Source organism: Flavobacterium columnare NBRC 100251 = ATCC 23463, from assembly GCF_002530675.1.
Taxonomy (GTDB): domain Bacteria; phylum Bacteroidota; class Bacteroidia; order Flavobacteriales; family Flavobacteriaceae; genus Flavobacterium; species Flavobacterium columnare.
This window is the reverse complement of record NZ_PCMX01000041.1, coordinates 1-51767: the sequence shown is the minus strand read 5'-3', so window position 1 is coordinate 51767 and position 51767 is coordinate 1. Positions and strand designations below refer to the sequence as shown.

47 protein-coding genes are annotated in these 51767 nt (G+C 29.7%); 38 read left to right on the top strand and 9 right to left on the bottom strand.

Annotated elements, in window-relative coordinates:
• Positions 1 to 279: 279 nt before the first annotated feature.
• Positions 280 to 1470, bottom strand: a complete 1191-nt coding sequence (locus B0A78_RS06695) for an acyltransferase family protein (RefSeq protein WP_065213336.1) — start codon at positions 1468 to 1470, stop codon at positions 280 to 282.
• A 252-nt stretch (positions 1471 to 1722) separates the two neighbouring features.
• Positions 1723 to 2460: a tyrosine-protein phosphatase gene (locus tag B0A78_RS06690; protein WP_014166570.1), complete on the bottom strand. Its 738-nt coding sequence runs from the start codon at positions 2458 to 2460 to the stop codon at positions 1723 to 1725.
• Positions 2461 to 2586: 126 nt separating this feature from the next.
• Here B0A78_RS06690 and B0A78_RS06685 point away from each other — a divergent pair, with 126 nt between their 5' ends.
• The 25 genes from B0A78_RS06685 (at position 2587) to B0A78_RS06565 (ending at position 30563) form a co-directional block, all read left to right on the top strand.
• On the top strand, positions 2587 to 3450 hold the full coding sequence (locus B0A78_RS06685; RefSeq protein ID WP_014166571.1) for an ABC transporter permease: 864 nt from the start codon (positions 2587 to 2589) through the stop codon (positions 3448 to 3450).
• A gap of 2 nt (positions 3451 to 3452) precedes the next feature.
• A complete protein-coding gene (locus B0A78_RS06680) occupies positions 3453 to 4739 on the top strand; it encodes an ABC transporter ATP-binding protein (RefSeq protein ID WP_014166572.1) in 1287 nt (428 codons plus the stop codon).
• A gap of 10 nt (positions 4740 to 4749) precedes the next feature.
• A complete protein-coding gene (locus tag B0A78_RS06675; protein WP_014166573.1) occupies positions 4750 to 5634 on the top strand; it encodes a hypothetical protein in 885 nt (294 codons plus the stop codon).
• Between the two features lie 444 nt (positions 5635 to 6078).
• Entirely contained in the window at positions 6079 to 7212 is a 1134-nt protein-coding gene (gene wecB / locus B0A78_RS06670) for a non-hydrolyzing UDP-N-acetylglucosamine 2-epimerase (protein WP_014166574.1), read from the top strand.
• 76 nt (positions 7213 to 7288) lie between these two features.
• The gene (locus B0A78_RS06665) at positions 7289 to 8218 is read left to right on the top strand and encodes an NAD-dependent epimerase/dehydratase family protein (protein WP_014166575.1); all 930 of its coding nucleotides are present in this window, start codon (positions 7289 to 7291) and stop codon (positions 8216 to 8218) included.
• 1 nt (position 8219) lies between these two features.
• The gene (locus tag B0A78_RS06660) at positions 8220 to 9254 is read left to right on the top strand and encodes a glycosyltransferase family A protein (protein ID WP_014166576.1); all 1035 of its coding nucleotides are present in this window, start codon (positions 8220 to 8222) and stop codon (positions 9252 to 9254) included.
• Positions 9255 to 9256: 2 nt separating this feature from the next.
• Positions 9257 to 9907: a hypothetical protein gene (locus tag B0A78_RS06655; protein ID WP_041253290.1), complete on the top strand. Its 651-nt coding sequence runs from the start codon at positions 9257 to 9259 to the stop codon at positions 9905 to 9907.
• Positions 9900 to 11066 carry a glycosyltransferase family 4 protein gene (locus tag B0A78_RS06650; protein ID WP_014166578.1) on the top strand — a complete coding sequence of 389 codons (1167 nt, stop codon included), beginning with the start codon at positions 9900 to 9902 and terminating at the stop codon, positions 11064 to 11066. The genes B0A78_RS06655 and B0A78_RS06650 overlap by 8 nt, the downstream gene beginning before the upstream one ends.
• Before the next feature lie 4 nt (positions 11067 to 11070).
• Positions 11071 to 12237 (top strand): glycosyltransferase family 4 protein, encoded by a 1167-nt coding sequence (locus B0A78_RS06645; protein ID WP_065213333.1) that lies wholly within the window; start codon positions 11071 to 11073, stop codon positions 12235 to 12237.
• Positions 12216 to 13094: a glycosyltransferase family 2 protein gene (locus B0A78_RS06640; protein WP_014166580.1), complete on the top strand. Its 879-nt coding sequence runs from the start codon at positions 12216 to 12218 to the stop codon at positions 13092 to 13094. Before B0A78_RS06645 ends, B0A78_RS06640 begins: the two co-directional genes overlap by 22 nt.
• 3 nt (positions 13095 to 13097) lie before the next feature.
• Entirely contained in the window at positions 13098 to 14534 is a 1437-nt protein-coding gene (locus B0A78_RS06635; RefSeq protein ID WP_014166581.1) for an MBOAT family O-acyltransferase, read from the top strand.
• A 1-nt stretch (position 14535) separates the two neighbouring features.
• Positions 14536 to 15444, top strand: coding sequence for a hypothetical protein (locus B0A78_RS06630; protein WP_041253291.1), 909 nt, complete (start codon positions 14536 to 14538; stop codon positions 15442 to 15444).
• A 9-nt stretch (positions 15445 to 15453) separates the two neighbouring features.
• Positions 15454 to 16614, top strand: coding sequence for an acylneuraminate cytidylyltransferase (locus B0A78_RS06625; protein WP_065213331.1), 1161 nt, complete (start codon positions 15454 to 15456; stop codon positions 16612 to 16614).
• A complete protein-coding gene (locus B0A78_RS06620; protein WP_014166582.1) occupies positions 16604 to 17476 on the top strand; it encodes an N-acetylneuraminate synthase family protein in 873 nt (290 codons plus the stop codon). The genes B0A78_RS06625 and B0A78_RS06620 overlap by 11 nt, the downstream gene beginning before the upstream one ends.
• Positions 17477 to 17487: 11 nt before the next feature.
• Positions 17488 to 18888 (top strand): UDP-glycosyltransferase, encoded by a 1401-nt coding sequence (locus B0A78_RS06615; protein WP_065213330.1) that lies wholly within the window; start codon positions 17488 to 17490, stop codon positions 18886 to 18888.
• Positions 18889 to 19028: 140 nt separating this feature from the next.
• The gene (locus B0A78_RS06610; protein ID WP_106425338.1) at positions 19029 to 19871 is read left to right on the top strand and encodes a hypothetical protein; all 843 of its coding nucleotides are present in this window, start codon (positions 19029 to 19031) and stop codon (positions 19869 to 19871) included.
• 43 nt (positions 19872 to 19914) lie between these two features.
• On the top strand, positions 19915 to 21018 hold the full coding sequence (locus B0A78_RS06605; protein ID WP_307725304.1) for a glycosyltransferase family 4 protein: 1104 nt from the start codon (positions 19915 to 19917) through the stop codon (positions 21016 to 21018).
• Positions 21015 to 22559 (top strand): glycosyltransferase family 2 protein, encoded by a 1545-nt coding sequence (locus B0A78_RS06600; protein ID WP_097609491.1) that lies wholly within the window; start codon positions 21015 to 21017, stop codon positions 22557 to 22559. The genes B0A78_RS06605 and B0A78_RS06600 overlap by 4 nt, the downstream gene beginning before the upstream one ends.
• Positions 22549 to 23538, top strand: coding sequence for a glycosyltransferase family 2 protein (locus tag B0A78_RS06595; RefSeq protein WP_014166587.1), 990 nt, complete (start codon positions 22549 to 22551; stop codon positions 23536 to 23538). The genes B0A78_RS06600 and B0A78_RS06595 overlap by 11 nt, the downstream gene beginning before the upstream one ends.
• Positions 23539 to 23549: 11 nt before the next feature.
• Positions 23550 to 24683 carry a glycosyltransferase gene (locus B0A78_RS06590; RefSeq protein ID WP_014166588.1) on the top strand — a complete coding sequence of 378 codons (1134 nt, stop codon included), beginning with the start codon at positions 23550 to 23552 and terminating at the stop codon, positions 24681 to 24683.
• Positions 24684 to 24692: 9 nt separating this feature from the next.
• The gene (locus B0A78_RS06585) at positions 24693 to 25694 is read left to right on the top strand and encodes a glucosamine inositolphosphorylceramide transferase family protein (RefSeq protein WP_014166589.1); all 1002 of its coding nucleotides are present in this window, start codon (positions 24693 to 24695) and stop codon (positions 25692 to 25694) included.
• Entirely contained in the window at positions 25685 to 26770 is a 1086-nt protein-coding gene (locus B0A78_RS06580) for a glycosyltransferase (RefSeq protein WP_014166590.1), read from the top strand. The genes B0A78_RS06585 and B0A78_RS06580 overlap by 10 nt, the downstream gene beginning before the upstream one ends.
• The gene (locus B0A78_RS06575) at positions 26748 to 28106 is read left to right on the top strand and encodes an O-antigen ligase family protein (protein ID WP_014166591.1); all 1359 of its coding nucleotides are present in this window, start codon (positions 26748 to 26750) and stop codon (positions 28104 to 28106) included. The genes B0A78_RS06580 and B0A78_RS06575 overlap by 23 nt, the downstream gene beginning before the upstream one ends.
• Positions 28066 to 29088 carry a glycosyltransferase family 4 protein gene (locus B0A78_RS06570; RefSeq protein WP_065213326.1) on the top strand — a complete coding sequence of 341 codons (1023 nt, stop codon included), beginning with the start codon at positions 28066 to 28068 and terminating at the stop codon, positions 29086 to 29088. The genes B0A78_RS06575 and B0A78_RS06570 overlap by 41 nt, the downstream gene beginning before the upstream one ends.
• Positions 29089 to 29171: 83 nt before the next feature.
• Positions 29172 to 30563 carry an exopolysaccharide biosynthesis polyprenyl glycosylphosphotransferase gene (locus B0A78_RS06565; RefSeq protein WP_014166593.1) on the top strand — a complete coding sequence of 464 codons (1392 nt, stop codon included), beginning with the start codon at positions 29172 to 29174 and terminating at the stop codon, positions 30561 to 30563.
• Between the two features lie 34 nt (positions 30564 to 30597).
• Here B0A78_RS06565 and B0A78_RS06560 read toward each other — a convergent pair whose 3' ends face one another.
• Both B0A78_RS06560 and B0A78_RS06555 read right to left on the bottom strand, forming a co-directional pair.
• Positions 30598 to 31722 carry a lipoprotein N-acyltransferase Lnb domain-containing protein gene (locus B0A78_RS06560; protein ID WP_065213325.1) on the bottom strand — a complete coding sequence of 375 codons (1125 nt, stop codon included), beginning with the start codon at positions 31720 to 31722 and terminating at the stop codon, positions 30598 to 30600.
• Between the two features lie 53 nt (positions 31723 to 31775).
• Positions 31776 to 32855 carry a putative type IX sorting system protein PorV2 gene (locus B0A78_RS06555; RefSeq protein WP_097609493.1) on the bottom strand — a complete coding sequence of 360 codons (1080 nt, stop codon included), beginning with the start codon at positions 32853 to 32855 and terminating at the stop codon, positions 31776 to 31778.
• Between the two features lie 113 nt (positions 32856 to 32968).
• On the opposite strand from B0A78_RS06555, the gene B0A78_RS06550 reads away from it, so the two are divergent.
• Both B0A78_RS06550 and B0A78_RS06545 read left to right on the top strand, forming a co-directional pair.
• Positions 32969 to 33709: a CDP-alcohol phosphatidyltransferase family protein gene (locus B0A78_RS06550; protein WP_077226001.1), complete on the top strand. Its 741-nt coding sequence runs from the start codon at positions 32969 to 32971 to the stop codon at positions 33707 to 33709.
• Entirely contained in the window at positions 33710 to 34567 is an 858-nt protein-coding gene (locus B0A78_RS06545; RefSeq protein ID WP_097609490.1) for a glycoside hydrolase family 25 protein, read from the top strand.
• 116 nt (positions 34568 to 34683) lie between these two features.
• On the opposite strand, the gene B0A78_RS06540 is transcribed toward B0A78_RS06545, so the two are convergent.
• On the bottom strand, positions 34684 to 35631 hold the full coding sequence (locus B0A78_RS06540) for a M43 family zinc metalloprotease (protein ID WP_097609489.1): 948 nt from the start codon (positions 35629 to 35631) through the stop codon (positions 34684 to 34686).
• Between the two features lie 909 nt (positions 35632 to 36540).
• On the opposite strand from B0A78_RS06540, the gene B0A78_RS06535 reads away from it, so the two are divergent.
• The 5 genes from B0A78_RS06535 to B0A78_RS06515 all read left to right on the top strand — a co-directional run bounded on the left by B0A78_RS06535 (position 36541) and on the right by B0A78_RS06515 (position 44066).
• Positions 36541 to 38832, top strand: coding sequence for a TonB-dependent siderophore receptor (locus tag B0A78_RS06535; protein ID WP_065213324.1), 2292 nt, complete (start codon positions 36541 to 36543; stop codon positions 38830 to 38832).
• 92 nt (positions 38833 to 38924) lie between these two features.
• Positions 38925 to 40403 (top strand): ankyrin repeat domain-containing protein, encoded by a 1479-nt coding sequence (locus B0A78_RS06530; protein WP_097609488.1) that lies wholly within the window; start codon positions 38925 to 38927, stop codon positions 40401 to 40403.
• A 3-nt stretch (positions 40404 to 40406) separates the two neighbouring features.
• Positions 40407 to 40883, top strand: coding sequence for a DUF2271 domain-containing protein (locus B0A78_RS06525; protein WP_014166601.1), 477 nt, complete (start codon positions 40407 to 40409; stop codon positions 40881 to 40883).
• A gap of 7 nt (positions 40884 to 40890) precedes the next feature.
• Positions 40891 to 43086, top strand: coding sequence for a PepSY domain-containing protein (locus B0A78_RS06520; RefSeq protein WP_097609487.1), 2196 nt, complete (start codon positions 40891 to 40893; stop codon positions 43084 to 43086).
• Positions 43086 to 44066: an FAD:protein FMN transferase gene (locus tag B0A78_RS06515; RefSeq protein WP_097609486.1), complete on the top strand. Its 981-nt coding sequence runs from the start codon at positions 43086 to 43088 to the stop codon at positions 44064 to 44066. The genes B0A78_RS06520 and B0A78_RS06515 overlap by 1 nt, the downstream gene beginning before the upstream one ends.
• Positions 44067 to 44273: 207 nt before the next feature.
• Here the strand turns inward: B0A78_RS06515 and lptB are convergent, their stop codons facing one another.
• The 4 genes from lptB to B0A78_RS06495 all read right to left on the bottom strand — a co-directional run bounded on the left by lptB (position 44274) and on the right by B0A78_RS06495 (position 47297).
• On the bottom strand, positions 44274 to 45014 hold the full coding sequence (gene lptB, locus B0A78_RS06510; RefSeq protein WP_014166604.1) for an LPS export ABC transporter ATP-binding protein: 741 nt from the start codon (positions 45012 to 45014) through the stop codon (positions 44274 to 44276).
• Positions 45015 to 45175: 161 nt separating this feature from the next.
• Positions 45176 to 45520, bottom strand: coding sequence for a carboxymuconolactone decarboxylase family protein (locus B0A78_RS06505; RefSeq protein ID WP_014166605.1), 345 nt, complete (start codon positions 45518 to 45520; stop codon positions 45176 to 45178).
• Entirely contained in the window at positions 45513 to 46331 is an 819-nt protein-coding gene (gene tatC / locus B0A78_RS06500) for a twin-arginine translocase subunit TatC (protein WP_014166606.1), read from the bottom strand. Before tatC ends, B0A78_RS06505 begins: the two co-directional genes overlap by 8 nt.
• Positions 46332 to 47297 (bottom strand): KpsF/GutQ family sugar-phosphate isomerase, encoded by a 966-nt coding sequence (locus tag B0A78_RS06495; protein WP_014166607.1) that lies wholly within the window; start codon positions 47295 to 47297, stop codon positions 46332 to 46334.
• 236 nt (positions 47298 to 47533) lie between these two features.
• Here B0A78_RS06495 and recQ point away from each other — a divergent pair, with 236 nt between their 5' ends.
• The 6 genes from recQ to B0A78_RS06465 form a co-directional block, all read left to right on the top strand.
• A complete protein-coding gene (gene recQ / locus B0A78_RS06490; RefSeq protein WP_014166608.1) occupies positions 47534 to 49729 on the top strand; it encodes a DNA helicase RecQ in 2196 nt (731 codons plus the stop codon).
• 384 nt (positions 49730 to 50113) lie between these two features.
• Positions 50114 to 50398 (top strand): hypothetical protein, encoded by a 285-nt coding sequence (locus B0A78_RS06485; RefSeq protein ID WP_014166609.1) that lies wholly within the window; start codon positions 50114 to 50116, stop codon positions 50396 to 50398.
• An 8-nt stretch (positions 50399 to 50406) separates the two neighbouring features.
• Positions 50407 to 50757, top strand: coding sequence for a hypothetical protein (locus tag B0A78_RS06480; RefSeq protein WP_014166610.1), 351 nt, complete (start codon positions 50407 to 50409; stop codon positions 50755 to 50757).
• Between the two features lie 19 nt (positions 50758 to 50776).
• Positions 50777 to 51136, top strand: a complete 360-nt coding sequence (locus B0A78_RS06475) for a transposase (protein WP_014166611.1) — start codon at positions 50777 to 50779, stop codon at positions 51134 to 51136.
• An 18-nt stretch (positions 51137 to 51154) separates the two neighbouring features.
• The gene (locus tag B0A78_RS06470) at positions 51155 to 51421 is read left to right on the top strand and encodes a transposase (protein WP_014165992.1); all 267 of its coding nucleotides are present in this window, start codon (positions 51155 to 51157) and stop codon (positions 51419 to 51421) included.
• The coding region (locus B0A78_RS06465) for an IS3 family transposase (RefSeq protein ID WP_133065782.1) at positions 51421 to 51767 on the top strand (347 nt) is incomplete at its 3' end. The genes B0A78_RS06470 and B0A78_RS06465, both read left to right, overlap by 1 nt.

Genomic DNA, 51767 nt, shown 5'->3' with positions numbered 1-51767 from the left:
TAATTGAGGGAAGTTTACAAGGGAAGTTTACAAATATAAAACATACAAGTATCCAGTAAGTGCTTTTAGAGATATAGAGGAATTAAAAAGAAAGAAAGAAACAAGATAAAGGAAAGAAAATTAAGTGTAGCGTAGCGGAACGTATTTTCTTTCCTTTATCTTATTTTGAACATTGAAATATTGATTATAAAAATGATTTTACACACTTTTTAATACACTACCAAAACACGATTTGATTTGACCATTCATTACTAATTTATCTTTATGATGTTTTTATAATTACGCTTTTCTTTTGTAAAATTCTGTTATGCTATACTTTATTTTATCATAATTAATTTTTTTTGAATAATCCATGAACGGTTTCTCAATGTTTCTATAAGATAAAAAGCTAGTTAAGATGATAATAGGGGTAATTAGAAATATTATAGAACAAAATGTTGAAGGAGACATTTTTTCTACTACCTCTAGACTAAAACCAAAATAAAGCGTTATGAATATAATTATTCCGTGAATTAAATAAGTACTATATGAGATTTCTCCTAAGAATTTTAATGTAGTGTTTTTTAAAACTCCGAACATCTCATTGCCTAAAGCAATTAAGTTAAATACTATTATTATTAAAAGCTTACAGATATAGTTGTCCGAAGTATGAAAAAGTAAAATTAATCCCAAACATAATAAAATTATTATACTGTAAAAATTTGAATTAAAATTAATTTTTTTTGTATTATACTTAATGATAAAAGGAGGAATTATACCTCCTAAAAAAGAAAGTAGATGAGGAATACTTGATCCATAAATTTTAAAAAAACAAAGAATGAAAAAAAGGCTAATTACAGTATAAAAAAAGGATGTTTTCTTTTTGAAAATTAAAATAGAGATAATAGGCAAGCTGAAATAAAAGAGCCATTCATAAGGAAGTGACCATACAACACCTGCATTTATTATATGAGTAAATGATAAATCATTTATGGTTGGACTACTTAAAATGGTAAAAGTGCCCCATTGCAGCACTTCTTTTAAAAGTTTAAAAGGAGTAACATTGAGTTGCCAATCACTAATTATAAATACAATTGATATTAGTAAAAATATTGAAACAAGATACATAGGTACTAACCTAAAAAATCTTGATATAAATATAATAGGCCAATTAATTTTTTGATTTTCAGAGTTCAATAACTTGGTTATAAACAAAAAAGAAGTAATCATAAAAAAAAGAGAAACACTTGTTTGCCCTAATTGATTATATAAGTTTGATTTAGGAGCTACCCAAGATTTGATTTGTAAATATTGGAACCATATAGAGGCATGGTGAATAAAAACACCTATAGCAAGAAAACCTCTTATTCCATCTATTGTTTCATATCTTGTGTTGTTATTTATTATTTTAAATTTTAAATTTATAATATAGGCTGTTGTAAAAGCAATAAATAAAATTATAATTGCAAAGAAAGGATTTAAAGGATTCATTTTAGCAGTAGGTGGATTTAAGAAATATGATTTGTTTAGATTTAAGTAGGTTTATGTTTAGGAATAAATAATTAAAAATGTTTATCAAAGTATAGTATAAAGCATCATCTGATTTCTATTAGAACTGCCAGTACTCTATAGTTTTTTGACTAATACATAAAGATAAAAAAGGAATAAAAACAGAAATAATTTTTAAAATAAATATGATTATAGTCAAGATAGCATAAACAATAAGGTTATAAAAATAAAACATTATATTTTGAAATAATCATTATTTCGAATAGCATTTTTCAATGCGTCTGTATTTTTTATTTCTATTTTTGATTGAAAAGCGTTTAAATGTTTGTTGTGATGAACATCACTTCCTACGAAATCAATTAGCCCTTCTTTTAGTAGTTGATCTGCTACGTTTTTTACTTCTTTACCATAATAGCCAACAGTGGATAATAAATTTAATTGAAACTTGCATCCAGCGTTTTTCAACTTTTTATAAGAATCAAATTGCTGATGGTAGAATAAGTAACGCTCAGGATGTGCTAATATAGGAGTATATCCCGCTACTTGTAAATCAAACAAAATGTCAAACAAGTTAATAGGAGCATTTAGATAAGACATTTCCACCAAAACATATTGATCTTTTAAGGTGTGAATTTCCTTTTTTTTGAAGAGAGAGACAAAATGATCATCCATTAAATATTCTGATGCGAAATTCATAGAGACAGATACCTCTCTTTTATTCAATTCATTACTGGTATTGTGGTAATTCATTGCTATAGATTCATACGTATTGTCATAATACCCTGAAAAGGTGTGCGGTGTTGCCATGAACTGTATAAAACCATAATCAGATAAAGTAGTTATCAAATGTATAGTATCTTCTATGTTTTTAGCTCCATCATCAATTCCTGGTAAAATATGGGAATGTAGATCAATAAATTGGTTTTCTGTAAATTCTCTTAAATAAGGTTTTGATTTAGTAAAAAACAGCATAGATATTTTGTATTTCTTTATATTCAACAAATGTATGGAATTAGAGAATCTTTACACAATGATAATTTTTCTTTTTATTGTATTTAATAGTATATTTTACTAAGTTGCGTCTTTAACTAAGAAAAAATGAATATTTCTCAAGAAGATAAATGGGATCAAATTATTACAGCAAAATATTCGCTTTTTGATTTGAATTTAAAAGAGGTTTGGAAATATAGGGATTTGTTGATAATGTTTGTAAAACGTGATATTATTACGGTTTATAAACAAACTATTTTAGGCCCCTTATGGTATTTTATTCAACCATTATTTACAGCAATAACTTTTACTATAATTTTTAATAAAGTAGCAGGTATTGAAACAGGGGAAGTACCTTCTTTTCTTTTTAATTTGGCAGGAATAATAGTTTGGAATTATTTTACCGCATGTTTAAATGAAACCGCTGACACTTTTAAAAAAAACGCAAACATTTTTGGTAAAGTATATTTTCCTAGAATAATAATGCCTTTATCAACAGTAATAACCAATTTAGTGAAATTAGGCATTCAATTAATTATATTTATTGGTTTTTATTGGTTTTATTGGTTTTTAGGAATGAAAAATATAATAAGTTTTAATGTGATCTTTTTTCCTTTTCTTATAGTTCTTATGGGGCTTTTAGGACTAGGATTAGGGATGATAATATCTTCGTTAGTAACTAAATATAGAGATCTGTCGTTTTTGATAGTGTTTGGTGTTCAATTGTTAATGTATATATCTGCTGTAGTATATCCAATGGAACTAGTAAGCCAAAAATTGCCCAAATATGGTTGGCTTGTAGAATATAATCCATTAGCTTATATTGTTGAAACGTCAAGGTTTATTCTTCTTAATCAAGGGGAAATTTCATTTTATGGTTTAGTCTATACAATCTTTACAACAATAATGATTTTTATAGTAGGATTAGTGATTTTTAATAAAACAGAAAAAAGTTTTATCGATACAGTTTAAAAATGAAGAAAAAAGATATAATATTACGTGTCGAAAACATTTCTAAGCAATATCGTTTGGGGGTTATAGGAACAGGTACCTTAAGTCATGATATTAATCGTTGGTGGCATAAAATAAGAGGAAAAGAAGATCCTTATTTAAAAGTTGGAGAATCAAATGATAGAACAATTAAAGGGAAAAGTGATTATGTTTGGGCGTTAAAAGATATTAATTTTGAGGTAGAGAGAGGAGAAGTATTAGGGATAATTGGTAAAAATGGAGCAGGAAAATCTACTCTTTTAAAGATTTTGTCTAAAGTTACAACACCTTCAACCGGAGTTATTAAATCGAGAGGAAGAATCGCATCTTTGTTAGAAGTTGGAACAGGATTTAATCCAGAACTTACGGGACGTGAAAATATTTATTTAAATGGAGCTATTTTAGGAATGACCAAAGCAGAAATCAATTCTAAAATAGACCAGATCATTGATTTTAGTGGATGTGAACGTTATATAGATACTCCTACTAAGCGCTATAGTAGTGGGATGACCGTTCGGTTAGCCTTTGCTGTGGCAGCTTTTTTAGAACCTGAAATTCTAATTATAGATGAGGTGTTAGCTGTAGGAGATGCAGAGTTTCAAAAGAAAGCTATTGGAAAAATGCAAGATATTTCTAAAGGAGAAGGGAGAACGGTTCTTTTTGTTAGTCATGATATGTCTACGATTAAAAAACTTTGTAAAAAAGTTATTTTATTAGAACATGGAACTATTAAAATGATCGGAGATACGGATTTTATTATATCCGAATACTTAAAAGTAACACATAATTCTCATATAAATTTTCCATTGGAGACGTTTGACGAAAATTTAGTCGTAATAGATTCTTACGTTGCCAATGAATCTTTCGAAAGTGTTGATTTGGTAGGTTTTAATAGAGATGTTAAAGTTGTAATGTGTTTAGAATCAAAAGGATTTAGAGGTTCTTTGATTGTAGAATATAAAATTTATAATTATGAAGATAAAATTTTGACTACAGGCTCAACTTACCTTATGGCAGAAGAAGTGAAGATTCAAGAAGATGGTTTTTTTCAAATTGTTTGTAATTTTTCAAATATTAATTATGTGCCAAGTAAGTATTTTATTTCTATTATTGTTATGGATGCAATTGTTGAATCTAAATGCGTGATATTAGACAAACTGTTGTACTTTGAAGTAATAAAGAGTGAAGAATATCAGATAAAAAAAGAGTTTAAGTCCAGACTTCATGGAGTGCATATTCTGCCACAGTACTGGTCTATTCAAAAACTGTAATTCAAATAGAATGAAAACGAAAATATTACTTTTTTCTCCTATTAGAAAGCCAAATGAAATCGTTAGACTTCATCTCCGCTCATTGTTAGATTTAGAGATTGCTGATTTTGAATTTACTTTTTCTTTCTTTGATGACAACCTTGATCCTCAAAGTACTTTTATATTAAATGAATTTGTATCTAAACAAGATAATGCTTTGTTATTGAATGCTGTTTTTGGTCTAGAACCAGATACTAAAGATAGGAAAGAACGTTGGGAATTAGATTTATACGATCGAATTACTTTGATAAAAGATAGCGCGATTCGATATTTTTTAAATCAAGATTATGATTATTTATTTTTTGTGGATGCTGATTTAGTCCTGCATCCAAAAACAATTATTAATTTATTTCAAGCTAAAAAAGATTTTGTTGCAGAGATATTTTGGACACATTTTTCGTACGCAGCTTCTTATATGCCTAATTGTTGGGATAAAGAGGGGAATTCGTTAGAACGTATGATGACGTATATAATACCAGGAACTTATGAAGTAGGTTTTACAGGGGCTTGTACTTTATTGACTCGAAAAATATTAGAATCAGGTGTTCGATTCCAACCTATAAAAAATATGACTTGGTTAGGAGAAGACAAACATTTTTGTACACGTGCAGCAGTAATGGATTTTGATATTTTTGTAAATACAGAATCTCCTGCATTTCATATTTACAGTACTACATTGGTTTCTCAAGCAAAGGAATTTATTGATTCAGGATATTCTTTGGCTTATTTACAAGTTTGGTTGGATGATGTTTGGGTTGAAAAAATTAAAATGTGGCAAAAGTTAACAACCTATAAGAAGCCATTAAGTGAAAAGATTAAAAAATATATTAAAAGATGGATAAAATACAATAATTAATCTTTTCTATATCTCTAGCTTAGTTTGTAATACTTATTTGATTGCTTCTTAATAAAATAAATTTGTATAAAGAGATATGTTATTGACTGTTTTTGAAAGTGAGAAAGTAGAAATCTCTTCGTATTTTATCATATTTTTATATTTAAATTGATGATAAGTTAAGCTATTCCTTTTTAATCAAATTTTTAGCTTTTGAATGAGATTATTTTAATAACATATTTTTTAAATTTCAATAGAGTCACTGTTTTTCAAGATATAGAATTTTGAAGTATTTGCATTTGTTTAAAAATATGAATGAAGATTTGAAATTTTCAATAGGCTATTAATTATTTGTTTTAAAATAATTGTAAAATAAAAAAGAAGGAAATATTTAGGTAGAAAACTTAGATTTGTTCAGAAAAATTGATAAAATATAAGTATTCTTGTAACGAATAAAAAAAAGTGATGAAAATTTTAATTTGTTTTGGGACTAGGCCAGAAGCTATTAAAATGGCACCTTTATATCATGTGTTAAAAGAAGAAGCGTTTGATGTAAAAGTATGTGTAACGGCACAACATAGACAAATGTTAGATCAAGTGTTAGATTTTTTTGAAATTATACCTGACTATGATTTAAATTTGATGTCACCTAACCAAAGTTTGAATCAATTATGTGCCAAAATATTATTACATATTGATCCTGTTTTAGATGAAGTGAAACCTGATTTGGTGTTAGTACATGGAGATACAACAACTTCCTCAATAGTGGCATTAGCGGCTTTTCATAAACAAATTAAAATAGGACATGTGGAAGCTGGGTTAAGAACTTTTCATAAATATTTTCCATTTCCAGAGGAATTGAATAGACAATTAACGGCTAAGCTTGCGGATTATCATTTTGCTCCTACTTCTCAATCGGTTTCAAATTTACAACGAGAACTTATTAACCCAGAAGCTGTTTTTGAAGTAGGTAATACTGTAATTGATGCTTTGAAGTGGGCGGTAAATAAAATCAAAATAGGATATGAAAATGAGGCTATATCTAAACTAAAAGAGCAATTAGATCCTACTAAGAAAATGATATTAGTTACTGGGCATAGAAGGGAAAATTTTGGTAAAGGATTAGTTCAGATTTGCGAAGCATTACTCACCTTAGCAAAAAGGGCAGATGTTCAAATTGTATATCCAGTTCATCTAAATCCAAAAGTTCTAGTTCCTGTAACATCTTTATTAGAAAAAAAAGAAAATATTCTACTAATTGAACCTGCGGAATACCCATTGTTTATTTGGTTAATGGAACAATCTTTTATGATAATTTCAGACTCAGGAGGTATACAAGAAGAAGCTCCTACTTTGGGAAAGCCTGTTCTAGTTACTCGAACTTTTACAGAACGAACAGAAGGTGTTAAGGCGGGAATTTCATTTTTAGTAGGAACAAACAAAAAATTAATTGTTGAAAAAGCAATTGAATTATTGGATAAATTTCAAGGAGAGGTTTTACCTGTGAATCCTTATGGAGATGGAACTACATCAAGTAAAATACTAAAAGAATTACAAAAAATAGAAAATAAAAATAAATCTTCTTTTTTAAAGGAATAAAAATCTTATGAGTAATTCATTTTTATTTCTATTTTTAGAGTTTTAAAGTAAATAATAAGTCAAAATAAAACAATAAATGACACATATTTTAATTACCGGAGGAGCAGGAAATGTAGGGAGTGCTTTAGCAAGTAAACTAGCAGAAGACAACTCAAATTATATAGTTATTATAGATAACTTATCTACGGGTTCATTGCATAAAATTCCACAAAAAGAAAATGTGAAGTTTATTAAAGCCAATTGTAATATATACAACGATATCGTACCCATTTTTGGACGATATAATTTTAATTATGTTTTTCATTATGCAGCTGTAGTAGGGGTAAAACGCACATTAGCTAATCCAATTTCTGTTCTAGAAGATATTGAAGGAATTAAAAATATTTTGAGTTTGTCTAAAAATTCAGGTGTTGAGCGTGTATTTTTTTCAAGCTCTTCAGAGGTATATGGAGAACCTTTTGAAATTCCTCAAAATGAAAAAACTACACCATTAAACTCAAGATTACCTTATGCTATTGTAAAAAATGTAGGGGAAGCCTTTTTTAAGTCCTATCAACAAGAATACGGGTTAAATTATACTATTTTTAGATTTTTTAACACCTATGGACCTAATCAGAGCGAAGATTTTGTAATTACCCGATTTGTCAAAGCCGCATTAAAGAATGAACCCATTTATATCTATGGAGACGGAATGCAAACCCGTTCTTTTTGTTATGTAGATGATAATATTACAACTTGCGTAAAAATATTAAATGAAGGACTTTGTATGAACGATGTCATTAATATTGGAAGTCATAAAGAACAAACAATTTTGTCTTTAGCAGAAGAAATTATTAAGCATACACAATCTTCAAGTAAAATAGTATTCTTACCCGCTCTGCCAGAAGGAGATATGGCCAGAAGATGTCCCGATAATTCAAAAATGCTTTCCATATTAAATAAAGATTTGATAACTTTAGAGGAAGGGATAGCTAAATTGACAGCCTTTTATAAAAAACCTAATTAATATGCGTTTAGGAGATAATCCCACAAAAATAGGGAAACTGGTGGAACGAACTGCTTGTGATCATCGTGTCATAATTCCTTTACATATTCCACATGAAGAAGACTATTACAAAGATGCTTTTCGAATATTTGAAATTTGTTTACATTCCGTTCGTAAAACAGCTTATTCACCTTTAAAGATTTCAGTGATAAGCAATGGCAGTTCAGTACTAATTAATCAGCGTTTAAGTATTTTATATTCCAAAGGATCTATAGATGAATTAATAATAGAAAGAGAAGGAATTGGCAAAATAAACAGTATTTTGAAAGCTTTACGAACAACAGAAGAACGATTGATTACTATTACCGATGCTGATGTATTGTTTCAAAACAGATGGGAAGAACAAGTAGTAAAAATATTTGAATCTTTCCCAAAAGCAGGGGCCGTTAGTCCAGTTCCTGTTTTTAGAAAGCATTTTGAACTTACCCATAATATTTGGTTTGATTATTTTTTTAGTTCAAAATTACAATTTGAATCCGTGACTAACGAAGAGGAATTGGAAATGTTTGCCAAAAGTTTAGGATGGTTATGGCTAGAACCCACATGGAAAGATACCATTCTAAAATTACATGCTACCAATGGAGTAAAAGCAGTAGTAGGATGTCCTCATTTTTGCGCTACCTACAAACGCGAAGTATTTCAAAATTTACCCAAAGAAAACAGTATTTACAAAATTTTGGGAGATAGTGAGTATAAATATACAGACTTACCCGTTTTAAAAAATGATGGGTATCGTTTATCAACTGATGACAATTTTGCTTTTCACTTAGGAAATATATATGAGCCATGGATGCAAAAACGTTTTGACTCATTATATCAAGAAGTTATCAGGTATCGTTCTTATACCCACTTACCAATGCTTAAAAGAACTAGAATAGCTTTTTATTTGAAACAAATTTTGTTTAAACGAATTTTAAAAAAGACAAGAGTTACCCGATATATACTACAAAAAAAAGGATTAACCCGAGAACAAATATTTAATTTTATTGGGAAATGATTATGATTAACGAATTAAAAAAACTATACAAAAAAATCTTTGTTAAAGAATTACCCATGTACCAAAGAATTGATGGTTTTTGGGTACAATATGTAAATAAAAAGAGTATAGAAAACCGATTTGAATTTTTCAAGCAAATATGTGATGGAAAAGATATAATTCATTTCGGATGTAATGATTGGCCCATTTTTAAACCAGAATATAATTTACATATTTTTCTGTCAAAAGTAACTCGATCTATTCATGGTTTTGATGTAGATGTAGAAGGACTTGAGCATTTAAAAGCTCACGTAGATCAACCCTATTTTTCTAATTTTAACGATTTAAAAGAGAATCGTTACGATATATGTATAGTTCCAGAAACTATTGAACATGTAGATAATGTTAGAACTTTTTTAGAAGGAATAGAAAGTGTAAACGCTCAAACGTTTTACATTACCGCACCAAATTGTTTTTCTAAGCGTCATATAAAACGCAACCATTACGAAGATGATTCGTTTATAGAAATAGTTCACCCAGATCATAATTATTGGTTCAGTCCATTTACCTTGAAGAATGTAATAGAAAAATATACCTCACTTAAAGTAGAAGAAATTCTTCTTTTAGAGGGAGATACTATGGTATGCTGTAGAGCAGTAAAAACGAATGCATAAAGTTAAACAAATACTGAAATTAATTCAAGGCTATTTACACTTTATACACTTAACACGAAAGTTAAATTCTGTATGGAATGAAGTAGAAATAGTGTTCTTTTTTCCGTATTACCATACTGGAGGAGCTGAGCGTGTTCATTCTTCTATTGTAGCTGCTCTTGCACAAAAAAAAATATTAGTCATTTTTACTAAAGCATCAGCAACAAAAGCTTTATTACCATCTTTTAGTTCCTATGCACATTATGTAGAATTGAATTCTATTTTAAATAAAAGAAATGTTCGACTGAATTTGATTTTGAATAAATATTTGTTAAAAAAAATAAATACCAGTACCTCACTTAAAAAAGTATTTGGGGCTAATTCCGACTATTTTTATGAACTTTTACCATCAATTTCAACTCATATTAAGCGATTGGACTTGTTCCATGCCTTTAGTTATGATGATTATAGAGCGTCATTAGTTGTAGAGTCTGCTCCGTATATAGATCATAGAATTGTCATTAATCAAGAGGCATTGAACACGGTATTATGTTATTATAAAATTGCTGGAGTAGATTCATTACAAGAGCGTATTCAAATTATTTCAAATGGAGTAATTTTACCTAATCCTGATCTTAAAATAAAGAAGGAATTAATTAGAATTGGATTTATAGGAAGATGGTCAGAAGAAAAAAGACCTGAGATTTTTTTAAAAACAGCTCAAAATGTTCGTCAACAGTTTCCAGAAGTACAATTTTTTATGGCAGGAAGCGGAACTATATCAAATCAAAAAATCATAGAAAGTCATGGTGTTGTCCTATTAGGAGATATACACGATACCAAAATTTTAAATGATGTTTATGCTTCCACCTCAATTTTAGTATTGACTTCTGTTTATGAAGGTTTTCCGATGGTTTTTATGGAAGGGATGAGTTTTGGTTGTATTCCTGTCACCACAAATGTTGGGGGTGTTGATTCTCATATTAAAAATGGTATTACGGGATATTTAATAGATGAATTAGAAGAAGATAAAATTATAGCAAATTTAGTTACACATTTATGTCATTTAATTAAGCAGCCTTCATTAATACAAGAATTAAGTAATAATTGTAGAAAATATGCGCGGGCTCATTTTTCAATTCAACAATTTAATGAGGCTTATCAAAAACTTTTAAATTAGTCGGATGAAAATACTTTTAGTCGCCATACCCAATCATCATTTTTTTCAATGGACTAATCAATTGAAAGAAACAGGCTATGAAGTACATTGGTTTGATATTACAGATGGTGCAGGGTTTTCGGATAAAATTAGTTGGGTAAAACAATATCCAGGTTGGAAAATGAAATGGAACTATCCATTTCGACAAAAAATTAAAAAATATTTGCCAAGTTTTTATTTCACCATTCAAAAAAAAAATGAGCGATCGGTAACTACTATTTTTTCGCAGCTAATCAATAAAATACAACCTGATATTATTCATGTATTTGAAATGCAATTAGCAGGGCATCCTGTCTTTTCCGTATTAAAAAAAAACAAGACCATTCCTTTAGTATATTCCTCATGGGGGAGTGATTTATTTCAATACGAACGTCTAGGACTTGACACTTCTTTTGTACAACAATTTTTAAATAGAGTAGATTATTTAATAACAGATTGTGGTAGAGACTATGGAAAAGCGTTACAACTAGGTTTTAAATCCAATTTTTTAGGTATTTATCCAGGTAATGGAGGAATTGACTATCCTAAAGAATCCATCTTGGCTGTTGAAAATAGAACAACTATAATGGTAAAAGGATATGAAGATGGAGTAGGGAAAGCCCTAGTTATATTGAAATCTATAGAAAAATACATTCCAACTCTATTCAAAAAATATGATTTGTTAGTATACAGTGCAGATGCTGTTGTTGTAAATTATTTGCAGTCAAAACCGTTATTTAATCAAGAAAAAGTGCAAATTTTCGCTAGGAAAAAATATATACCCAATGCCATTTTGTTAGATTATATGGGCAAAAGTGCACTACATTTAGCCAATAGTTTGTCTGATGGTATGCCCAATGCCCTTCTAGAAGCAATGGGAATGGGAGCTTTTCCCATACAGTCAAACCCAGGAGGTGTAACAGAAGAAGTGATTCAAAATGGACATAATGGATTTTTAATTCAAGATCCAAAAAATGAGCAAGAAATAGCTAATTTAATTTTACAAGCATTACAAGATCTTCAGTTGCGTAAAAAAGCCCAAGAAATAAATATAGTCAATGCTAATTACCATTATGATAGAGTCTTTCTTAAGTCAAAAATAGTAGATTTGTATCTTCAAATATCAAATGAATGGAGTTCTCGTACCTCATAGTAACACATAATCGTACTGATGATCTAAGCAAAACGTTATCAATTCTAAAACAAGCCATTGATCTAAAAAATGACGAAGTTTTAGTTTATATTGATGCTTGTCCTGAAACAGAAACGTTAAAAGAAGAATTTTCATGGGTAAAGTGGTACTCTGGTAAAACACGAATATCAGCTTCACCTGCCAGAGCTTTTTTATACCCTCATGCCATGGGTAAATATTTAATTGGATTAGATGATGACGCTCATTTGATTTCAACGAATTACAAGGAACAAATACGAGCTTTGTTTACAACTTCAGTTATTGGAATATTGGCGTTTAAGGAAGTAAAAGGGATCTTTAAAACGGATCAAGCTGCCCTAGATTCCTATCAAGAACCTGTTCAATGGTACGAAACAAATGAATTTATAGGATGCGGATTTGCCATAAAAAAATCAGTTTATGAAAAAACAAAAGGATTTCCTGTATGGATCGATATTTATGGAGAAGAAACCTGTCTCTCCTTAGAAGTATTAAATTTAGGTTATGAAATATGGTATACCAATCAAATCATAGTAAATCATCGGGTAGATCTTATTAAGAGAAAAAAACAAGGAAAGAATTATTACCGTTTTCAAAAGCAATTGCAAAACACCTTTTTTATTTTTTTAAACTATTATCGGAAGCCTTTACTTCCCATATTGAAGTTTTTGTTTCATAATCTTAAAAAGTATGGTCTTAAAGATGCGACTTATTTGAAGTTGTATGTTCAAGCATTAAATCATATTTTTGTTCATTATAGAGAGAAAAAAAAATTTAGAAAGCCCGTTGCTGACACTCTTTTACAAAAAGTTAGAACACTCCAATCTTTATCTTATTAGTTTATGTTGTTTAATTCTATAGATTTTTCTTTATTTTTTTTACTCATATTTATTTTGTATTGGTTCTTTGCTTCAAAAAGTTTAAAGTGGCAAAATTTATTGTTATTAGTGGCCAGTTATTATTTTTATTCTCGTTGGGATTGGCGTTTTCTTTTTTTACTTGTATTTTCTACTCTTTTGGATTATTATTCTGCAATCCAAATTGAAAGAAGTAATTCGAAAAGGAGGAGAAAGTTTTGGTTTTGGTTGAGTATTGGTATTAATCTTGGTTTTCTAGGTGTATTCAAGTATTTTAATTTTTTTTCCAGTTCTTTTTCTGATTTGTTTCGAGCCTTTGGAATTCAGATTAACAGTTGGTCTTTAAATATAATTTTACCTGTTGGTATTTCCTTTTACACTTTTCACGGACTTTCTTATGTAATTGATGTGTATAAAAGAAGAATTTCTGCGGAGAAAAATTTTGTTGCCTATTCCGTTTTTGTATCTTATTTTCCACTTTTGGTTGCTGGACCAATTGAGCGAGCTACCCATTTATTACCTCAAATAAAAAAAGAACGTAAGTTTGGTTATGCGCAAGCTGTAGATGGTTTGCGGCAAATTCTATGGGGTTTATTTAAAAAGATTGTAATCGCAGATAATTGTGCTGAGTATGCTAATTTAATCTTTAATAATTCTGAGATCTATTCGGGGAGTACACTAGTTATGGGCGCATTATTTTTTACGTTTCAAATTTATGGTGATTTTTCAGGCTATTCGGATATTGCTCTAGGAACTTCAAGATTATTTGGTATTGAATTGTTAAAGAATTTTTCATTTCCCTATTTTTCAAGAGATATAGCCGAGTTTTGGCGTCGTTGGCATATCTCCTTGTCGTCTTGGTTTAAAGATTATTTGTACATACCATTAGGGGGAAGTAAAGGAGGAAAATGGATGCAAATTCGCAATACTTTTGCCATATTTTTAGTTAGTGGATTTTGGCATGGTGCTAATTGGACCTTTATTATTTGGGGATTGTTAAATGCCATTTACTTTTTACCCTTGTTGTTGTCTAATAAAAATAGAAATAATATTAACATAGTAGCAGAAGAGGGTACTCTCCCTTCCATTAGAGAGTTTTTAGCTATGGCAGTTACTTTTATGTTAACCGTTTTTGCTTGGATATTTTTTAGGGCTAATAATTTAACACACGCTCTTCAATACATAAGATCTATATTTACCAGACAATTGTTGAGCCTTCCAGAGGTAAGACCAAAAAATATGATAGTACTTATTTTTGTTTTTATGACTATAGAGTGGATTGGAAGGAAAAATGATTATGCTCTAGCTACTTTTGGATTCAATTGGTCTAAAGCTTTTCGTTGGTCATTTTATATGGTTTTGTTAATCGCTATTTTTATTTTAGGAACCAAAGAACAAAAATTTATTTATTTTCAATTTTAGCATGAAAAAGTTTTTACGTAAGTTGTTTCTATTTGCAGCTGTTTTTTTTATAATTGACAAGCTTTTTTATGTATTTATCCATCTGTCGCCTAACTATCAAGTAGATAACCGAATTGAATTACTCCTACAAGGGAAAATTAATAAAGATATTATTGTTTTAGGATCTTCACGTGGTGCAATGAATATCATTGCAAGTCAAATAGAAAAAGAAACAGGACAATCGGCTTATAATATTGCTTTTCCAGGTTCAGACGTAGAGTTCCATAATTTTATTTTAAAAACATTATTAAAGTATAATAAGAAGCCTAAAACTATCATTTTTTCAGTCGATGAGCCATTTGAGTTAATTCCAACAACTTCTATAACGTATCGTTTGGATAGATTGTATCCATTAGTGAAATATAACTACATAAATCAAGAATTAATTAATAGAGGAGATCGTAATTTTACATCTTGGTTCATGTGTTTGTCGCGACTGAATAAAACTAATTTTACTTTAGAACGTAAGCCCACAAAATTTGATTCCATACTTCCTTGTGGTTCTATGCCAGTTAATTTTAAAAATCCTAAGCTCATAATGAAATATAAATATGAAATTAGCCCCTATTCCATTGCTAGAGAATCATTAATTAAAAATACAGCTTATCAATCTATCCTAAAACAATGTGTGGTTAATAATATTCAAGTAGTTTTTGTCTTTTCACCCAATTTTGCAGCACATAGTAGCGCTTTTGAAAATAGAATACGTGATTTGGCTCTTAATAATTCTAAGTTTTTTGTTTACGATACAACAAATTCTGTTTATCAAAACAAATTGTATTTTTACGATGAATCGCATTTGAATAAGATGGGAGCCACTATTTTTACAAGGGAATTAAGTGGTTTTTTAAATCAGATGTGTAAAAAATAAATTTTAAATATGAAAAAAATAGGCATTATACCTTTACGTAAAGGATCAAAAGGAATCGAAGGAAAAAACAAAAAAAAAATGCTTGGACGGCCTCTCTTTTGTTGGGTGTTAACAGAAGCAATTTTTTCCGAATTAGATAAGATTTTTGTTTTTACAGATGATGAAGAAATACTAGCATTCATCGAAAAAGAATACACTTGGACAAATAAAGTATATCCCCTTTTAAGAAGTGCTGAAAATGCAAACGATACCGCATCAACAGAAAGTGCCATAAAAGAATTAGCAGAAAAAATTAATTACGATTTTGATATATTGTGCTTATTACAAGCAACATCACCATTTACAACATCCAATGATATTAATAAGGTTTTAAATAAACTCAATGAAAATTATGATGCCGCTTTAAGTGTGGTTAAAACACACCGATTCATTTGGTCTAACGAAGGTGAAGCCCAGAATTATGATATATTTAAAAGACCTAGAAGACAAGATTTTGAAGGAGTCTTAATAGAAAATGGCGCAATATATGCCACTACAAAAAAAGAATTTCTGCAATCTAATAATAGAATAAGCGGTAAGATAGCAGTAGTTGAAATGCCAGAAGAATCATTAACAGAAATCGACAGCTTAACAGATTGGGAAATAGTAGAAATGCTTTTAGCTAAAAGACAAAAACAACTAAAAGAACAAAAAAGAATAGATTATTTAGTGCTAGATGTTGATGGAGTCTTTACTGATGGATGTGTATACTACGGAAAAGAAGGCGAATTAATGAAAAAATTTGATATGCGTGATGGAATGGGTTTAGAAATTCTTAGGCAAAATGGCGTTGAGGTTGTTGTAATAACCTCTGAAAATTCCAAACTAGTAGAAGAAAGAATGAAAAAATTACAAATTAAAAATCTTTTTTTAGGAGTAAAAGATAAATTTTCATTATTAAAAGATTTTGTTTTAAATAAAAATACTAGTTTTGGAAATATAGCTTATGTAGGAGATGATGTAAATGATTTAACCTGTATTTGTTCCGTTGGGTGGTCTTTTACGCCACAAAACGCCACGGTAACGCTTAAAAATAATGCAGACATCATTTTAAATCAAAATTCTTCTGAAGGAGCTATCAGAGAAACCTGTGAATGGATAATGAAATACAATAAAAGATATGATATTTAAAAAACCCTATGTAATTGCTGAAATAGGATGTAATCATAAAGGAAAAATAGAAATTGCCAAAGAACTTATAAAAATGGCAAAAGTATATTGTAATGTAGATGCCGTAAAATTTCAAAAACGAAACAACAAAGAACTCCTAACCGAAGAACAATACAATTCACCACATCCCAATCCTATAAATTCTTATGGCGATACTTATGGAGCCCATAGGGAATTTTTAGAATTTGATGTACATCAACATGCCGAATTAAAAAAATATTGCGAAGAATTAGGAATCGTATATTCTACCTCTGTATGGGATACTACATCCGCTAAAGAAATAGCTTCTCTACAACCAGAGTTTATAAAAATACCATCCGCATGTAATAATAATTTTGAAATGCTACAATGGTTGTGTGATAACTACAAAGGAGAAATACATATTTCAACAGGAATGACCACAAAGGATGAGGTAGATTCTTTAGTGAATTATTTTGTAGAAAAAAATAGAAATAAAGATCTTGTATTATATAATTGTACATCAGGATACCCTGTCCCATTTGAAGATGTTTGTCTTTTAGATATTAATTTGTTAATCCAAAAATACGAGGATAAAGTAAAACATATTGGTTTTTCAGGACATCATTTAGGAATTGCTGTAGATATAGCCGCTTTTACTCTAGGAGCAAATGTGATTGAGCGTCATTATACATTAGATAGAACATGGAAAGGAACCGATCATGCAGCATCTTTAGAGCCAGAAGGAATGCGAAAATTAGCAAGAGATCTAAAAGCCGTTCATAAAGCATTGTCTTATAAAGAACAAGACATTTTACCAATAGAACAAATTCAAAGAGATAAATTAAAATTTAAAAAAGCTTAAAAAAGACATTTATGTCACAAAAAAAAATATTTATTCTTCTACCAGATGGGGTTGGTCTGCGAAATTTTGCACTTACAAATTTTAATCAAATAGGAAAAGATTTAGGATTTGAAATTGTATATTGGAACAATACCCCTTTTGATATCAAAAAAGAAATAGGATATGAAGAAATAAAAATTACCAATAATAAATTACATCCATTAACTACTGTTTTTACAAGAGCCAGGAAAAGATCCGAGTTGAATTTATTTGATAAAAAGTTTAAAGAAACAGTATACAATACCTATAATTTCCCACAATCCTATAAAGGATTCAAAAATGCCTTTAAAAGTTTATACGTCGATTTTTTAGTAGCCACTAAATCCAATGAAAAAGGCATAAAAACAATTCGAGAAAAAATAAAAAAATTAGAACGAACAACTGAAAAATACCAATATTCCAAAAAGCAACTACAAGAACAAAAACCCGATTTTGTTTTTTGTACCAATCCTAGACCTACGCAAGCCATAGCACCTATTTTAGCAGCACAGGATTTAGGAATACCTACAGCTAGTTTTATATTTTCTTGGGATAATTTGCCTAAAGCAACAACCTTAATAGAACCAGACTATTATTTTGTTTGGAGCGATTACATGAAAAACGAATTGCTTCAATACTGTCCTTATGTAAAACCAGAACAAGTTTTGGTTACCGGAACACCACAATTTGAAAGCCATTTTGATCCGAGTTTATTGCAATCAAAAGAAGATTTTTATAAGACACATCATTTAGATTTAGAAAAAAAATACATTTGCTTCTCTGGAGATGATATCGTAACATCACCATTGGATCAATATTATTTAGAAGACTTAGCAATATCGGTTAAAGAATTGAACCAACAAGGATATAATCTGGGGATTATATATCGTAAATGCCCTGTAGATTTTACAGATAGATATCAAAAAATATTAGATAAATATAAAGACGTTATCGTTTCCATAGATCCTTTATGGCGTCCCATAGGAAAAACATGGAACGAAATTATGCCAACAAAAGAAGATTTTGCCCTACAAGCAAATATTTGTGAGCACACGGAATTTGTAGGCAACATAGCTTCTTCAATGGTTTTTGATTTTGTTGCGCATAATAATTCATGCTTGTTCTTTGATTACGAGCAGCCACAGCTAAAAAAAGGAATTCGCGATATTGGTCAAAATTATAAATACATTCATTTTCGTTCCATGCCTTCCAAAGAAGCAGCTTTATTTGTACACGACAAAAAAGATTTAACAGCTATTGTAAAAGACATTTTAGATGAGAAGCTATCAAATGTTTCAGAAGGAAAAAAATGGTTTGATATTGTAGTTGGAAAAGAACCAACTTTAGCTTCGGAAAAAATTTGGAATAAAATAAAAACCCTTTTAACAAAGTAGTAAAAAAATATTTTATTAGTAAGTACTTGGAAAAAAAGAGTTTTAAAAAGTAAATACTGTTGGTGATAACTTATTTATTTTTAAATGAATGAAGAAATTTTTAATTTTTGTATTTAAAATAGTTGTACTTATTTTTTTAAGTGCTTTTTTTTTTAAGTGCTTTTTTTTTAGATGTTTTATATACCTCTGTTTATTTAAATTCAATAAATAGAGATAAAATCTTTCATGTCGTTAATTCTAAAAAAAAAGAATATGATCTTGTTATATTAGGCTCATCTAGAGCTAATAATCATTTCATTACTAAAATATTTGTAGATAAGGGGATAAAAACATACAATTACGGTATGAGCGGTTCTACGTTACAAGAAACGCTATTACTGTTAAAGATAATGATAGAAAATCAATTTAAAATTAAAAATGTACTAATTGAAGTAGATCTGAATCTTAGCACGGAAGGATTTTCAGAGGGGACAAGAGCAAAGTTTATGCCTTTTATAAAAAAAACAAAAGTTATTTCAGAATTTTATGAAAATAAAATAGATAGTTACAATTGGTTATGTTACCTACCTTTTTATAGATATATTAAATACGAAGCGAAAATAGGATTAAGAGAATTTTTTTTAAACCTAATAGAAAAAAAATCAGCTTATTTGTTAAATGGAGGTTTTACTCCTTTGATAGGAAAAGGAACTGAATTAGCTTATGATCTAAGATTAAGAAAGGCCAAAACGAATGTATACTATGAAGAAATAAAAAAAATTTGTAAACAAAACAACATTAATTGTATTGCTATAACAACACCTATATGTGCAAATACAAAGGGAATGAATTATTTTAAAAAAATAAAAGAAATTTATCCAGAGATAAAACGTTATGATACATTCATTGATAAAGATGTTTTTTTTTCTAGTTGTGGTCACATGAATGAAGAAGGAGCAAGAGTCTTAACAGAAAGAGTAATTCAAGATTTTTTTAAAAAATAATATGCATATAGCTTTTTTAACTCCAGAATACCCGCATGTCAAAATGAAACAGACAGGAGGTTTGGGAACCAGTATTAAAAACTTAGCAAACGCTCTAGTTATTAATGGAGTGAAAGTTACGGTATTTGTTTATGGACAAAAAAAAAATGAAATATTTAATGAAGATGGAATTGATTTTCATCTTATTCAAGATAAAAAATACTTATTTGTTAAATGGTATCTTTATAGAAAATACATCCAAAAATACGTAAATAAAGTAATTGATTTAGACGGAATTAGTTTAATAGAAGCCCCCGATTGGACAGGGATTACAGCTTTTATGAATTTTAGAGTTCCTTTAATCATTCGTTTTCATGGAAGTGATACTTACTTTTGCCATTTAGAAAAAAGGAAACAAAAAATTAAAAATAAACTTTTTGAAACACTTGCCGTTAGAAAGGCACAAGCTTATATAGCCCCCACTAAATTTGCAGGAGAACTTTCCGCCAGACTTTTTGGTTTATCAAAACAAAAAATAATGACGATATATCATGGTTTAGATTTGGAGCAATTTCAAAATCCAAATTCTATAGAATTTGATAAAGGACTTATCTTGTATATAGGAACATTAATTAGAAAAAAAGGAGTTTTCGAACTTCCCTATATTTTAAAAAAAGTACTTAAAGAAAACCCTTATGCAAAATTAGTACTGATAGGAAATGATTCCTACGACATAAAAACCAATTCAGTTTCTACATGGGAGTTATTGCAAAACGAATTCAAAAAATTAGAAATCTTTGATAAAATAGAATATTTAGGAAAAATCCCCTATAATGAAGTAAAAGATTATATTCAAAAAGCAAATGTATGTGTTTTTCCAACGTATGCCGAAACATTAGGGATGGTTACTATAGAAGCAATGGCTATGCAAAAAGCCATAGTAAATAGTAATATTGGTTGGGCGCAAGAATTAATGGAAGATGGGAAAAGTGGATTTCTAGTTTATCCTGCCAATCATAAAAAATATGCTCAAAGAATAAATAGTATACTACAAGAGGAAGATTTTGCAAAGAATATGGGAGTAGAAGCCTCTAAATTTGTAACCTCTAAATTTGATGTTAAAATAATAGTACAAAAAAATATGCAATTTTACAAGAGTTTATTATGATTATAGTTGTACATAATTTTTCATTTGTTACAAAAATAATTAATGATGATACTGTATTCATTGATCCTTTTAAAAAAAAGAAGATAGGAGAGGTTATTTATAAAGTAGCAAAAAAAAATCCTGAAGAAATTATAGTCTGGAGTCATGAAGACGCTCAAGAATTTATAAATAAAGAATATATTTTGAAAGTTATGTCTTTTGATCGATTAATGATTTCATATACTCCCAATACGAATTATTTATCAGAAGATATAGGCTATATTGAAGATTCACCATTTATTAATATTAATAAAAAAATAAAATATCCCACTTGGCAAATGAGTAGTTTAGTGGGAGCTATCAATAGTAGTATTATATTACAAATGCCTATTGCTTTATGGTATTCTAAGAATTCAATTGATTTTATTTTTAATTCAGTAGCTAAGTTGTATCAACCATTAGGCTTGTTTTGTTATTCAGAACCTAGGTTGCTACTAAATTCTATTAATTCCTTTTCAAAAAAACAAGCAACACAAGGAGAAATTTTTAAGTTTGTAAGTCAACACTATAAAATAGTATGGCGTTATTTACTTTTTACAAATTATCTTGTTTACGAAAAAAAAATAACTCTTCTCAATCTTGTAAAAACTCTCTTTTATTCAAAGATTAAAAATACAGGAAATGAATTAATTTTTAAAAGAATTTCACAAAGTATTGATTATAGAGAAGAAACGATTGATGTAATTATTCCCACTATAGGGAGGAAAAAATATTTATATGATATATTAAAAGATTTAAGTTTACAGACACATTTGCCCAAAACAGTTATTATTGTAGAGCAAAATTCAGTACAAGGAAGTGTTTCGGAACTTGAGTATATTAATAGTGAATCTTGGCCTTTTTTTATAAAACATATTTTTACTCATCAAGTAGGAGCTTGTAATGCGCGTAACTTAGCATTAGAAGAAGTGAAAAGTAAATGGTGTTTTTTAGCAGATGATGATATTAGAATAGAACCAAAATTTTTAGAAAAAGGATTTGAATTCATTATTAATTTAAAAATAGACTCAGTAGTTTTTAATTGTTTACAGAAAAATCAAGAAAATGAATGTACGGAAATATCACAAACCACTATTTTCGGTTCAGGATGTAGTATTTTTAATAGAAGATTGTACAATTTTATATATTTTGATAAAAAAATAGAATTTGGTTTTGGAGAAGATTTAGAGTTTGGAATGCAGTTACGAAATAAAGGATGTGATATAATCTATTTACCAGAACCATCAATATTACATTTAAAGGCACCGGTTGGAGGATTTAGAACTAAGTTTGTACATCCATGGGAGAATGATGTATATAAACCTAAACCATCGCCCACTATAATGTATGTAAAAAGGAAATATAGTTCTCTAAAGCAATTGCGGGGATATAAAATAGTATTGTTTTTAAAATTTTATAAAGTTCAAAATATAAAAAATCCCCTTGCATACTTTTTAAATTTTAAAAAACAATGGAAAATAAGTGAAAAATGGGCTGAAAAATTAAAAGAAAATGAAATTTAGTGTTATTATCTGCACCTATAAAAGGAAAAGCTCTTTAACTAATTTATTAGAGTCTATAAAAGCGCAAAAAACATATCCTCATCAAATAATTATTGTAGATGGCTCGCCCGATTCCGAAACAAAGGATACACTTTTTACACATCAGTATAAAAATCTGACATATTATCAAGTTTCTGAAGAAGAACGAGGTCTGACACGTCAAAGAAATTTTGGTATTACAAAAGTAAATAAAGAAGCAGAAATCGTTTGTTTTTTAGATGATGATGTTATTTTGGAAGCAAATTATTTTGAAGAAATACTAAAAACATACCTTACTTTTCCAAACGCATTAGGAGTAGGAGGTTATATAACCAATGAGGTAAAGTGGGAAAAGAGTCAAAAAGAAAACGTCGGATCAAACTACTTTTATTGGGATGGATTTATAAGAAAAGAACCCATTCGATTCAAATTTCGTAAAAGAATGAAGTTAGATACTAACTGTCCTCCAGGATATTTGCCTCTATTTGCTCATGGAAGAAGTATAAGTTTTTTGCCTCCAAGTGGAAAAACATATCCAGTAGAACAACTAATGGGAGGAGTTTCTTCTTTTAGAAAGAAACTATTTGAAAAGATTCAGTTTTCAACTTATTTTGAAGGGTATGGTTTATATGAAGATGCTGATTTTACTATTAGAACTTCTCAATTAGGGGAATTGTATTGTAATACTGCTGCAAGATTAGCCCATTATCATGCACCTTCGGGAAGACCTAATAAGTTTAAATATGGTAAAATGGTAGTAAGAAATGGATGGTATGTTTGGAGGGTAAAAAATCCTAATCCTAAGTTTATAGACAGATGTAAATGGCACGTAATAACAGGTATATTACTTATGATTAGAATTACCAATATGTTTAAAGGAAGCAAAAAGAAAGAAGCCTTTCAGGAATCTTTAGGAAGAATTTGGGGATGGATTAGTATATTTGTCAAAATACCTCAATAAACGAACAGTTAATGAAATTTGTAGTAATTACTCACGTACAACACATAGAAAAAAAGGGCGAAATATATGGTTATGCTCCCTATATACGTGAAATGAATTTATGGATAAAAAATACAGATGAATTAATTTTAGTAGCTCCAAAATCGAAAGAGGATATTGATCCTATTTGGTTATCTTATGAGCATAAAAAAAAAAAATGGCTAGAAGTACCTAATTTTAATCTTACTAGTTTTAAGGCTATCGCTCATTTTATAATCAGTTTACCTATTCTGATTTATCAGATCAATAAAGGTTTTCGAAAAGCAGATCATATACATTTGCGTTGTCCAGGAAACATGGGGTTATTGGGAGCTATTATACAAATCTTTTTTCCAAAAAAGAAAAAAACAGCAAAATATGCTGGAAATTGGGATCCAAATGCCAAACAGCCTTGGTCTTATAAATTGCAAAAATGGATTTTATCGAATACTTTTCTTACGAGAAATATGCAAGTGTTGGTATATGGAGAATGGCCCAATCAAACGAGTAATATAAAACCTTTTTTTACTGCAACGTACTCTGAAGAGGAAATAAGAAGACTACTTTTAGAAAATGTATTTGAAAAAGGAAAAATAAATTTAGAGGCTAATTTTTTGTTCGTTGGAACTTTATCAAGAGGGAAAAGACCTTTATACGCATTAAAATTAGTTGAAAAATTAATAAAAACAGGAATTAAAGCAAAAATGGAGTTTTATGGAGAAGGAGAATTAAGTAATGAAATTATTGAATGGATAAAAAAAAATAATTTATCTAAAAAAATTCTTGTAAAAGGAAATCAATCAAAAGAAACTATTATTGAAGCATACCAAAGAAGCCATTTCTTAATTTTACCGTCTAAAAGTGAAGGATGGCCTAAAGTGGTGGCAGAAGCTATGATTTTTAAATGTATTCCCATAGTTACACCTATATCTTGTGTTCCTTTTATGATTGCTAAGGGGGAAAGGGGAATTATATTATCTTTAAATTTAGATGAAGATGCAAAAACTATTAAGAAGATTATAAATAACGAAATTATTTTGGAGAATATGGCATTTAAAGGAACTGAGTGGTCTAAAAAAATTACAGTTGATCAATTTGAAAATGAAATTATGAAATTAATAAACTAGAAAAATAGTATGAAAAAAAAAATTTTTTGGATTTCTGGATTTTTCATGATTCTTGGATTTCTTTTAGTTTGTGTTATAAATTACAGAACCCCTTTTTTTGTGTCTAAACGTTCTGGGTGGTCTATTGGTTTTGGAATATCTAAACGTTTTCCTGAAAAAATGGATTTTAATAAAATAAATTTGATACTAAAAAACATTGTTTCTAAGGATTCAACAAATTTTATTGCAGATCCCTTTTGGATTGAATCTAATGATTCTATTTATATTTTTTTTGAAAATCAAAGTAAATATGATAATGGAACAATTGGTGTTTTAGCTTCAAAGGATGGGAAAAAATTTCGTTATGAAAAAGATGCAATTAAAGAAGCATTTCACATGTCCTATCCTCAGGTGTTTCAAAAGAATAAAAAATTTTATATGTTACCTGAAACACAAGCTTCTGGACATGTTTTATTATATGAGGCTGTGAAATTTCCATATAAATGGAAAATATGTGATACATTGATTAAAAATTGCCAGTTAAAAGATCCTACAATTTATCTTTCAGACTCTATTAACTTGATTTTTGGAGCGGGAAAGAATTTAGATTTAAATCTGTATGTATCTAATTCCTTGTTTGGGAAATGGGAATTAAAACAAAAGGAAATATTAAAAGGTACTGAGTCTAGACCAGGAGGAAGAATCATAAACTATAAAGGAAAATTATTATTGCCTATTCAAAATTGTTCCGAAGCTTATGGATATGGACTCTCTCTCTATACCGTCGATAAAGTTAGAAATACATATAAATTAAGTCGAATCAAACCTTTTTATTTGAAACAACAAGAACATATAAAAGAATTTAATGCAGGTATGCATCATTTAGATTTACACAAACTAGAAAATAATTTTTTTTATGTTTATGACGGAAACACCTTTGAGGAACCTAGAGAAAAAGTTTTTAATTACAAAGGACCTCTAAAAAAAACATATATTGATTTGAAACAATTTACTAGTAGTATATGCGAATAGTTCAATTAATAGATAGTCTTGAAGTAGGAGGTGCAGAAAAAATGGCAGTAAGTTATGCTAATATTTTATCAGATAGAGTTCTATTTTCAGGTATTGTAGCTACTCGGAAGGAAGGACTTTTAAAAAATAAGATAAAAAAAAAAGTAGAATACTTTTTTTTAGAAAGAAAAAAGACTTTAGATATAAAAGCACTTTTAAAATTCTATAAGTACTTAAAAAAAAACAAGATTGAGTATATCCAAGCGCATAGTTCATCGTTTTTTTTGGCATTATGTGTAAAAATGTTTTTGCCTAATATTAAGATTATTTGGCATGATCATTATGGTTTTAGACATAAGAATACTTTTTTAAAAAATTTACCTTTAATACTATGTTCTTTTTTCTTTGATAGAATAATCGTTGTTAATAATCTACTATTAAATTGGTCTTTAGAAAATCTTTTGTGTAAGAAGGTTACATATTTACCCAATTTTGTTGATTTTTCTTCTCAAAATGATATTCAGTTAAGATTAAGAGGTGAAGAGGGAAAAAGGATTATTTGCTTGGCAAATTTAAGACCTCAAAAAAACCATTTTATGCTTATACAAATTGCTAAAATGATTAAAAAAGAATTCCCAGACTGGACTTTTCATTTGATAGGAAAAGACGCTAATAATGATTACTCTAAAATGATTAAAGAAAAGATTATAAACAATGGATTGGAAAATAATGTTTTTGTTTATGGAAGTGTTTCTAATACTTTTTCTGTTCTAGAACAATCACAAATAGGAATTCTAACATCTATTTCAGAAGGACTTCCAGTAGCCTTGTTAGAATATGGTTATCATGGATTAGGAGTAGTGGCAACAAATGTAGGTGAAATTCCATTCATTATTAATCCTAACAATGGTTTCTGTGTAAAATCTAATGACAATAAATCATTTTTTGAAGCACTTAAAACCCTAATAAATGACGAAAAATTAAGAAAAGAAAAAGGGATGATTTTAAGAGAAAAAGTACGAAATGAATTTGATGGGGAAAAAATAATTTCAGATTTTATTAGATTGATAGATAATGGAACAACATTTTACCAATAATTATTTAAAATATTATGCTCTTCATTTAGTTCTAGGAGCATTAATATTTACGGTTCCCTTTGTAGCTGAAATTTATAGCATATTTATTTTTATTTCGGGTGTTTTTATTATCTATATTAAAAAAAATAAAGGAAATGAGGCACTTTTATTTTCAGGATATGTCGTAGGGATAGAAGTTTTATTAAGAATGACTAATTCAATGCATATTAATGAATATGGGAAATATGTCATAATTGCATTTTTAGTCCTAGGAATGTATTATAGAGGAGTATCGAAAACTGCATATTGGTATTTAATCTATTTGTTACTATTAGTGCCTTCTTTAATTATTGGCTCTTTAAGATTAAATTTTGATACAGAAATTAGAAAAGCCATTTCATTTAATATATCAGGACCAATATGTTTGGCAATAGCTGCGTTATATTGTTATAATAATAAAATTAAATATGAATTATTATTAAAACTATTATTGTATGTTAGCTACCCTCTTTTGTCGATGATGGTCTATTTGATACTTTTTAATCCATCTGTAAGAGATGTAGTTACTGATACAAGTTCAAATTTTGCGACTTCAGGAGGGTTTGGACCTAATCAAGTATCAACCATTTTAGGTTTAGGGATGTTTCTTTTTTTTGTACAATTTCTTTTGAACTCTAAATCAAAAATTCAGATTTTTATAAATTTTTTTTTAGTGTTCTTGTTTTCTTATAGATGTTTGTTGACTTTTTCTAGAGGAGGAATGTACTGTGGGGTGATTATGATTTTAATATTTATACTATATGTTTTTAGTAGGGCTCAAAATAAGGCAAAACAAAAAATAATAATGTTAAGCTTGTTTCTAATATCAACAGCTGGCATGGTTTGGTTTTATAGTTCATTTGAAACAGGTGGCTTGATAGAAAAGCGTTATGCAAATAAAGATGCAATTGGTAGAGTAAAAGAATCTCGATTTAGCGGTAGAGAAGATATTGCAAAAACTGAAATAAATATGTTTTTTGAAAATCCTGTTTTTGGTGTAGGAGTAGGTAAAAACAAGGAATTTAGACAAGAATTGACAGGAATGAATGTTCCGACACATAGTGAATTTACTAGATCTTTAGCAGAACATGGTATGGTTGGAGTGATCGGTCTATTAGTGTTAATTTTTGTTCCTCTTTTTTTCTTTTTGAACAATAAGCAACATTTCTTTTTTTTACCCTTTTTTCTATTTTGGTTTATTACGGTAAATCATGCTGCCATGCGTTTAGCAGCACCAGCTTTTATTTACGCTTTATCTTTGTTAAAAGTGGAATTTTATGATTTTGAAGGAAAAGATACAAATAGTTTACATAGGTAATAAACTATCAACCAAAGGGTATAATGTTACGACAATTGACACATTAAGTTCTCAGTTAGAGTTAGAAGGATATAGGCTAGTAGTAGCATCTTCTTTTAAAAATCTGTTACTTAGATTAATGGATATGTTCTTTGTAGTTCTTAAGAATAGAAAAGCAGATTATTTGTTACTAGATACTTACAGTACTTCGGCATTTTGGTTTGCTTTCTTAATAAGTCAATTAGCTAGAATTTTAAATATAAAATACATTCCTATTTTACATGGCGGTAATTTGCCGAATCGTTTAAGGGAAAATCCTAAATCATGTCAATTGATTTTTGGAAATGCCTATAAAAACGTTGCTCCGTCTAATTATTTGCTAAAATATTTTACAGAAGCAGGTTTTAAAAATATTCTTTTTATTCCTAATGCAATTGAAATAGAAAAATATCAATTCAAATTAAGAACTGATTTACAACCCAAGTTGCTTTGGGTAAGAGCTTTTGCTTCTATTTATAACCCCAAAATGGCAGTAGATGTTTTGGTTGAACTGAAGAAAAAATACCCCTTAGCAGAATTATGTATGATAGGGCCTGATAAAGAAGGTAGTTTAGAACAAACAAAAAAATATGCTCAAGAAAAAGGAGTAGATATTGTTTTTACAGGAAAATTATCAAAAGAACAATGGATTACAATTTCTCAAAACTATGCTGTTTTTATAAATACAACCCATTTTGATAATACACCCGTTAGTGTCATTGAGGCAATGGCCTTAGGATTGCCAATCGTTAGTACTAGAGTTGGCGGAATTCCTTTTTTACTTTCAGATCAAGAAAATGCTTTATTGGTGTCAGATAATGCTACAGGTGAAATGGTATCAGCTATTCTTTTTTTACTTATGAACCCAGATATAGCTTTAGATATAGCTAATCAAGCTAGGAAAATAGTTGAAACCTTTGATTGGCAGCAAACGAAATTACTCTGGAAGGATTTATTGTCATAATAGTTAAATGTTATAATAATTGTCACTCCATTTTTTTCTCTCCTTGAAATTGTTTAATTTGCAAGCCAACCCTAAAAATAAATATGATTAATAAAAAGCATTGGCACTTTGAAATTTCAGAAAGAAAAATTTTACTTCGATTCTTTGATGTTTTTTTTGTTGTTTTTATCCTCTACTTTATAGGAAATCATTTTGACTTCAGTTATTTGAGAATTTCGGATCAGAATTTTTATTGGACCTTAGTTCTATCAGTATACCTGCTTTTTTTTGGAACTGTTTTTGAAATGTATGATTTGCCTACAGCAAGTAATCAAACCAGTATATTAAAAAGCATAGTACTTACGAGTTCTATTACCGTTTTAGTTTATTTATTAACCCCTTTTTTGACGCCTTCTTTACCCGAAAATAGATTGCAAATCCTGTTGTTTTATCTAGCTATCACTACTTCTTTAATGGGATGGCGATTAGTGTATGCCAATTATTTGGCATCGCATCGTTTTGTGAAAAAAGCACTATTAATTTGTGAAGAAACAGAAACGAGTGAGTTGATAAATGGACTTCGGAAAAATGATCCACATTACATTATATTAGGGTATGTAAATTTATCCAAAATTTACGCTAAAGGCACGAATCATATAGTGGCTAATATTTCAGTAAATGATTTAATTAATTATATAAAAAAAAATCAAATTTCAGAAATAGTAGTAGCTTCCTCAAGATCAGTAGGAATGCCTGTAGAAGTATATGAAAAGTTATTATATCTTGTAGAACATGGTTTTTCTGTACGAGAGTATTCGCAGGTATATGAAGCTATTACCCAACGAATACCCGTTCAGTTAGCAGAAAGAGATTTTTATCGTTATTTTCCATTTTCTCGTAATAATCAAAATCAGCTATATCTGATTTATGTTCGAATTATGGAAATTTTAATTTCTTCTATAGGATTACTAATAGGGATATTTATTGTTCCTTTTATACTTTTGGGGAACCTACTAGGCAATCAAGGACCGTTATTATACAAACAAGAGCGTGTAGGTAAAAATGGCAAGGTATTTAATATTTATAAGCTGAGGTCTATGTTAGTAAATGCTGAGAAGAATGGAGCTGTTTTTGCTACTCCCAACGATGTTCGAATCACTTCTTTTGGCAAATTTTTACGTAAATCACGCTTAGACGAAGTTCCTCAATTCATTAATGTATTAAAAAATGAAATGGGAATCATAGGACCTAGACCTGAGCGTCCTGTTTTTGTTGATCAGATTAATGATGTAATGCCTTTTTATCAAACAAGACATGTTATAAAGCCAGGATTAACAGGTTGGGCTCAGGTTAACTACTCCTATGGAGAATCATTAAAAGATAGTTTGGTAAAATTACAATATGATTTGTACTATATAAAACATAGAGGTATTTTCATAGATCTGAATATTATGATAAAAACAATCAGTACCGTTTTGTTTTACCGTGGGCAGTAAAATAGTTAAAAAGGAAAACCTTACGTGTGTTTTATCACTTTTTATTTTCTGTTAAGTTCTTTTTATAAAACCTTAGTGTAAGGACTAAATTTGTAATAAGTAAAGGACTTATAATAAATAAGTGCGGTTTATTTAGCATATAAATTACATATATCCCCATACTAATAAGACAAGCAAAAGCTACTTTTGAAGCTATTTGAGTTTGTTTTTTTAAGATAAAGTATACCAATATTAAGTAAAAAGGATTAAATAAAAGCATATTATAATTCCACACCACTTCTCGGTGAAAAGAATATATATTTACAATCAAAAAAAACAGTCCAATACATCCCATGAGAATAAAGAAGATCGTGTTTAGCTCTTTTTTGTTAAATAAAACAAAAATAAGTAATAGGATAATTAGTGGAATACAACTATTTAATAAGGAAAAAGGTTCATTTTTTGCAGTTGCCTTGTATAATATGTGGGGCTTTTCAGCCAAGGGTTTTCCGTTATGTTGAGTTGCTTCTAATACTTTCATAAAATCAAGTGGTAAAAACAAAACTTCTGCTTGTTCATCAGGGCGATGACCAAATATCATATTAATTCCTAAATTTAACCAATACTGTTTCGTTTGATAATTATACAATACTTCTCGGTACGTTTCTTCTTTATGTAGTGTATTTATAATAGGCTTATCTTTTAAAGAAGAATTGACGATATCAATTACTTTAGTAGTACAGTTCCGATCAATAAATTTATAGGTATAATATTTACTTTCAGAAAAAACAGATTTGTTTAATTCCTTAAATAGTTTGTTTTTTTCAAAAGAGGAAAGGTTTAGTCTTTGCTCATAAATACTACGGTTTTCTTCTCTATAAGCGTATTCAAAATCAGCATAAGGATAAACCGCCGCATAATATTGTAAATCACCTTTAGTGAATTTTAATATAAAGTTAGGCGTTCTAAAATCAAACATTCCATAATTATAAACCACATCAAACCCAGTCATAGGATCTTGAATACGCAAAGCAGTATGACCATATAGCGTATGAGATTCTTGAGCAACATCTACTGTCAAGATGCTAAATACCGCTTTTTCAGATAGACTAGGGATTTGCGAATAAGAAAAAAAAGAGAGTTGTATTAAAACTAATAAAAAGATAATTTGTTTTTTCATTGTTTAATTTCTTAGTTAAACCTTATTCTTTTAATGTAATATAAATGATTTTATCATTCACTAAAAATAGATAAATCTACTTTTAGAGAAAAAATATTAGAGTATAACGAAACACTTTGGTTACCAATATCCGTTAATGCGTAATCAACCGAAATACCTTTGTAATGAAAACCAAGCCCAAAATTAGGTTGAAAACCAATACTTTTCTTACCATCTATTCCCAATGTGTTTTGAAAATTACCAACTCCAGTTCTTAAAAAAGCAAGATTGTTGTAGCCTAATTCAAAACCTACAGATGGTGATACGCTTAATAGGTCTGATGAAAAAATATCTTTAGTGCGTTGAAATTCCATATTTAAGTTGGTAGCAACTAAAAGACTCATATCATTATGGAAATTATATTTTTTAGCTAAACCCAATTGTGCCTTTGGTAATGTAATTTCAGATGTTGTGGGTAATTCCTGATTTTGTAATGGAATTTGAGTTTGTGCATTCTGAATTTTTTTAAATTCTTTTTCGTTGATATTCCAAATATTATAAGTAGTCGTAATGTCACGCACTAGGAAACCTAATTTCCAATTGTTTTTTTCGAATTGCATACCTGCATCAAAACCAACCCCCCAAGAACTTGCAAAATCCCCGATAATCCGTCTAATGATTTTTGCATTTACACCATATTTTAAACCCTGAATAGGCAAATCACGAGCATACGAAAACGTGACTCCATAATCCGCAGCAGAAAATAAGCTAATTCTATTATAATCAATCGTACCATTTGCATCAATTAGTTGAGTAGTATTTAAAATATTATCAACCCCAAACCGTATGACAGATGCTCCCCAAGCACTTTGAGAATCTATTTTTTTTGCATAGGCTAAGTAATCATATTGAGCAATGTTAGCAAAATAACTAGCGTGCATAAAAGCAGCTTCACTATCTTCAATTTTTAATAAACCAGTTGGATTCCAATAGCCAGAATTTACATCACTCGTATGAGCCACCATGGTATTAGCCATTCCAAAAGCTCTAGCATCAACACCAATATTCATGAATTCGTTAGAATATTTACGAGCCGTTTGAGCTTGAAAGAAATTGAAGACAACTAAAAAACTAAAGGTTAATATTTTTTTCAAGGGAACAGTTTTGGCAAAGATCAAATAAAAATCTGATATATTAAACTCTAGAACTTATAAAGTTATTATATTACCTTTGTAGGTTTAAAATTAAAAATTACAAAATCATTTTTATGTCAATAAAATCGCAAATTCCAAATTTAATTACATTATTGAACTTGCTTTCAGGATGTATAGCTATTGTCTTTGTTTCACAATTACAGTTTGAGTGGGCCTTTTTCTTTGTATGTTTAGGGATATTTCTCGATTTTTTTGATGGCTTTTTTGCACGTCTTTTTAAAGTTCAAAGTCCTTTAGGATTGCAATTAGATTCGTTGGCAGATATGGTAACTAGTGGAGTTGCTCCAGGATATGTTATGTTTCAAATGATATTAAAAGCAATAGGGGGAAATCAGGAATTAAGTCTTAATACATTGGAAGGGTCCGTTATGTTGCTTCCTTTTTTAGGTTTTATTATTTCATTAGGAGCTTGCTTTAGATTAGCTAATTTTAATATAGATACTCGCCAAACAGATTCATTTATAGGCGTTCCAACTCCAGCTAATTCATTGTTTATAATGAGTTTGCCTTTAGTTATTAAGTTTACAGATATTTCTATAATTGTAGATATTTTGCATAATCCTTACATCCTTTTGTTAATTACTGCTTTAAGTGCTTATGTAATGAATGCCGAAATACCATTATTTTCTTTAAAAATAAAACAATTCACTTGGTCTAAAAATGCCCTGCAAATTCTTTTTCTGACATTGAGCGTTGTTTTATTGCTAGTTTTTAAATATCTAGGAATACCTCTGATAATTATTGCCTATATATTACTTTCTGTTATTAATAATTTATTTTTGAAGAAAGGGTAAATGGCTCAAAAAAAATATTCTAAGGGAGTTAAAAAAGGAACCCATACACATTCGAAAAAACGACCACAAAACCAAGTGTCTTTTTTTTCAAGTTCCTTGTTTTTCAAACTAGTGATGACATTGAGTATTGTGGTTATTCTTTATAGTCAAAAAAGAAGTATTGCCCGTTATTTAGGATTTACTACAGATAAAATTATTTACAATGAAGCGCGTTCTATGCCTATTGATAAGGTACTAGGTACGCATATCGAAAAATCTTTCGGTATTGATCTTTCAGAATACCAAGATAATATAAATTGGGCGAAAGTAAAAGAAATAGAAGGAGGGTATCCTATAGAATTTGTTTTTATCAGAGCAACCGCAGGAAGCAATAAAGTAGATAAGAAATTTAAAAAATACTGGTTACGCGCAAAAGAAAGAGGTTTTATAGTAGGAGCGTACCATTATTATAGACCTAATGAAAATTCAATAGAACAAGCAGAAAATTTTATAAAACAAGTTACTTTAGTAGAAGGCGATTTTCCTCCCGTGTTAGATATAGAAAAACTGCCAAAAGCCCAATCAATAAAACGGTTAAAAGTAGGATTAAAACGATGGTTGGAAAAAGTGGAAGCTCATTACGGAGTAAAACCTATTATTTATAGTAGTGAAAGTTATTATGAAGATTTTTTAAAGGAAGATTTTGGAGATTACCCTTTTTGGATTGCTAATTACACCGCATTTTATAAGGAAATAGACTCTGAATGGTCTATATGGCAATTAACAGAAAACGGAAAAATACCAGGGATTAAAGGTACTGTAGATCTTAATATTTATAACGGAACTTCCGTAACAATGAAAGAATTATTAATTAAATAGTGCCACACGATTCTTGTTATAAAAAGTAAAGACCAATTTTGTGTTTTAGAAAATTGGTCTTTACAATGCCTACTTCTTTTCTTTTCAAAAAGAATTATCTACAAACGTAAAAAGAGCTATTTTTTTAAACCTAATTTTTGATGAGGTTTCCCTTCTTGAAAAGTAAAATACATCTTATTCGCTTGTCCTTTTGTAAACATTGTTCTTTGTTCATCAGCAGCATAATCCATATAGTTAACAAACATTTGAGTGTACTCTTTGCCGTGGCAAATTTCTTTTAAAGGATGCTTTTGAAAACCATAATGCTCTTTTGGAGCAAGCGGAGTGTCTGATACTAAATCATCACCACAATTGCCAGTAGGTCCAGAAAGGTGATATAATCCAAAATAATGTCCTACTTCATGAACAAGTATTTTTCCCTTAGTATATCCGAATTTTATGATACTTGGATGTTGAGGAGCAGGATCATAAAGATATAATGAATTTAATGCAATTCCCCAATAATTTCTATCGCCTGATAAAGGAGAAGCGTATCCCGCAAAATCATCACCCTCTTGATCATATAAACTGTCTAAAATCCATACCGTTAATGTTTTCTCGGTATTTTCAGCAAGAAAACCATGCTCTTTTGTTTTAAACCATTCTTGTTGACCTAATACAGCATCAAATTCAGTTTCTTTTCTACTAATCCCTTTTAGTACAAAAGAAATTTTAGTATTTCCAGAAGCAAGTTTAGAAAATTCCTGAGGCGTATTTGCAAAATTGTCGTCTTTTCCTTCAAAAGACTTATTTAAAATCTCAATTTGTTTTCTTATGTCTTGTTCTGTTATTTTACTTCCTCTTTTCCCTTTTTTATACAAAATATTAAATTGAACTGGGATTTCTCTTTTTTCTGTAAGGGTGTAAGTCCTTTTAGAATCGTAAGAATCATCATACCTGTTTTTTGGATTATTAAGGATTGCGTTTTCTGCATAATTTACAGTTTTACCCTCTGTTATATTTTCTTTTTGACAAGAAAATACTGTTAAAGATGCCAAGAGCATCGTAATAAATAATTTTTTCATAAGATATTATTTAATTTAGTTTAACTCTGGATTAAAAATTAATGTTTATTGTTTAAAAATCAATAAACATTAGAAAAAATAAGTTTTTTCGACGATTTAATAGTGTTATAATTTTGGGTATAGATTCCTTATTTATGATAAAGAATTTAAAAAATCATAGATAACTTGGGAGATTCAAAGATAAGGTACTTTTTTTCTTTGTTATATGTTAAAAATAAGCGGTCTACTTTAATTAAAAATATAAGTTGCTTGTTTTTAGTGAGTTGTTTCTTTTTTAAATGTTTTTTTTAGGTTTTGTTTAACTTATTTTTTGTAAATAATTAATAATTATTTGAAGAACAAACGGTTTATAGATAGCTGCTTTTGTTTTATCAAAAGATTCGTATTAAATCTTTAGATTAGTTTTAATAAGGAAGAAATAAAGCCTAAAAAATGTCAAAACACACTAACTATTCATAATTACATATCCGTTAATTCAAGGGATATTTTAAGGGAAAGAATAAAAAGGTATCAACCTACTTAAAATATAAGAAGCGTTCTTATGGTATTTAATAAGTAATTCTATCATTTAGTTCAAGCTGAAAACAAATGAAATAAGCGGATATAGCAAACTTTTAACAGATTTTAGCTATATTCTTATCTACTATACAATCCCTCCGTGGTAAAAATTATGAATAAACACTTTAGAATCTATTTCGATGGTACTTGATGTGTGAAAAAATAATGTTTTGAAAATTAGAAGGTTAGGTATTTACTGTGTCCAAGAACCTCATCTCTCAAATAGATATTTCTTTTTTTAGAATAAATCTTTTTATTTTTTATTTAGAATAATTAAAAATAATGTTTTATTTTTAAAATTCTAATCTTATATTTGCAGTCCAAAAACAATTTAAAATTAGTCTAAATAAAATGAAGTTATATTGGTTAGGATGCTTATTATTCTTGTCTGGACAAAGTTTCGGTCAAGATAGGTTTCAAGGAGAAACAGAAAATACCGTTGAAAATGATACGGCTAGAAAAAAAAGATATTCGTTAAAAGAAATAGAAATAAGACAACACAAACAAAAAAAGTTTGTTTCTACTGTTCGTACGGGATTAAAACCTTTTGATAATCCTCAAAGTTTACAATCTATTGGAGGAGAAGTGATTTATCAACAACAATCGGTTCGTTTGAGCGATGTCGTAAAAAACGCAAATGGTGTTTATGTAGGCTCAGCACGTGGTGGAGCACAAGAATCCTTTTGGTCAAGAGGTTATGATATGGGTACGAATAATATTTTTAAAAATGGTTTTCGTCAAAATGGAGGGTCAATGCCTGAGGTGATTTCATTAGAAAAAGTAGAATTTTTAAAAGGAAATAGTGCTTTGTTATACGGAAATGTAGCACCAGGAGGAATTTTAAATTTAGTAACCAAGACCCCTTTGTTTGAAAGAGGAGGAGAGTTATCTTTTCAAACAGGAAGTTATGATTTTTACAAACCTGTAATTGATTTTTATGGGCCTCTTAGTAAATCAATTGCTTACCGGGTAGTGAGTAGTTTTGAAAAATCAAAAAGTTTTAGAGATGTAGTAAGTAGAGAACGTTATTATATTAATCCTTCTTTTCTATTTAAGGCAACCCAAAAAACAGATGTACTTCTTCAAATGGATTATTTGTACGATAATTGGACACCTGATTTTGGAACAGGTGCTTTTGGGAAGACTATTCTGGATGTACCTATTAGTCGTTATTTAGGTGCTAATTGGTCTAACGGACAAACACGTCAGGGATCATTATCCGCTCTTTTAAAACATCAGATTAATGATTCTTGGAAGTTTATTGCAAATATGTCATTCCAAAATTATTCAAGACAATTTGAAGGAACAGACAGAATTCAACCTTCTAACATAACGGGTGATTTAACTAGAAAATTAGGTAAGAACAAAAATGTTGAAACACTATTAGGACAACAATTAGGATTACAAGGAAGTTTTAAAACTTTTGGTTTCAAACATGAATTATTTACAGGAGTAGATGGAGAAACTAGTTATACGGATAGTTATTCCTATTTGTTTTATACAAAACAAAAAGATGGTAAATTTATTGCTATAACAGATTATGATAAAATCAATATCTTTGATCCTATTACATTTTCAAACGAAAAAGGATCACAAGAAAATTATAATTCAGTACTAACAAAGAATCAAGGAAAACGTTTTGGCTTTTTTGCTCAAGATTTAATATCTATTCATGAAAAATTAAAAGTACTTGCTGGTTTGCGTTGGTCATGGCAAGAAGTTCAAAGTACTGTATATAATGCCAAAATTGATGGTGGAAATACTACAAGTCCTAAAGGACAAACTCCTTTTGTGCTTAATCATGAAGCAGATAAAGATAATGCACCAATTGAAGGCGCTATACAAGTAGATAAAGCATTTTCTCCTAAATTTGGTTTGGTCTTTCAACCAATGCAATCAATAGCAATTTTTGGAAGTTATTCAAATTCATTCACTACCAACACAGGAGTTGATATTTATAATGATCCTATAAAACCCTCTATTATAAATCAATATGAAGCAGGAGTAAAAACAGAATTTTTTAAAGGTAATTTAACAACAGGAGTAACTGTTTATAGCATTGAAAATAATAATTTAGTCCAAATGGCAGCTACAACCTTAGATGGTAAAGCCAATTCTAATTCGAATATCAAAGAACTATCAGGTAAAACAAGAAGCAAAGGAATTGAATTAGATATTACCGTAACACCTATCGAAGGATTCAAGATTAATGCAGGTTATAGTTATAACGATATGCGTTTTGTGAAAACATCTGGATTAGTAGGCAGTTCATTAGAAGGGGATCGTTTGGCGCGTACCCCTGATCAAACAGCTAATTTAAGTTTCTTTTATACAGTACAAAACGGATTTTTCAAAAATGTTTCCATAGGAGCTATAACTAACTATATAGGAAATCGTATAGGCGGTTGGAATAACCGTTATGCAAAAGATAAAAATGGAACAGTATTTATAGAAGAACGTGAGATTCCAGTTAGTGGTTATGTAGTTGCGGATGCAACTCTAGGATACACTTATAAAAATATAAGTTTATTATGTAAATTGTCTAATGTGGCTAATACTTTAAATTATACAGTACATGAAAATTACAGTATTAATCCAATACCGCCAAGACAATTTATGGCAACACTAAAATATCAATTTTAAAAGGTTTTGTTTTTGTGAAAGGCAAATAGTATAGTTTTAAAACTATACTTTTGCCTTTATATTTTTTTATTACTTATACATAAAAGTTAGAAATGAAAAGAATACATATAATAATAGCAATGCTATTTAATATAGTGTCAATTGCCCAACAAAAAAATACATTATTAGATGGAAATTTTTGGAAAAAAAATCCGAATCTAACCATAGTTCAAGCTGAAATAGCCAAAGGCAATAATGCTTCAGAGCTAAACTCTTCCGCTTTTGATCCTGTTACATTAGCTATTAATAATGGTGTGTCAAATGAAGTGATTTACTATTTGTTGGAACAAAAAGGAAATGAAATAAATAAGCTCACACATGATGAAAGAACCTATCTGCATTGGGCTGCTGCTAAAGGAAATATAGAGTTAGTACAAGATCTTATAAATAAAGGAGCTAATATCAATCACGAAGATTCCCATAATACGACACCTTTGGCTTATGCTTTGGCTAGTGGTAATGCTAAAAAAGAATTAATAGAAATCTTTTTTAAAGCAGGTTTAGACCCTAAAAAGTTATATAAAGATAAAGCAACCCTATTAATGTTAGCTGTGCCTTATGATAAAGATTTGTCCGTTACACAATTTTTAGAAACAAAAGGATTAAGCGTAAAAGATCAAGATGCCTTAGGAAAAACAGTTTTTGATTATGCTGCCAGAACCGGTAATATAACTAATTTAAAAAAACTTATTGAAAAAGGAAGTAAATGGACTCCTAATGCCTTATTAATGGCCGCTGAAGCTACTCGACGATCTGCTAATTCCTTAGAAATATTTCAATATCTTATTGACGATTTAAAATTAAAACCAACTGTTTCCACTACAAATGGAGAAACCATTCTTCACCTCATAGCTAAGAAAGAAAATCAGATCCCAATTGCTCAATATTTTTTACAGAAAGGCGTTTTAATAAACGCAATAGATAACGAAGGAAATACCGCTTTACATAAAGTAGCAGGAACGCGTGATTTTGCATTTGTGAATTTTTTATTAGAAAAAGGAGTTGACGTAAGTAGAACCAATAATAAGGGGGAATCTGCCTTAATGCAAGCCGTTAAATCAGGCTTAGTAGAAACAATGAATACACTAGTAAATAAAGGAGTTACTATTGATTTGTTGGATAAAGACGGACAAGGTTTAGCCTACCATTTAGTGCAAAATTATAGAGCACCTAAAAACGGGAACGATGATTTTCTAGATAAACTAAAATGGTTAAAAGAAAAAGGAATAGATCTAAAAAAACCTTTAAGAAAAGGAGATACGCTCTACCATCTTGCCGTAATAAAAAATGATTTAGAATATTTAAAAAAGTTAGAAGGTTTTGAAATAAATATAAATGCTAAAAATGAAGCAGGATTAACCGCTTTACATAAAGCAGCCATGGTAGCTAAAGATGAAAATATAATAAACTATTTACTTACTCTAGGAGCTGATAAAAAGGCAAAAACAGATTTAGATGAAACAGCCTATTCATTAGCCCAAGAAAATGAAGTATTAGCTAAAAAACAAATAAATTTAGATTTTTTAAAATAAGAGATGAATAAGTACACAAAATATTTAGGACTGATTGTTTTTTCATTGTTTTTTAATAGCATAACAGCTCAAACCTCTAAATACAAATGTATGTTGCAAATGACAAACTATGTAGGAGAAGGAGCTTATATTGTAGTATCATTAATCAATCCAAAAGGGCAATATGAGAAAACATTATATGTAATGGGAGATGACAAAAAATGGTATAAAGACATCAAAGAATGGTATAAATTTTATAGCAAAAAAAATAAAGTAGATGCAAAAACAGGAGCTTCCGTAGCAGGAGGCGATAGAAGTGTAACCGTTTTAGAAATAGAAGACTCTAAAATAAATACAGGGTATAAAATTCGTTTCGAATCAGCTGTAGAAAATCAAAAATATCATATTACAGATGCAGAATTTCCATTAACCACAGAAACTTTATTAAATAAAGTAGAAGGAAAAGGATATATTCGTTTTGTTAAATTAAATAAATTATAAATAGGCAATGACCTTATCTATTTGGCGATTGGCTCATTTTGCCTTGGCTCTTATAGCTTCTCTATTTTTAGTACTAGCTTCTGTAACGGGAGGAATTTTAGCAATAGATACCATAAATCAAGAAATTCCATCCTATAAAGTTGATAATTTTAAGGAAATCAAACTTGCAAAAGTTCTAACCCCTCTAAAAAAAGAGTTCATCGAAGTAACAGAACTAACCGTTTCTCCTAGCCAGTATGTAATAATAAAAGGATTAGATACAGATGCTAATGAAGTAGAAGCTATTATTAACCCTAATACGGGTAAAATAATAGGAACTCCTAAAAAACACACACAATGGATCAAATGGGTAACTTCTTTACACCGATCGCTTTTTTTGCATAAAACAGGGCGAATTATTCTAGGAATCAATGCCTTTCTTCTGGCTGTTATAACCAGTACGGGAATTGCTTTATTGCTAAAACGCCAAAATGGCTTCGTAGGTCTTATAAAAAAAATTAAAAAAGATCATTGGTCTTCCTATCTTCATGTATTACTAAGTAGATGGATGGCTATCCCTATTTTGATTATGGCCCTAACAGGAGCTTTTTTAACACTATATAATTTTAAAATTTTAGAGAAAGATTCTTTACTAAATCATAAGGAAATTGTTTCTCAAAAACCGCTTTCTCAAAAAAAAATAGAAGATTTTCCCATTTTTAAAAAGGTTTTATTATCAGATGTTCAAAAGTTAGAATTTCCGTTTGCAGACGAAGTAGAAGAACACTTTACACTAAATTTAAAAGATCGAGTAATCTTAATCAATCAATGGAATGGAGAGATATTGAGTGAAGTTCCAATATCAAAATGGGTGAGGTTAGAAAACCTCAGTTTAGATCTACATACAGGAAGAGGATCTATTCTTTGGTCGTCCGTATTATTACTTAGCGTATTCAGTATTTTGGTTTTTATTGTTTCAGGATTTTTGATTTCATATAAACGGTTACGTCATAGGCAGACCAATAGTTATACTTTAGAGGAGGGTGAATTAATCCTATTAGTTGGATCAGAAAACGGGAGTACGATGAAGTTTGCTAATGCCATTCATAATCAGTTTTTACAACAAGGAATCAAATCCTTTGTTGGATCTATGAATCAGTATCAAACAGCACCCAATGCACATACCATTTTATTTTTAACCTCCACTTACGGTGATGGTAATGCACCTGCTAATGCCAGTCGTTTTGAAGGATTAATTCAAAAATACAAACAATTACATACCATACAAACAGCCGTAGTAGGATTTGGTTCCTCCCAATATCCTGATTTTTGTGGATATGCTAAACAAGTAGAAACACTATTAAAAAAACAATCTTGGAATCAAAAAATAATTGATTTACACACAATAGATGATCAATCTATGAACGATTGGCTACACTGGATATCAAATTGGAATAAGACTACTACCATTCAATTAAGTAATTTAGAAACGACGTATTTAGATAAGAACAAAAAGAAAACCCTGTTTAAAGTGATTTCTAAAAGCCAAGTGGAAGGAAATTGCTCTAATTTTATACTGGTATTAGAACCTCAAAAAACAATAAAAGTAAGTTCAGGTGATTTGCTAGCTATAGAGCTAGGACATTCTCAAAAAGAGCGTTTATATTCTATCGGTAAGCTTGGAGATACAATACAACTCATGATAAAACTACATCCCAGAGGATTAGGATCTAATTATCTCTATCAATTAGAAGAAGGACAAACGCTAAAAGGAACTATTGTAAAAAATGTTAAATTTAATCGACCTAAAAATAAGAAAGTAGTGATGATTGCTAATGGTACTGGTATTGCTCCCTTTTTAGGAATGATAGCAGAAGCTACATCAAAGCAATCCCTATATTTATATGCAGGGTTTAGAGCAAAAAGTTCTTTTGTACAAAAAATAGAAGCTCAGATAAAAGTGTTTAAAAAAGAAGGTAGATTACAAGATTTTAAATTAGCCTTGTCTAGAGAAGGAAATCAATCTTATGTTACAGATTTAGTAAATCGCGATTTAGATTTTATTTTTCAGATATTAGAGGAAGAAGGAGTGTTGATGATTTGTGGATCTTTAGCCATGCAAAAAGACATAGAAACCTTGTTAGAGAATTATGCTTTAAGAAATGATACTAAAAAAATAGATTTTTACAAATCAAAAGAACAAATTTTAATAGATTGTTATTAATGAAAATACTAGTCTTGATTCTACTTTTTCCCTTTTTGCAGTATGCACAGGTACAACGTCATAGAATTGTTACACTTATGGGAAGCCGATTTGATATTACCATAGTAGAAAAAGATAGCATTTTGGCTGAAAAAAGAATTGATGAAGCCATAACTGAAATAGATCGCATAGAAAATCTGATTTCAGAATGGAAACCTACTACACAAATTTCACAAGTTAATCAATATGCAGGTGTACAACCTGTAAAAGTAGATAATGAAATAATACAACTCACAAAGTCAGGATTGTATTTTTCTAAAATAACAGAAGGAGCTTTTGACATTAGTATAGTAGCAATGGATAAAATATGGAAATTTGATGGTTCTATGACTGCTATGCCTACAGAAATTGCTATAAAAAAATCTATAGAAAAAGTAAATTATAAAAACATCGTAATAGATACAGTAAAATCTACTATTTTTTTAAAAGAAAAAGGGATGAAGATTGGTTTTGGTTCTATAGGAAAAGGCTATGCGGCTGATCGGGTACGTACCCTCTTAGAGACAAAAGGAGTTTTGGGAGGAATTATTAACGCATCAGGTGATTTGACTACTTGGGGAAAACAAGCTAACGGAAAACGATGGAGCATAGGAATTACCAATCCTTTTGGAAAAGAAGAATTTGTAGATATCGTGAAATTAGGACGATATGCTGTAACCACTTCAGGAAGCTATGAAAAATATGTAGAAATAAATGGAAAAAAATATTCCCATATTATTAATCCTAAAACAGGTTATCCAAGCCAAGGTATTTGTAGTGCGACTGTTTTTGGTCCTAGTGCAGAAATTGCCAATGGTTTTAGTACTTCTATAATGGTTTTGGGACTAAAAGAAGGAGCCAAGTTATTAGCTAATTATCCAGCTTATTCTTATGTTTTAGTTACAGATAAAGGGAGGATCATAAAATCTAAGAATTTTAAGAAAAGCAAAAAAAATATTTAGAATGTATAAGTCTAAATGTTTGGATTATACTTATGATTAACCAAAAAATAACTTTGTAATAAATATTAACCTAGTTTTATGTTAATATTCTACCTACATTAATATTTTCATATTGGTTTTATTTTGAGACTGAAAAGAACCCAGAAGAAAAATAGATCAAGAACTTAAAAAAAATATTTTTTTAAGTTCTTGATCGTAGTATTTGTATTAAAATTCTAATTTTTTTCTTCTCAATTCAAAATTTTGTCCTAGATATACACGACGTACCATTTCATCTTCTACTAATTCTTCAGGAACTCCAGCTTTTAGAATACCTCCTTCGAACATTAGATATGTTTTGTCTGTAATAGCAAGAGTTTCTTGTACGTTATGATCTGTAATTAAAATACCGATGTTTTTATTTTTAAGTTTCGCTACAATACGTTGAATGTCTTCTACAGCCACAGGGTCAACACCCGCAAAAGGTTCATCTAATAAAATGAATTTAGGATCAGTAGCTAAACATCGTGCTATTTCTGTACGACGACGCTCACCACCCGATAGTAAGTCCCCTCGGTTTGTACGGATATGATTTAATGAGAACTCCTCAATAAGAGCTTCCATCTTTTCTTCTTGTTGATCCTTAGTAAGATTAGTCAATTGTAAGACGCTCATTATATTATCTTCAATACTCATCTTTCTAAAAACAGAAGCTTCTTGAGCAAGATAGCCAATACCGTTTTGAGCTCTTTTGTACATAGGGAAATCCGTAATGTCCATGTCATCTAGGTAAATATTTCCCGAATTAGGTTTTACTAAGCCTACAATCATATAAAAGGAAGTTGTTTTTCCAGCCCCATTAGGACCTAAAAGTCCAACTATTTCACCTTGATTAACTTCAACAGATATCCCTTTTACAACGGATCTCTTTTTGTATGTTTTGACTAAATTATCTGCTCTTAATACCATGTTTTAAATTTGAAAATTTGAAAAATTTGAAAATGAATAAAATATTCAAAATCATTTTTTAAATCCAATCTGACAAATAAACTTAAAATTAATCAAAGAAAAAGAGAAATGAGTATAAAAATATAATTTCAATTTTTCAAAATGACTAATTTTAAAATAAATTAATTATTTTCAAGGGCTTCCCAAAACTCGTAAGCTCTTCTTAAGTGAGGAATTACAATAGTACCTCCAACTAATGTAGCAACGCTCATAGCTTCCATCATTTCAGCTTTTTTGATGCCTAATTTGTAACAAGTTTCTAGATGATATTTGATACAATCATCACAACGTAATACAGCTGATGCAACTAGTCCCATTAGTTCTTTTGTTTTTATATCTAAAGCACCTTCCGTATAAGTATTTGTGTCTAGATTAAAAATTCGTTTGATAACCTTATTATCATCGCCTAATATTTTTTCGTTCATTTTAGAACGATAATCATTAAAATCTTTTACTAAATCAGCCATTTTGTTCTTTTAATTGGTTTTTGTAGACAATTCTAGAAATAATAATACTCATTTCGTAAATTAAAAGCATAGGAACTGCAACAGTTACCTGACTTACCACATCAGGAGGGGTAACAATGGCGGCTATGATTAATACAATTACGATAGCATATTTTCGAGTATTTTGTAAAAAACTTGGTTTAATAAGTCCTAGTTTAGTTAATAAATAGATAATGATGGGCATTTCAAAAAAAATACCACCCGCTAATACAGATGTTTTAACCATTCCTATATATGAATTTAAATCAATATCGTTTTTAACTACGCTACTGATAGAAAAAGAGGCTAAAAAATTTACAGACATAGGAACTATGACATAATAACCAAATAGAACACCTGTAAAAAAAAGAACTGATGCTGAAATGATAAAAACTTTGGCGTATTTTTTTTCGTTATCATACAGGGCGGGGCTGATAAAACGCCATAATTCCCATAATATATAAGGAAATCCCAAAATAAACCCAGCTGTAATACACATCCATACAAAAACATTTACTTGCCCTTCCATACTGGTGTTTTGAATGGTAAAAGGGAGTTCTTCAATACAAATTGTATCAGCAAAACCAAGATAGTGAGAAGCATCGCAAAAAAAACGATATGTAATAAACTCTACTCGTGTAGGACCAAAAATTATTTGATCAAATATAAAATCAGCAAAAAAGAATACTACGATTGCTAATATAACAATTGTTATAGTACTTCTTATAAGTAGCCATCTAAGTTCTTCTAGATGGTCTAAAAAAGACATTTCTGATAAATTTTTCTTAGCCATTTATATAATTCCTTCTTTTAAAATGTCATGTATATGTAATATTCCTACATAGTTTCCATCGGCTTCCACTACTAATTGTGTAATCGAAAAATCTTCCATTGTATGAAACGCATCGATTACCATGGCATCTAACGCAATTGTTTTTGGCGTTAGAGTCATGATATCTTTTGCTTTTAATCCTGATATGGTTTCAGTCGTGTTTAGCATTCTTCTGATATCTCCATCTGTTATAATACCAATTAGTTGTTTGCCTTCTATTACAGCGGTTACGCCAAGTCTTTTTTCTGATATTTCTACAATTACATCTTTTATAGGGGAGTCAGGAGTAACTTGTGGTTTGTGATTTTTGTCTAATAGATCACTAACACGTAGTAAGAGCTTTTTTCCCAATGCTCCGCCAGGATGGTATTTGGCAAAATCTTCACTTTTGAAATCTCTTTTTTTCATTAAACAAATGGCTAACGCGTCGCCTAATACTAACTGGGCAGTAGTACTATTAGTAGGCGCTAAATTATTAGGGCAAGATTCTTTACTTACATAAGCATGTAATACTAAATCAGATTCTTTGCCTAAAAAAGAGTGAAGATTAGCAGTCATTCCTATTAATTGGTTGCCAAAACGTTTTAATAAAGGAACTAATACTTTTATTTCGGGACTATTCCCGCTTTTTGATATGCAAATAATGACATCGCCACTTTGCACCATGCCTAAATCACCATGTATCGCTTCGGAGGCATGTAAAAACATAGACGGGGTTCCTGTAGAATTAAAAGTAGCAACCATTTTTTGAGCAATAATGGCACTTTTTCCTATTCCTGTAACGATTAGACGGCCTTTTGTATTATATATAACTTCTACTGCTTGAGCAAAATCGTCAGTTAGATAGTTTACTAAGTTTGCTATAGCTTCACTTTGTTCTAGTAAGGAGGCTTTAGCAGCGGCAAGGATGGTGTCTTTGGTTGTCAAAACAAGGGTCTCTTTTTAAAATTTGTATAATGATAAAGAAAATAGTATCTTTATTCAGTGCAAATTTATAAAAATACCTAGTTGAAAGGATTTTTTATTTGATTGAAATTTTATTAAATTTGTTTAAAATTTCTCAAAAAAACACCAAACGCATTTTTTTTTACTAGTTGGGGATAGTATAAAAGCTGTTTGATTTTCATCATTTCGTTAACTTATCAATAGAAAATAATTGAAGAATGAGTTCTGACCCAATTGATTTACACAAAGAATTAAAAAAGTATTTTGGATTTAGCCAATTTAAAGGACTACAAGAACAAGTAGTAAAGAGTATTGTATCTAGAGAGAATACTTTTGTTATAATGCCCACAGGAGGTGGGAAATCGTTATGTTATCAGTTACCTGCGCTGATTCAGGAGGGCGTGGCTATCGTCGTTTCGCCTCTGATTGCGTTAATGAAAAATCAAGTAGACGCTCTTAGAAGTTTAGGCTCTGGAGATGCAATTGCACATGTTCTTAATTCTTCATTAAATAAAACAGAAATAAACCAAGTTAAGAAAGATATAGCATCTGGCTTTACGAAATTATTGTATGTAGCCCCTGAATCTTTAACAAAAGAAGAATATATTGATTTTTTGAAAGAACATAAAATCTCTTTTGTTGCTATTGATGAAGCCCATTGTATTTCAGAATGGGGACATGATTTTAGACCTGAATATCGAAATTTAAGAAATATAATTAGAGCTCTGGGTGAAATTCCAATTATTGGATTAACGGCAACAGCTACACCAAAAGTTCAAGAAGACATACTAAAAAATCTAGAAATGTCTGACGCAAATGTATTCAAGGCATCGTTCAATCGTCCTAATTTATTTTATGAAGTACGAACAAAAACTAAAAATGTAGAAGCAGATATTATTCGTTTTATAAAACAACATAAAGGAAAGTCAGGGGTTATTTATTGTCTTTCGCGCAAAAAAGTAGAAGAGATAGCGGAAGTTCTAAAAGTCAATGGTATTTCGGCAGTGCCTTATCATGCGGGGCTTGATGCTAAAACTAGAGCCAAACATCAAGATATGTTCCTGATGGAAGAGGTAGATGTGGTAGTAGCTACCATTGCTTTTGGTATGGGAATTGATAAACCCGATGTGCGATTTGTAATTCATCATGATATACCTAAATCTTTAGAAAGTTATTATCAGGAAACAGGAAGAGCAGGACGTGATGGGGGAGAAGGGCATTGTTTGGCATACTATTCATACAAGGATGTTGAGAAATTAGAGAAGTTTATGGCAGGAAAACCCATAGCAGAACAAGAAGTAGGTTTTGCTTTGTTACAAGAGGTTGTTTCTTATGCCGAAACCTCTATGTCGCGTCGTAAATTTTTATTGCATTATTTTGGAGAAACGTTTGATAATGAAACGGGAGAAGGGGGAGATATGGATGACAATATGCGTAATCCTAAAAAGAAAACAGAAGCCAAAGATAATGTAGTTAAATTGTTAGAGGCTATACGAGATACAAAAGAAATTTATAAAGCAAAAGAAATTATTTTAGCTTTAATAGGTAAATTAAATGCCGTAATTAAAGCACATAAGACAGATGCCCAACCGTTTTTTGGAATAGGTAAAGATCAAGACGAAAAATATTGGATGGCACTGATCCGTCAAGTAATGGTTGATGGTTACATTCGTAAAGATATTGAAACCTATGGGGTTTTAAAAATAACGGATAAAGGCTATGCGTTCTTAAATACGCCAACATCTTTTATGATGACAGAAGATCATGAATTTGATGATAATGAAGACGATACTGTACTAACTGCTGCTAAATCTTCAGGAACAACAGATGAGGTTCTAATGGCTATGTTAGTTGATTTGCGTAAAAAAGTAGGTAAAAAAGAAGGAGTGCCACCTTATGTCGTTTTTCAAGAGTTTTCATTAGAAGATATGGCTTTAAAATACCCTATCACAATTGCTGAACTAAGCAATATTCAAGGTGTAGGAGAAGGAAAAGCTAAAAAATATGGAAAAGCATTTGTAGATCTTATAGCCAAATATGTTGACGAAAATGATATTATACGACCTGATGATTTAGTAGTCAAGTCTACTGGAGCTAATTCAGGATTAAAGCTTTATATCATTCAAAATATAGATAGAAAACTCCCTTTAGATGATATTGCAAAAGCCAAAGGATTAGATATGGATGCCTTATTAAAAGAAATGGAGCAAATTGTTTACTCAGGTACTAAGTTAAATATTAATTATTGGATAGATGAAATTTTAGATGAAGATCAACAGCAAGAGATCCATGATTATTTTATGGATTCAGAATCAGATAAAATTCAGGATGCTTTAAATGAATTTGATGGAGATTACGACACAGAGGAACTGCGACTTATGCGAATTAAGTTTATTAGTGAAGTAGCAAATTAATCGGCAAGACTTATTTTTTTAACCTCAGGTTTGCGTTAGATTTTGTGATCAAAATGAAAAGGGCAAAAAAGGTAAAAATGACGAAAATTTTTTGCACAGTTGAAGTTTTCGCTACATTGAATTTAAAAAATAATCAGGCAGATTCAGAAGTAAGGCGAATACAATTAAAAAAATATAAAAAAATCCAATTTTGAAATTTTTCAAAATTGGATTTTTTATTACCAGTGGTATTTTAAACGAAGCTCACTGTCTTGTCTTAAAATGTTTTTACAAAAAAGTGTAAAAATATGGAAAGATATTCAGTAAAATATTCTACAAAGTGGCAATCAAAATATTCAGAAGAATTTAAAAGATTTGTTTGCAATGATTATCTAACAGGCTCGATTGACCCTAAAAGAAGTTGAGTTAAAGCATAATCTTGGTAATGGTCGACTTACCTATTGGTTAAGAGAAAGAGGTTTTGATGTTTTAAAAACAAGAATTGTATCTTTACCTGATATGAAATCAGTTAAAATCAATAAAGACGAAAGGGACTCTCAAAAGTCGATTACTGAACTCGAAAAAGAACTTCAAGAAGTAAAACTTTTAGCTGAGGCTTATCGTAGAATGATAGAAATAGCTGAAAAAGAGTTTAAAATCAATATTGTAAAAAAGTCCAATACCAAGTAATTCAGGAGATGAAGAACCATTATCCTAAGATTGGTTTAGGCAAATTTTGCGGATTACTTGGTGTAACACGACAAGCCTATTATCAACACTTTTGGCATCAGGAACAATACGCTTTTGAAGATGATTTAATTGTTTCTGAGGTTTTAAAAATAAGAAAAAACCATCGTGATATGGGAGGTAGAAAACGATATGAGTTATTACAACCATTTCTACTAGAACATCAAATAAAAATGGGTAGAGGTAGGCTTTTTGATGTGTTATCAGCTAATTATCTATTAGTTAAACGTAGAAAAAAACAAACAAAAAGATACTGTACAAAAAAAGTGTGTAAAGAATTTTTTGTAATTTTAAAATTATGAACCATTAAAATTTACAATTATGGACTTTACACACGCTCAAATTTCGGAATTATTATTGGAAGTTGCAAATTCAGAAAATGGAACGAATTTATTAATGCAAATGACCTTAGAGACCTTTATGAAGTCAGAACGGGTATTGCATCAGTTAGAAAATCCCACGGATTATGCAAATGGATTTAGAACTAGAACTACTAATGGTTTTGGCAAAGAAATGGTTTTAAAGGTACCAAGAACACGAAGAGATACCTTTTATCCAGCATTGCTTGGAGTTCTAAGAAATGAGGATGAAGAGCATCGAAAACTCATTTTTAGTCTTTATAGAAAAGGTTTAACAACAGAGTGTAAGCTTCCCCAAAAACAGCTACGATTAAAAGTATAATTTTTTAATTTTAGCAATATGAAAAAAAGTAAATTTACTGAGACACAGATCATCAAAATTATCTCAGAACAAGACAAGGGCAAAACGGTCAATGAAATTTGTCGTGAATTTGGTATAAGTCAGCCCACTTTTTATCAATGGAAAAGTAAATATTCTGGCATTGAACCCAATCAGCTCAAACAATTAAAAGAGCTTGAAAAAGAATTGAGCCAGTATAAAAAAATTGTTGCCGAACTCACTTTGCAAAACACCGTTTTAAAAGATGTAATCGAAAAAAAGCTTTAATGCCTGCCGAAAAGCGCGAGCTTGTTATCTATGTTGGGAAGCGATTTAAAATGAGCTTTCGTCAGGCGTGTAAGCTGTTTCGTATAAGTACTTCTGTGTTTTATTATAAGTCCAAACGAAAAAATTGCGACCTTCAAATTTCCGAAGAGTTATTAAAATTGGCTGAATCTCATCGTACTTGGGGTTTTTGGATGATGTATAACCGTTTGAGAAATTTAGATTATCTATGGAATCATAAACGAGTTTATAGGATTTATACAGAAATGCGGCTAAATTTAAGATGTAAGCGTAAGAAAAGAATTCCCGCAAGAATAAAGGAGCCTTTACTCAGACCAATTCAACCTAA

What these genes read in the sequence shown, in the direction of transcription:
- B0A78_RS06695 (WP_065213336.1), bottom strand. Translation starts at nt 1,470, where the DNA reads ATGAATCCTTTAAATCCTTTCTTTGCAATTATAATTTTATTTATTGCT.
- B0A78_RS06690 (WP_014166570.1), bottom strand. Translation starts at nt 2,460, where the DNA reads ATGCTGTTTTTTACTAAATCAAAACCTTATTTAAGAGAATTTACAGAA.
- B0A78_RS06685 (WP_014166571.1), top strand. Translation starts at nt 2,587, where the DNA reads ATGAATATTTCTCAAGAAGATAAATGGGATCAAATTATTACAGCAAAA.
- B0A78_RS06680 (WP_014166572.1), top strand. Translation starts at nt 3,453, where the DNA reads ATGAAGAAAAAAGATATAATATTACGTGTCGAAAACATTTCTAAGCAA.
- B0A78_RS06675 (WP_014166573.1), top strand. Translation starts at nt 4,750, where the DNA reads ATGAAAACGAAAATATTACTTTTTTCTCCTATTAGAAAGCCAAATGAA.
- wecB (WP_014166574.1), top strand. Translation starts at nt 6,079, where the DNA reads ATGAAAATTTTAATTTGTTTTGGGACTAGGCCAGAAGCTATTAAAATG.
- B0A78_RS06665 (WP_014166575.1), top strand. Translation starts at nt 7,289, where the DNA reads ATGACACATATTTTAATTACCGGAGGAGCAGGAAATGTAGGGAGTGCT.
- B0A78_RS06660 (WP_014166576.1), top strand. Translation starts at nt 8,220, where the DNA reads ATGCGTTTAGGAGATAATCCCACAAAAATAGGGAAACTGGTGGAACGA.
- B0A78_RS06655 (WP_041253290.1), top strand. Translation starts at nt 9,257, where the DNA reads ATGATTAACGAATTAAAAAAACTATACAAAAAAATCTTTGTTAAAGAA.
- B0A78_RS06650 (WP_014166578.1), top strand. Translation starts at nt 9,900, where the DNA reads ATGCATAAAGTTAAACAAATACTGAAATTAATTCAAGGCTATTTACAC.
- B0A78_RS06645 (WP_065213333.1), top strand. Translation starts at nt 11,071, where the DNA reads ATGAAAATACTTTTAGTCGCCATACCCAATCATCATTTTTTTCAATGG.
- B0A78_RS06640 (WP_014166580.1), top strand. Translation starts at nt 12,216, where the DNA reads ATGGAGTTCTCGTACCTCATAGTAACACATAATCGTACTGATGATCTA.
- B0A78_RS06635 (WP_014166581.1), top strand. Translation starts at nt 13,098, where the DNA reads ATGTTGTTTAATTCTATAGATTTTTCTTTATTTTTTTTACTCATATTT.
- B0A78_RS06630 (WP_041253291.1), top strand. Translation starts at nt 14,536, where the DNA reads ATGAAAAAGTTTTTACGTAAGTTGTTTCTATTTGCAGCTGTTTTTTTT.
- B0A78_RS06625 (WP_065213331.1), top strand. Translation starts at nt 15,454, where the DNA reads ATGAAAAAAATAGGCATTATACCTTTACGTAAAGGATCAAAAGGAATC.
- B0A78_RS06620 (WP_014166582.1), top strand. Translation starts at nt 16,604, where the DNA reads ATGATATTTAAAAAACCCTATGTAATTGCTGAAATAGGATGTAATCAT.
- B0A78_RS06615 (WP_065213330.1), top strand. Translation starts at nt 17,488, where the DNA reads ATGTCACAAAAAAAAATATTTATTCTTCTACCAGATGGGGTTGGTCTG.
- B0A78_RS06605 (WP_307725304.1), top strand. Translation starts at nt 19,915, where the DNA reads ATGAAACAGACAGGAGGTTTGGGAACCAGTATTAAAAACTTAGCAAAC.
- B0A78_RS06600 (WP_097609491.1), top strand. Translation starts at nt 21,015, where the DNA reads ATGATTATAGTTGTACATAATTTTTCATTTGTTACAAAAATAATTAAT.
- B0A78_RS06595 (WP_014166587.1), top strand. Translation starts at nt 22,549, where the DNA reads ATGAAATTTAGTGTTATTATCTGCACCTATAAAAGGAAAAGCTCTTTA.
- B0A78_RS06590 (WP_014166588.1), top strand. Translation starts at nt 23,550, where the DNA reads ATGAAATTTGTAGTAATTACTCACGTACAACACATAGAAAAAAAGGGC.
- B0A78_RS06585 (WP_014166589.1), top strand. Translation starts at nt 24,693, where the DNA reads ATGAAAAAAAAAATTTTTTGGATTTCTGGATTTTTCATGATTCTTGGA.
- B0A78_RS06580 (WP_014166590.1), top strand. Translation starts at nt 25,685, where the DNA reads ATGCGAATAGTTCAATTAATAGATAGTCTTGAAGTAGGAGGTGCAGAA.
- B0A78_RS06575 (WP_014166591.1), top strand. Translation starts at nt 26,748, where the DNA reads ATGGAACAACATTTTACCAATAATTATTTAAAATATTATGCTCTTCAT.
- B0A78_RS06570 (WP_065213326.1), top strand. Translation starts at nt 28,066, where the DNA reads ATGATTTTGAAGGAAAAGATACAAATAGTTTACATAGGTAATAAACTA.
- B0A78_RS06565 (WP_014166593.1), top strand. Translation starts at nt 29,172, where the DNA reads ATGATTAATAAAAAGCATTGGCACTTTGAAATTTCAGAAAGAAAAATT.
- B0A78_RS06560 (WP_065213325.1), bottom strand. Translation starts at nt 31,722, where the DNA reads ATGAAAAAACAAATTATCTTTTTATTAGTTTTAATACAACTCTCTTTT.
- B0A78_RS06550 (WP_077226001.1), top strand. Translation starts at nt 32,969, where the DNA reads ATGTCAATAAAATCGCAAATTCCAAATTTAATTACATTATTGAACTTG.
- B0A78_RS06545 (WP_097609490.1), top strand. Translation starts at nt 33,710, where the DNA reads ATGGCTCAAAAAAAATATTCTAAGGGAGTTAAAAAAGGAACCCATACA.
- B0A78_RS06540 (WP_097609489.1), bottom strand. Translation starts at nt 35,631, where the DNA reads ATGAAAAAATTATTTATTACGATGCTCTTGGCATCTTTAACAGTATTT.
- B0A78_RS06535 (WP_065213324.1), top strand. Translation starts at nt 36,541, where the DNA reads ATGAAGTTATATTGGTTAGGATGCTTATTATTCTTGTCTGGACAAAGT.
- B0A78_RS06530 (WP_097609488.1), top strand. Translation starts at nt 38,925, where the DNA reads ATGAAAAGAATACATATAATAATAGCAATGCTATTTAATATAGTGTCA.
- B0A78_RS06525 (WP_014166601.1), top strand. Translation starts at nt 40,407, where the DNA reads ATGAATAAGTACACAAAATATTTAGGACTGATTGTTTTTTCATTGTTT.
- B0A78_RS06520 (WP_097609487.1), top strand. Translation starts at nt 40,891, where the DNA reads ATGACCTTATCTATTTGGCGATTGGCTCATTTTGCCTTGGCTCTTATA.
- B0A78_RS06515 (WP_097609486.1), top strand. Translation starts at nt 43,086, where the DNA reads ATGAAAATACTAGTCTTGATTCTACTTTTTCCCTTTTTGCAGTATGCA.
- lptB (WP_014166604.1), bottom strand. Translation starts at nt 45,014, where the DNA reads ATGGTATTAAGAGCAGATAATTTAGTCAAAACATACAAAAAGAGATCC.
- B0A78_RS06505 (WP_014166605.1), bottom strand. Translation starts at nt 45,520, where the DNA reads ATGGCTGATTTAGTAAAAGATTTTAATGATTATCGTTCTAAAATGAAC.
- tatC (WP_014166606.1), bottom strand. Translation starts at nt 46,331, where the DNA reads ATGGCTAAGAAAAATTTATCAGAAATGTCTTTTTTAGACCATCTAGAA.
- recQ (WP_014166608.1), top strand. Translation starts at nt 47,534, where the DNA reads ATGAGTTCTGACCCAATTGATTTACACAAAGAATTAAAAAAGTATTTT.
- B0A78_RS06480 (WP_014166610.1), top strand. Translation starts at nt 50,407, where the DNA reads ATGAAGAACCATTATCCTAAGATTGGTTTAGGCAAATTTTGCGGATTA.
- B0A78_RS06475 (WP_014166611.1), top strand. Translation starts at nt 50,777, where the DNA reads ATGGACTTTACACACGCTCAAATTTCGGAATTATTATTGGAAGTTGCA.
- B0A78_RS06470 (WP_014165992.1), top strand. Translation starts at nt 51,155, where the DNA reads ATGAAAAAAAGTAAATTTACTGAGACACAGATCATCAAAATTATCTCA.